The sequence below is a fragment of the Glutamicibacter sp. St.4D3 genome (assembly GCF_059728615.1).
Window position 1 is genome coordinate 1026495 of the sequence record NZ_AP039380.1, and the last position, 57671, is coordinate 1084165.

A 57671-nucleotide genomic window follows, 5' to 3' on the forward strand; every position below is an offset into this window, starting at 1 on the left:
CGTGGTCACCGACGTCACCAAGGACGGCACCCTGCGCGGCCCGAACGTGAAACTGCTGCTGGAAATGTGCGCCAAGACCGACAAGCCGATCGTGGCCTCCGGCGGCATCTCCTCCCTGGATGACCTGCGCGCGCTGCGCGAACTGGTTCCCGAGGGCGTCGAAGGCGCCATCATGGGCAAGGCGCTGTACGCCGGTCGCTTCACCCTGCAGGACGCCCTGGAAGTCGCGGCCGGACGGGCTTAGCTAAGTCGGGTGCAACTGATTAGTTGAATTATGGGTCTCGTGAACACGGAAAGTGTTCGCGGGACCCATACGCCGTTGAAAGACGACTGTCGAGCGACTCCATCCAGCCGTGGTCGGGGTGATCACTGCTGCGCTGACAGGTTCGCGTGCGGGATCAGAGATTCAATTTGACGGACCGTGTCCGGGAGCCCCCCCGCGGGTCTAACGCGTCAATCCAAACATAATCTCCGGGCCTTTCTCACGGCTGTCTGGAGCCTTTGCTCACTCACTAACAACGCCGCCCGTCGTACTGGTTTACTTCTCACGATGACGTGGCATTAGGTGAGCCGACGGCTGAGGTGGAACCTTGAACTGCTGAAGACCCCCGGCTTCTTTTGTTATCAAAATGTCACAATTTTTTAGCTAAACAAATTTGCTTTAAACGCGAACTCATCCAAGACTATTGTTGTATCTTTCACTGTCTGGGGGGGACATCATGAGCACCAATTTTCCGGGGACTCCACCGAGCCCAAAAATGACGAAAACTAATCGAAAACTTTTGCTAGCGCTGGTCCTTTTAGGGTTGCTGCTACTTCTGATATTCCTGCCGGAAGTGGTCCTGCTCCTTGCCTTGTTAGGAGTGGTGCTCGGCGCGATTGCGATCTTTGTCGGCCGCATTCCCTGGGTTGCTCGGTCGAATCGCAAAATGGCTGCCAAGGGCACCGGTATTCTCGCGGGGTTGGTTATCGTCGCCGCGGGCATTATCGGTATTCAGAATCCGGTGCCAGCACCCGAACCCAATGCAGCGCCCGCCGTTCAGCAGAATGATTCTGCAAGCCCGGAACCTGCAGTTGCAACCGAGTCCTCCACTCCGACACCGGCCCCAGTGCTGGATGACTATGTAGGGGACCTTTGCGACGGCGACGACTTAGTGATGGAACAAGGCCACGAGCAACTGTACTGTGACAAGGACGCGAACGGAGCGCTTGTCTGGGTAACCGCTAATGAGCACGAGAAGTTGCTTCTTGCTGAAAAGAAGGCGGCAGACGAGGCTAAGGTCAAGAAGGCAGCAGAGGCTGAGGCCAAGAAGGCGGCCGAGGCGAAGAAAGCCGCCGAAGAGAAGGCTGAACAGGAAAAAGCTGCACTAGAAAAGGCCAAGAAAGAAAAAGCTGCCGCCGCGAAGGCGGCCCAGGAAAAGGCCGCTGCTGAAAAAGCTGCAGCCCAGAAGAAGGCGAAGCAAGAAGCCGAGAAGAAAAAGGTGCGAAAGCCCGCAAGTACACCGAAACCTGCGGCACCGAAACCAGCTCCTAATACTAGCCGTTACTTCAAAAACTGCACTGAAGCACGTAATGCTGGCGCAGCGCCCGTTTATAGGGGCGAACCGGGCTATGGCAAACATCTGGATCGTGACGGTGACGGAGTCGGGTGCGAGTAGAGATAAGACTACTCGGGCTCGGCCTCTGCATCGGACTGCTCGGGGGCTGTGCCGCCCCATCGAGCATTCCGGCGGGAAAAGTGTCGTCAGCCGAGAATCCTTCGAAATTGTCCGAGCCTCCGGCGGAGATTACCATCCGCAAGGAAGCGTTGCCGATTACGATCGTCACAGAGGAACCGGCTCCAACAGCTCAATCTTTGACCGAAGATGAGGTTGTTGAGCAGAGCGAAGAAACTGCCCCGAGCAATCAATCCCAGCAGACGACTTCCAAAACTTCGGATGCAACCGCGATGCTGGGACAGATCGCAATCAAGGGGCGGGCACCCAAAACCGGATATGACCGGAGTTTGTTCGGAAACGGTTGGGGCGATCCGGATCATAACGGTTGCGATGCGAGGAATGACATGCTCGCCCGCGATCTTACGGTGCACACCTACAAAACGGGCACAGCTAACTGCGTGGTTTTGACTGCGACGCTTGAAGATCCGTATACCGGTGCGCTAATCGAGTTCCAACGGGGACAGGGAACGAGTAACGCAGTGCAGATCGACCATGTGGTCGCGCTTTCGGATGCTTGGCAAAAGGGGGCGCAGAAGCTGTCGTCGCAGTCTCGTTATGAATTCGCCAATGATCCGCTAAACCTGCTTGCGGTCGACGGGCCGACCAACGCGTCTAAGGGTGACAGGGATGCCGCCTCGTGGTTGCCACCGAATAGGGGCTTCTGGTGCGAGTACGTGACGCGGCAGGTCGAGGTCAAATATAAATACGACCTCTGGATGACAAAAGCCGAGCACAACGCTAGTGCCCGTGTCCTGCAGAGTCACTGTAACTGAAGGTCCCGGCACATCAGCAGGTGTACATGCCTGCTGTATTCGTTCTGACTAGCTGTATTAACTAAAGGAGTGCCACGGTGGGGTTTACCTTTCGCAAGCGCAAGAAACTAGGCAAGTCGACGACCTTAAACATCTCGAAATCCGGGGCATCAGTTTCTAAGAAGGCTGGCCCGGTCTCGATCTCTTCTCGGGGAACAGTAAACATTCGGTTGGGGAAGGGCCTTTCGTTCCGTAAGAAGTTGTTCTAAGCGCGGGTTGCTTTAGAGCAGCAACCCGGAATAGGAGATGAGAGCAGCAGCTAAAGTACGTGTGTTGAGTGGGCTGGGCCCGGTGGAAGACACCGCGCCCGGCCCACATCACGTTTAACCGAGGTCACAAGCGGTCCGGCGCACTTGCGCGAGCTTATAGCATGGGTACATGAGCTCCACTTCCTCCTCCCTGCCCGAGCCCAAACGCCACCTGCCCGGCCACATCGCCGCGGCCCTGGCGCAGGCCGGCAGCAAGTCCGATTCGGCCGGCCAAAGCTGGGAAGGACGCGACCTGAGCGGGGACGGCAACCCGCTGCACAACTTCGACAAGGACGACGGCCTAGCCAACGCACAGGTCGTCGAGGCCCTGGACCAGCTGCGCGCCGGCACCGGCGATGAGGCCGCGGTGCACCGGGCACTGGCCGACGCCCGGGTGTTTGTCGCCATCGTGGCCCAGCTGGGGGAAGAGGCGATGACCGAGCATGGGTTCGCCTCCGACAAGGAAGCGGACATGGCGCTGGTGAAGATCAAGGCGCCAGATGGCCGGATGGCCCTTCCGGTGTTCACCACCGTGGAACGCCTGCAGGCCTGGCATCCCGAAGCCCGCCCGGTAGCGGTCTACGCCCCGCGCGCGGCTCTGTCCGCGGTCAGCGAGGAAGCGGACCTGCTAGTGCTGGATCCGGGCAGCGACTACACCTTTGTGCTGCGCCGCCCCGGGGTGTGGACCCTGGCCAAGCAGGTGCAGTGGACCCCCAGCTACCTTGACGAACAGCTGGGCGCACTCATCGGCCAGGCGACCGAGGGCCATGACGAACTGCGGCAGGTGCGCGTCGGGCCCGGACACGGCGTCGGATCGCGGGACAAGGGCGGCAAGCCGGTGGCCGGCGGCGGCTCCGGGCCGGAGCTGCTGCTGCAGTTTGTCTTTGCCCCGGGCACAAGTGAACAGCGTGCCCGCGAGGTCACCAATCGGGTCCACGGGACGCTGGCGAACAACCCGCAGTTCGCCGAAGCGGTGGACTCCCTGGAAATCAGCCTGCTGAGCGCACCAAGTTAAGAACCGAGCAAATATGAACCTTTAGGAGGGCAACAGCTTGAGCATGAAACGTTACTGGCAGATCCTTCGCCAACCGGCGATCGGCGGCCTGCTGGTGATCGGAATGATCGCACGACTTCCACACTCGGCGCTGAGCATGCTGCTGTTGCTGCACCTGGTTCTGAACCTGGGCCAGGACTGGGCCTCGGCCGGAATCGTGGTGGCCCTGATGACCGTGGGCATCGCCGTGGGTGCCCCGTGGCGCGGGCACCAGGTAGACCAGTGGGGCCTGCGCCGGGCGCTGATTCCCTCGATCATCATCGAAGTGGCGGTGTGGAGCACGGTGCCGCATGTGCCGCTGGTGTGGATCTATCCGCTGGCGTTCCTGGGCGGGCTGTTCGCCCTGCCGGTCTTCTCCGTGGTGCGCACCGCGCTGGGCGTAATGACCACCGGCGAGCAACGACGCTCCTCCTTCGCCCTGGATGCGATGGCCACCGAGCTGGTGTTCATCGTCGGCCCGGCCTCCGCCGGCATCATCGCCACGCAGCTGGACACCACGCTCGGGCTGACCGCGGTGGGCATCCTCGGTTCGCTGGGCGGGGTGGGGCTGTTCCTGCTGAACCCTCCCACCCGCAGCGAGGATCCCAAGGCGAAGGCCAAGAAGGCCAACGTGCACGAGGAGCGGCTGGGGGCCGAAGCCAGCTTCGTGGCCGCCGCCCCCGCCGGTGTGCACGAGGTGGAAGGCGAGCTGATCGCCGCCGGACGCAAGTCCGCCCGGGCCCGGCTGCGCGAGCGCGGGCGCAAGGTCAAGACCAGCTTCACCTGGATGAGCGCCTCGGTGCTGGCCGTGTTCATCGCCTCGGGCGGTGCCGGCGCACTGCTGACCGGCACCGAGGTGAGCATCGTGGCCGAGCTGGAGCAGCAGGGCAACCCGGGGGACCTGGGCATCGTGTTCCTCTTCTGGTGCGGCGCCTCCCTGATCGGCGGGCTGGTCTACGGCATGATCGAACGCCGGATCTCCCCGCTCGTGCTGCTGCTGGGCATGGCGGTGCTCACCATCCCGATGTACTTTGCCACCGACACCTGGTCCCTTGCGCTGCTCTCCGCGCTGCCCGGCCTGCTGGTTGCCCCGACCTTGTCCGCGGCCTCGGAATGGCTCACCGATCTGGTGGCCGAGCACCGTCGTGGGGAAGCGATGGGCTGGTACGGTTCGGCGATGACCGCCGGTACCGCGCTGGGATCCCCCGTCACCGGCGCCGTGGTGGACCTGGCCGGTCCGGCCGCCGCGTTCGCCGCCGTCGGGGTGATCGCCATGGTGGTGGTGCTCGCCGCACTGATCGCCCAGCAGATCCGCCGCCGCATCCGCCGCAAGGCCCGGCGCAAGCTGGTCCAGGTGCGGTAGTGCACGGCCGAAGAGAAACCGGGGGCGCGGCAGGAAAATCCTGCCGCGCCCCCGGTTGCATCATGTAATTTTAATCGCAGCCTCGGCTGCCGGTGCCCCGCTCAGGGACTAGCTGACCGGGCCGGTGAACTTCTCGCCCGGGCCCTTGCCCGGCGCATCCGGGATGATCGAAGCTTCCCGGAAGGCCAGCTGCAGGCTGCGCAGACCATCGCGCAGGGGAGCGGCGTGCTGCGAGCCGATCTCCGGCGCCCCGGCGGTGACTAGGCCTGCCAGTGCGGTGATCAGCTTGCGGGCCTCGTCCAGGTCCTTCAGCTCGGCGGCGTCCTTGCCTTCGGCCAGGCCGCACTTCACGGCGGCGGCGCTCATCAGGTGCACCGCGGCGGTGGTGATGATTTCAACGGCAGGAACCTCGGCGATATCGCGGACCTGCTGATCGACGGCCTGCTGCATTGAATTGGAATCTTCGGTACTCATACTGCTAAGCTTGTCACAGACCGACTCGATTGGGTTACTTGGTTCTGGCCTGAAACAGGTTATGTGACCAAGGGATCATGATCGAGACATGCAAGTGGAGGCCATCTCCCACCCGCTGTCGCCGTGCAGGCGTCCGGGTACTTCGGCGGGAATCCCTCACGGGGATTCCAAGGCAGCAGGGTTCAGCAGAACCCTTGGTGCTGTAGTCGACTTTGTGGCCTTCGCCTGCATCAGCAGCGGAGGCCTTTTTCGTTGCTGGGCAGCACTACTTACGACTAACAGGAGTTACACATCAGCGATCCACGCATTAACGAGCGCATTCGCGTACCTGAGGTACGCCTCGTTGGCCCAAATGGTGAACAGGTGGGAATTGTCCGCATCGAGGACGCCCTGCGCCTGGCTCACGAATCCGATCTCGACCTGGTCGAGGTGGCCCCCAACGCCAAGCCTCCAGTGTGCAAGTTGATGGACTTCGGCAAGTACAAGTACGAAGCCGCCGTCAAGGCACGCGAGGCCCGCAAGAACCAGACCAACACGGTCCTGAAGGAAGTCCGCTTCCGCCTGAAGATCGACAAGCACGACTACGAAACCAAGGTCGGCCACGCCCTGCGCTTCCTGGGCGCCGGTGACAAGGTCAAGGCCATGATCCAGTTCCGTGGACGTGAGCAGCAGCGCCCGGAGATGGGCATCCGCCTGCTGGAGAAGTTTGCAGAGGACGTTGCGGAAGTTGGAGCCGTTGAGTCCAACCCGCGCATCGATGGCCGCAACATGGTCATGGTGGTCGGTCCGCTGAAGAACAAGGCCGAGGCCCGTCGCGAACAGCAGCAGAAGTCCGGCGGTCGTGGTTCCAAGCGCCGCGTCGCCACCGACGCTCCGCAGGAAACCTCGGGGCAGAACGTGGCCTCCTCCATGGACGACGAGGCTCGCGCCAAGCTGGAGCAGGCACGGGCCCAGGCCGAGGGCGAGGCGTAAGCCGAGCCCTCCGGGTTCCCCCGGAACCCGCCGCCTTCAGGGCGAACGGTCCTTCCTCCGCGGAAGGGCCGCACTAGAAAAGAACAACAGCGGTCGTCTCGCTTTGAGGGGCCCGCTTCGGATGATCCCCGACGGGTCCGGCACGGATCCGATCGGAGCACGTAAGGAGAACGGCAGCTATGCCGAAGTTCAAGACTCATAGTGGCGCCAAGAAGCGCTTCAAGGTGACCGGCAGCGGAAAGCTGGCGCGTCAGCAGGCCAACCGCCGCCACTACCTGGAGCACAAGTCTTCCCGCATCACCCGTCGCCTGGCCTCTGACCAGCTCGTTGCCAAGGCCGATGTGAAGACCATCAAGCGGATGCTGGGCCTCTAGGCCTTCCCCTTCGCAAGCATTACTCGGGGAAGCCTTACCCCAACCAACCACTAGTTTTCACCGCCGGAGAAGGACCTTCGCCAGCGGGAACAAGATTTGAAGGAGTACACACGTGGCACGTGTGAAGCGGGCAGTCAACGCCCATAAGAAGCGTCGCGTCGTAATGGAACGCGCCAAGGGTTACCGCGGTCAGCGTTCGCGCCTTTACCGCAAGGCCAAGGAGCAGCTGCTCCACTCGTTCGTATACAGCTACAACGACCGCCGCAAGCGCAAGGGCGACTTCCGCCGCTTGTGGATCCAGCGCATCAACGCCGCTGCCCGCGCCAACGGCATGACCTACAACCGCCTGATCCAGGGCCTGAAGGCCGCCGAGGTCGAGGTTGACCGCCGCATGCTGGCCGAGCTGGCCGTCTCCGACGCCAACGCCTTCGCCGCGCTGGTCCAGGTAGCAAAGGGTGCCCTGCCGGCTGACGTCAACGCCCCAAAAGCGCCTGAGGCAGTAGCCGCCAAGGCCCCGCAGGCCGCCGCCGCCAAGGCTGCCGCCCCGAAGGCTGAGAAGGCTCCTGCCGCTGCTTCCGCCCACACCTCGGCCTCCAAGGCCGAAGCCGCCGGTGGCATCAAGGCCATCGAGGGTCAGGACGCTCCGGAAGGCTTCGTCATCAAGGGCAACTCCGGCTCGAACAAGTACCACGTGCCGGGTTCGACCTGGTACGAGCAGACCACTGCCGAGTACTGGTTCAACTCGATCGAGTCCGCCAAGGCCGCAGGCTACGAGCCCGCCGGTGGCGAAGCTCGTCAGCAGATGAAGTAAAGCCTTACTCATCCTTCACCACCCGGCACCGGTGCCAGGCGCCGGATGCGGGTGAGGAAACACACCAGCGGGTGCAGACCATAACCATGGTCTGCACCCGCTGGTGTTCTGCCCGGCACCGTATTTGCCGGTATTCTCGAATCATGACCAGCTATGAAGAACCGGTGATGTCCAACCTGCGGGCCGACAAGGTCAAAGCCGTCGCCCGGCTGGCCACCCGCGCCGGACGCAAAGCCAGCGGACACTACCTGGTCGAAGGCCCGCAGGCCGTGCGCGAGGCGCTGAAGGCGCACGCCGCCACCGGTCAGGTGCTGGTCTCGGTGTACGCCACCGAACACTTCCTGGGCTCCTCCTCCGAATTCAGCGAACTGCTGCAGGACGCCCAGATCCCGGCCCGCACCGTCACCGAACAGGTGCTCGCGGCCATGGCCGACACCATCACCCCGCAGGGCATCATCGCCGTCGCCCGGCGCAACGAACCGGACCTGCGGGAACTGTTTGACTCCGCACCGCGGCTGATCGCGGTGCTCTGCCGGGTGCAGGACCCGGGCAACGCCGGCACCATCCTGCGCGCGGCCGACGCGGCCGGGGCGGACGCGGTGCTGTTCACCAAGGGCAGCGTGGACATCTACAACCCCAAGACGGTGCGCTCCACCGTCGGCTCGCTCTTCCACCTGCCGGTGATCGGCAACGTGGACTTCGCGGAACTGACCTCCACCGCCACCCTGCACGGCATCCAGCTGCTGGCCGCCGACGGCTACGCCGAACACGACCTGGACACCCTGCAGGACCAGGCGGTGCTGCGCCGCGCCGGGCAGGGCGGGGAACCGGCGGCCGGGCAGCCGGCCCTGGACGTGCCCACCGCCTGGCTGTTCGGCAACGAAGGCCAGGGGCTGGACGAGACCGAAAAGCAGGCCGCCCACCACAGGATCGCCGTGCCGCTGTACGGGGTGGCCGAATCCCTGAACGTGGGCACCGCCGCCACCGTCTGCCTGTACGCTTCGGCAAGGGCGTTGCGCCCCTGACCCGGTTGCTGACATAGTCCGAGGCAGGGCACCAGCTTTTGCTCACCGCACCGGTGCCCGCACAAGGTGTACACGGCCGAAAGGGACGCCAATGGCGAGTGAAGAAAGCACGAAGTCGATCATCGCGGCGCTCAGCGCCAACCTGGCGATCGCCATCGCCAAGTTCGTGGCCTGGCTGCTCAGCTCATCCTCCTCGATGCTGGCCGAGGCCATCCACTCGGTGGCCGACACCGGCAACCAGCTGGTGCTGCTCATCGGGCGGCGCCGCTCCAAGCGCAAGGCCGACACCGAGCACCCCTTCGGGTACGGGGGAGAGCGCTTTGTGTCCGCGTTCCTGGTCGCCATCATCCTGTTCAGCGCCGGCGGGCTGTTCGCCCTCTACGAGGCGTATGAGAAGTTCCACGACCCGCACGGCATCACCGGGCCGTGGTGGTGGGTGCCGCTGGCCGTGATCGTGTTCGCGATCATCGCCGAGGGGCTCTCGCTGCGCACCGCGATCAAGCAAAGCGCCCGGGCCCGCGGGCGGCGCGGGCTGCTCAGCTTCGTGCGCAGCACCAAGAACCCCGAACTGCCGGTGGTGCTGCTGGAGGACACCGCGGCACTGCTGGGCCTGACCTTCGCCCTGCTCGGGGTGGGGCTGACCATCCTGACCGGGGACGGGCGCTTTGACGCCGCGGGCACCGCCGCCATTGGCGTGCTGCTGGTGGTGATCGCGGTGATCCTGGCCGTGGAGACCCGCTCGCTGCTGCTGGGCGAGTCGGCCAGCAAGGCGCACGTGCAGGCCATCCGCGGTGCCGTGGCCAACGCGGACACCGAACTGGTGCACCTGCGCACCATGCACGTGGGCCCCGAGGAGCTGCTGATCGCACTGAAGATCGTGGTGGCCCCGGACGCCACCGGCGCGCAGATCGCCGATCACATCGATAGGCTGGAAAAGGACATCCGCGCCGCGGTGCCGCTGCGCAGCCTGATCTACATCGAACCGGACATCAAGCGGCGCGCGCTGCCGGCGGACCCGGAAAGCGCCGGGCTGCAGAGCCCGGAGCAGCCCGGGCCCACCCCCGGCCAGCCCGGCACCGCCTGAGTGAAGCACACGAGAAGAGAGCCTGATGAGCCTGAAGCAGATCGTCGCGATCGCCCTGGTCGACTCGCTGCAGCACCCCACCCGGCTGCTGGCCGCCCGGCGCAACCGTCCGGCCGCGCTGGCCGGGCTGTGGGAGTTCCCCGGCGGCAAGGTCGAATCGGGGGAGGACCCGGTGGAAGCGGTGCGCCGGGAGATCCGCGAGGAGCTGGGCATCGAGATCACCCTGGGCGATGAGATCTACGGTCCGCTTGAGCAGGGCTGGGCGCTGAACGAGCGGGCGGCGATGCGCGTGTGGTTCGCCACCATCGCCTCCGGCACCCCGCGCCCGCTGGACGGACACGACCAGCTGCGCTGGCTGGAGCTGGGCGCCGAGCCGTGGCAGGCGGTGCCCTGGATCCCGGCCGATGAACCGATCGTGCAGGCCTGCGTCGCCGACGCGAAGGCCCCGGTCGGGCCCTAGGCGCTTGCGCCCGGCACTGCGCCACGGGCCCGGCGAACTGGGCGCGACCGGGCCCACCCGCGTAAGCTGGGAGGAGCAAAAACGCTCGGCCCGCGCGGCGGGGCGGATCAATAGAGCGAAGAAGACCACCGAACGCTAGTGAACGAGCCCGCTGGATGGGGCTGTGCTGAGGAGAGAGCGCGTGAAGAAACTTGTAGGTGTACTGGCGATGATGTTCACCGCCATGTTGGCCCTGGCCGGCTGCGTGAACACGGACGCCCACGTCACCATCGAGGGCCAGGACAAGGCCAGCGGCACCGTGGAGGTGACCACCGACCGCGCCCTGCTGCAGGGTGCTTCACTGGATGACGTGCTGGCCACCAAGATCGACACCCGCCAACTGGACCAGATGGCCGGGGAGAACTGGACCTACGAGAAGATCGAGACCCAGGACCGGGTGGGCCTGCGCTTCAACACGGTCAGCTCGATGAACTTCGTGCAGCTGCAGGACGCCTTCCAGGGCTTTGAGCTGCCGGTTCAGCTGGGCACCACCGAGGACGGCTTCAAGTTCGCCATGCGCGGCAACGCCCCGGGCTCCACCGACCCCAACGCCGCCAAGGCCACCATGTCGGTGACCTTCCCCGGCTCGGTGACCTCCACCACCGGCCCGGCCACCATCGAGGGTCACACCGTGACCTTTGACATGGTGCAGGGAGCCACCGAATACGAGGCCACCGGCAAGGCCAACTACGCCCTGTTCTACTCCGTGGTCTTTGGCGGCGCCCTGCTGGTGCTGACCCTGATCATCGTGTTGGCCATGGCCCCCAAGGCCAAGGACACCGCGGCCCACTAAAACCGCCCACTCACGCATCAGGCCCGTCATCGAATCAGTCGTTGGCGGGCCTTGCCAATAGAATGGGAAACAAGTCAATTACCAGCGAAGAGAAGGATCACCAGATCCCCATGTCTGACCAGACAATCCAAGAAACGCCGGTGGACGGCGCCGCGCCACCGCACCCCACCGATGAGCAGGGCGTGAACGCCGCCGTCGAGGCCGCCCTGTCGGCCATCGCCGCGGCCGCCGACCTGAATGAGCTCAAGGCCGCCCGCCTGGCGCACACCGGGGAGAAGTCCGCGCTGTCCCTGGCCAACCGGCAGATCGGCAAGCTCGACAAGACCGAGAAGGCCGCCGCCGGCAAGCTGGTGGGCGCCGCCCGCGGCAAGGTGAACAAGGCCCTGGCCGCGCGCACCGAGGTGCTGCAGGCCGAGGAGGCCGAACGCATCCTGGTCGAGGAGACCGTGGACGTCACCGCCGCCCCGGTGCGCCGCCCGCTGGGCGCCCGCCACCCGCTGTCGGTGCTGCAGGACCGTGTCGCGGACATTTTCGTGGGCATGGGCTGGGAAATCGCCGAGGGCCCGGAAGTGGAATCCGAGTGGTTCAACTTCGATGCGCTGAACTTCAAGCCGGACCACCCGGCCCGCGAAATGCAGGACACCTTCTTCATCGAACCGGCCGACGCGCACCTGGTGCTGCGCACCCACACCTCCCCGGTGCAGGTGCGCTCCATGCTCGAACGCGAGGTGCCGCTGTACGTGCTCTGCCCCGGGCGCACCTTCCGCACCGATGAGCTGGACGCCACCCACACCCCGGTCTTCCACCAGTTCGAGGGCCTGGCCGTGGACAAGGGCCTGACCATGGCCGACCTGCGCGGCACCCTGGAGCACTTCGCCCGGCAGATGTTCGGCGCCGAAGCCGAGATCCGCCTGCGCCCTGCCTACTTCCCGTTCACCGAGCCCAGCGCCGAGCTGGACATCTGGCACCCCGGCGCCAAGGGCGGGCCGCGCTGGATCGAGTGGGGCGGCTGCGGCATGGTCAACCCCAACGTGCTGCGCGCCGCGGGCATCGACCCGGAGGTGTACTCCGGGTTCGCGTTCGGCATGGGCGTGGAGCGCACGCTCATGTTCCGCAACGATGTGCCCGACATGCACGACATGATCGAGGGCGACGTCCGTTTCAGCCAGCACTTCGGGATGGAGATCTAACCCAATGCGAGTACCACTGTCATGGCTGCGCGAGTACGCGCAGGTACCTGCCAACGCCTCGGCTGAGGACGTGATGGCCGACCTGGTCAAGGTCGGGCTGGAAGAGGAGGACGTGCACCGTCCCTCCGACGAACTGCACGGCCCGATCGTGGTCGGCCAGGTGCTGAGCCTGGAAAAGGAGCCGCAGAAGAACGGCAAGACCATCAACTGGTGCCAGGTGCGCGTGGTGCCCGAGGGCACCGGGCAGACCCTGACCGGGGACGGGATCGATCCCTCGGGCGTGCAGGGCATCGTGTGCGGCGCACACAACTTCGAAGTCGGGGACAAGGTCGTGGTGACCCTGCCCGGCGCCGTGCTGCCCGGGGACTTCCGCATCTCCCCGCGCAAGACCTACGGCCACGTCTCGACCGGGATGATCGCCTCCTCGCGCGAACTGGGCATCGGGGAGGACCACGACGGGATCATCGTGCTCTCCCGCCTGGGGCTGGACCCGGAACTGGGCACCGATGTGCTGGAGCTGTTCGGCCTGAAGGACCAGGCCGCGGAAATCAACGTCACCCCGGACCGCGGCTACTGCTTCTCCATCCGCGGGGTGGCCCGCGAATACGCGCTGGCCACCGGCACCGAGTTCACCGACCCGGCCGCCACGATCAAGCTGACCCAGGCCGCCGCTGAAGGCCACCCGGTGCGCGTTGCGGACGACGCCCCGATCTACGGGGTGCCCGGCTGCACCCGCTTCGTCACCCGCGAGGTCACCGGCATCGACCCGGCCCGCCCCACCCCGCGCTGGATGGCGGCCCGGCTCTCGCTGGCCGGGGTGCGGTCGATCTCCCTGCCCGTGGACATCTCCAACTACGTGATGCTCGAACTGGGCCAGCCGCTGCACTTCTACGACGCGGACAAGCTCGCCGGGCCGATCGTGGTGCGCCGCGCCACCGCCGGGGAGAAGCTGACCACCCTGGATGAGAAGGAACGCACCCTCAACACCGAGGACCTGCTGATCACCGACGACTCCGGGCCGATCGGCATCGCCGGGGTCATGGGCGGGGCCTCCACCGAGGTAGGCGCGGCCACCACCCGGGTGGTCATCGAGGCCGCGAACTTCGAACCGGTCTCCATCGCCCGCTCCCGCCGCCGGCACAAGCTGCCCTCCGAGGCGTCCAAGCGCTTCGAGCGCGGGGTGGATGTGAATGTGGCCGACGTGGCCGCCCAGCGTGCCGTGGACCTGCTGGTCGAGCTGGCCGGGGGCACCGAAACCGCGAACATCACCGACTACGGCAACCCCGCCGAACCGGTGAGCATCCTGCTTCCGGCCGGGTACGCCAGCTCCCTGGTGGGCATCGACTACACCGAGGAGCAGATCATCTCCGCGCTGGAGGGGATCGGCGGCACCGTGACCGCCACCGGCGAGGGCTTTGAGGTCATCGCCCCGACCTGGCGCCCGGACCTGGCGATCAAGCAGGACCTGGTGGAGGAAGTGGCCCGCGTCATCGGCTACGACCAGATCCCGGCCACCCTGCCGGTCGCCCCGCCCGGGCGCGGGCTGACCCGCACCCAGGCCCAGCGCCGCCGCCTGCTGCAGGGCCTGGCCGACGCCGGACTGACCGAGGTGCTGGCCTACCCGTTCGTCTCGGCCGCGCAGAACAACACGTTCGGCACCCCCGAGGCGGGCACCGAGGTGCCCAGCGTGAAGCTGGCCAACCCGATCTCCTCCGAATACGGGCTGCTGCGCACCTCGCTGCTGCCCGGGCTGCTGGAGATCGCCCGGCGCAACCACGGCCGCGGCTTCCGCGACCTGGCGCTGTACGAGGGCGGGCTGGTGTTCCTGCCCGGAGCGCAGACCGGTTCCAAGGTGCTGCCGCCGCTGGGCGCCAAGCCGAGCGATGAGGTGCTGGCCGAACTGCGCGCCGGCATCCCGAACCAGCCCTGGCACCTGGCCGCCGTGCTCACCGGTCACGAGGCCGCCGCCGGGGTGGGCTTCACCCCGCGCGCCTGGGACTGGGCCGACGCACTGGATGTTGCGCGCACCGCCGCCGGGATCCTGGGCTCCGAACTGGAAATCGCCCAGGGCAAGCACCAGGCGTTCCATCCGGGCCGCACCGCAGCGCTGAGCGTGAACGGCGAACTGATCGGCTACGCCGGCGAACTGCACCCGCAGCTGCTCAAGGACCTGGACCTGCCCGCGCGCACGGTGGCCATGGAACTGGACGGCGAGGCCCTGATGGCCGCCGCCCCGGCCGTGGTTGTCGCCGAGCAGATGACCACCCAGCCGCTGGCCACCCAGGACGTGGCACTGGTGGTGGATGAGCAGGTCGTCGCCGGCGACGTGCTGAGCGCCCTGCGCGAGGGCGCCGGTGAACTGCTGGAGGACATCGCACTGTTCGACGTGTACTCCGGCCAGGGCATCGAGGACGGCAAGAAGTCACTGGCCTTCGGGCTGCGCTTCCGCGCCACGGACCGCACCCTGACCGCGGACGAGGCCTCCGAGGCCCGTGCCGCGGCCGTGGCGGTCGCCGCCGATCGCTTCGGCGCCGTGCAGCGCTAGCAATCCGCGATAGCGCCCTGTACCGTTCCTCACATTGGGGGCGGTGCAGGGCGCTTTTTGCGTGACGCTCCAAAAGTGCCGTGCCAGAGAAGACTTAACCAAACAGCAACAAGTACGGTGCTACAGCAGGTATGGAGCGAGCTCAGAAGTATCGCCTAGCAAGGTTTGCGTCGTCCCAGACTCGTTTTCAATGGATGAGCCGTCCTGCAAAAGGTGAATTTGTGGAGTCCCCATTTGGAAGGTGTTTAGCGGGACAGGAGAATTTGCGTCACGATTAAGCATGCGAAATGGTTAGCGCTGAGCAAATTTAGGGGCTGAGACGTTCTGTGCTTCAAAACGTCTATGAAGGCGTTTTTCAGATTAAACGCCACTTCATTCCCGTCTTGCGGGGGTACTTACCCCAAGCGTATAGATTTTTGCGATGTAGTTGATTTGCGAGTTTCGGCGGTGTACCGCTAATAGTTGTTCGATCTCGACGCCAGTTGGATGATGATCCCCTAATGACTTGGCGCTGCGCAGTCTCCGAATGCCTCACATTGCTTCAGAGATACCGAAACTGCTCGAAGACAAAACCTCACAGAAACCAAGAACCCGCAGACGTTTTTCAATTGTGGTGCTCACAGGGCTCACATAGATTGTTCACAGTCCCACAAGGACTCGATCACGTGATTTTTGGCCATACGGCTACCAGACCTTTCTGCAGATCCAAATACAACCTGCCTCCTTGTGCAGGTGCTGACTCAAGGGCGAGAAAGTAATGAAAGCTCGAAAGCGCGTGTTAGGCGGTATAGCGTTTGCCGCCATGGTGGGCCTTGTGGCTTCACCGGCTGCCGGAGGACATGTTCCAGGGGCACAACTCTCGGTTTCACCGAGCATGGAGAACAAAATCTCCGGGATTCCCACACCGGCTGATTACTTCGGATTTGAAATTGGAGATGAGGGCAAGCTCGCTGATTTCGAAACGATTAAGAAGTACTTCCAGCTCATTGCGGAGAAGTCCGCGGAGGCTGATTACGAAGTCGTTGATCAGACCACAGACGGAGATGACTATCCCCTTCTCCGAATGAGTTCCGAAGAGAACTTGAACCGCTTGGACGACATCCTAGCGATCAACAACCGCCTTGCGGATCCCAAAGCCCTGGCAGCCGAAGCGAAAAAGCAAGGAGTTTCAACTGATGACTACGCCAGAGAGTTGGCCAAGACTACAGTTCCTGTCTATTACGTAGAGGCCTCCATCCATTCCACCGAAGTAGGAACGACTCAGGGGCTAATCAACGTGGTCCATAAACTGGCCACCGAAGACTCGGACGAGACGAAGAAGATTTTGTCCAACATGGTCGTCGTGGTCGTTCCATCCGCCAACCCTGACGGTCAAAAAATGGTCGTCGAGTACTTCAACAAAACGGCGGGGACTAAGTACAACCGGACGTACCCGGACCTTTATCACCGGTATGTTGGTCACGACAATAACCGAGACTGGTTCATGTACACACAGAAGGAATCGCGCACACGGCTAGGAATCGAGCAGAAGTATCGCCCGGTGGTCCAGCACTACATGCATCAAGCGGGAACACTGAGTCCTCGTGCTTGGGTTCCACCATGGGATGAACCACTCTCGACTGCGATAGACCCGAAAACTGTGACCGGCAGTAATTCCGTAGGAATGGAAGCACAAAAGGACCTGATAGCCGAGGGCTTGTCAGGAGTCCAACATGATGATGCGTATGGCATCATGTGGAACGCGGACGTCGCGGGTTATGGTTCTTTTCAGGGCACATCTGTATGGCTCAGTGAAATCGCTTCGAATAGGGATCTTGCTTATACCTTCGAGGACGAGAAGCTCGATGACCAACCTGCGACAATGCGGAACCCTAATCCCTACAGGGCGACATCTTGGACCTTCAAGCAGAACGTTGACTACCAGGTGAAAGCCGCGCTGAGCGGAATGAACACGGTAGCGGAGGACGCGCAAGACTTCCTCTACAACAACCTCTACCAATTCACGCGAGATACTCTCGATTGGGAAGCCAGTGCATACGCGTATGTCGTACCGGCCGAGCAACGCGACCCGTACGCAGTTTACGAGATGCTGAACATTCTCAATCTGGGCAAGGTCGAAATTGAGCGTGCAACGAGGAGCTTCCACGCCGACGGGCAGAAATACGACAGGGGAGCCTACATTATCCGGACTCAGCAACCACTGGGCCGCTGGGTCGATCAGCTGTTGAGAATTGACGAATATCCGGATAGCGCGCGCAAGTGTACGAATGGTTGCCCGTTGATCATGCCGTACAGTGAAACAACTGACAATCTCGCCCTGTTCTTCGGGGTTGATGTGAAAGCCATCGATTCAAAATTCAAAGCAAAAACGGAATCGGTGCGCGAAGTCGTACAGGAATCGGTGCGGCTGCCCAGGGACCCCGGCCGTAAGGGGGCTTACGTCCTATCGCCGAGTTCCTACGGGCTAGGCAAGATAATTGATGCTCTTCAGGACGAAGGCGTTGTCACATACCGAGCCAGCTCCAAAGTGAAGGTTTCAGGGGAAACCTTGCCCGAGGGCGCCTTGCTAATACCATCAGGCAAGAAAGCGCGACAGACTCTTGAACAGGCAGTGAAGGATACGGCCCTTCCAGTGCATGCGATTTCTAAGATGCCGAAAACCTCAGCCATCAAGCTGAAGCAGAACACCCGCGTGGGCTTGGTCAGAGGTGCCAACAACATGCCCGGTGGTTGGATGATGTGGATGATGGATCAATTTGGAATGAATTACGAGGTGGTTGAGGCGGAGGACTACAACAATCTCAGTAAGAAGTTTGACACCATCGTCCTTGCTCCCGGTATTACAACGGAGCGGCTAACAAAGGGACTCGATACCAGTAAGTATCCGGAGGAGTTCGCGTGGGCGGCGGGCGTTCCAGATGGAGCGAAGAAGTTGAAAAACTTCGTGAAAAAGGGTGGCAACCTTGTCGCTTTGGGCTCCGGATCGGAGACCGCAATTAGCGCTTTGGATCTACCGGCCAAGAATATCCGACCGGAGGATAGGGAGACGTTTAATGCCCCAGGTGCACTGCTTGCCCAGACCTATGATGTTTCGAAGCCGGCAGCGTGGGGGATGCCAAAGAATTGGCCAACTTGGTACAACAATGACGCTGTTTTCACTGTAAAGGAGAAGAAGGCCCGAGTTTCCACCTACCCGACCAAGGGCGATTTGCTAGTCAGTGGCTACGCCAAGGGTACTGACGCAATTGCTGGTGGAACTAATATTGCGCAGTTCACCTACGGTAAGGGCAATGTGACAATTGCCGGCGGACATATCACCTTCCGCACTTGGCCACGAGCAAGTTGGACAGTCGTTACAAATGCGATTTACAACGGTGCCGGTGAACGAGTAACTCGTGCAGACTTGTCAGAGGAAACGAAGGGCAGTGGCAACAATGGATCAAAGTAGTGATCTAGGTAAATAATTAGACCGATCAATAGGGGCTCACGGCGTTTGCTTTGAGCCCCTATTGCTTGCCAGCCGCCCGGACGTCCTGCTGCTGTCGGCTGCGGTGATGACTCTCGAATTGTTCCTGTTGTGCCTGCCTACCCGGATTGTCGCCGCTACCGCAAAGCGTCTAGTTAATGTCTAGAGGAAAGGCCAGCCACTGTCTGACTCGAGCGCTAGGCAAAACGGGTGGTGCGGCCTATTGGCAGTCGATCTGCCGCGTTACTACCCTGAATGCCGGGTGGCGCTCCTGCCGATTACCACGGGGCAGGCGATCAGCGTGCCCTAAGCTGGCATGCCGTTCTCGCGGGTCGAGAGCAGTGACAAATATGCGTCTATGGATAGGATGAAGATAGACCAACCTCCGCACGAACTAGTCAGCAGCCTGGGAAGGGAACCCCAATGTCTCAAGTCAGCCTCCCGATTCGAACCGCCGCCGCCTCAGCGGTGGCGGCCCTGGGATTGCTGGGGATCCTTCCTGCAGCCCACGCCGCCCCGGCCGTAACCGTTCCCGCCGGACAAAATCTGGAATCTGTGACGGTGAACGACACCGCCGGGGTGATCAACGAGGACCGGGTACGGGAGGCGCTGGAAGAGGTCGACTTCTACGAGCCGACCAAGGTTGTTGTCTACACCCGCGAGGGAAACTACGCGGACAACATCAACACCAAGACACTGCTCTATGCCCGTACCGCGCACCCCGAGTGGATCTCACAGAAGCCAGAGGACCACGGCGATTACTGGGCGGACGGATATTTCATCATCACCCTTTCCCTTGAGGGCCCGGACTCCGGGCAGGTCGGAACCTATTTCGGCGAAGACCGGAAGGTCAGCGACGAGCTGATGGAAAAGATCCACGAAGCGGGTTATGAGGACTTCAAACAAGCCCGCTGGAGCGACGGGATCATTGCGGTGGCGACCGAAGGAGCCGCGTTCATGAACCGGCCCTGGTATAAAAACCCCGTGGTGTGGGTGGTAACCGCTGCGGGTGGGGGCGTGGGTGGCATCGTTTGGGGCAGTGTCGCCAAGGTGCGTTCGAACCGGCGCAAGAAATTTGCTGACCAGTTGAAGACGGGGACGACGCACCTGACGAACGTGACCATGGACCTGGACACCACTGAGTTGGCGGCCCGGACCTTGCCCACGGGCTCCCACCATGCCGCGGACCTGGAACGCCGGTTCGCCGACTTCGTCGCCAGCTACCGCTCCTCCTTCACCGAACAGCAGGAATTGGAAGCTGCCACCAAGAAGGAACGCTCCTCTGCCCAGGGGGTGGTACGTACCGAGAACTTCCTGTCCGCCGCCCAAGAGCTGGATTCCACCGATGATGCGATCATCGCCGCCTCGGCCCTCTACACGCGGTCCGCCACCTGGGAAACGGCCTGGCGGGCCCAGACCGCGCCGCTGCTGGAGGACCTGGAGCAGATTCCGCAGCTGGTCAAGGACGCCGAAGCAGGAACCGAGGCGGCAGGGGCCGCACTGGAATCCTTCCGCCACACCGCCGTGGACGAGGCACAGTTCATCGGCACTGAGCTGAAGGCGGAGGTGATCGACGCCGATACCGCCCTGGACCGGTTGGCGCAGCTGCGCGAGCAGCTGACTGAGAAACTGGAGGACTTTGCCACGGCCCAGATCGATGCCTACGCCCAGAACGATGACGAGAAGGAGGACATGCGCCGCAAGATGCGCGAGTCACGCTCCTCCTACTCCCAGCAGCGGCGCGGCGGCGGTTCAATCCTGGACGTGACCAGCCCGGCCGGCATGTTCTGGCGCGTACAGGCCTACAACACGGGCTACAGCTCCGGGGTGAGTTCGGTGACCTCATCCCGTGAGGCCGCCAGTTCCCCCTCTTCCGGGATCTCCCACGGGTATTCCGGAGGCGGCGGCAGCTTCTCCGGGGCCGGCGGCTCCTCCCGGTTCTAACTTCACCGCCGGGCCCGGGTAGGTGCCGATGCTAGGGCCGGATCAGCACCTTCAGATTCCTGCGCTCAGCCATGTCCCGGTACCCTTGCGGCACCCCATCCAGATCGGTGGCCACGTCAAAGACCTTTCCCGGCTCAATCCGGCCGTCCAGGATAAGCGGCAATAACCGCTCGATGTACGCCCGGACCGGGGCGGGCCCGCCAGCTAGGCGGATATTGTGACGGAACAGGCTGCCAAAGCCGATCGGAGCCTGTTCATACTGGGGGACGCCCACCCGGCTGATGACCCCGCCGGGGCGAACCACGCCGTACGCCTGCTCGTAGGCGGGGTAGTGGCCCACCGCTTCAAGTACCACCTCGGTGCCGTGACCCCCGCTGAGCTGGCGAACCCTCGCGATGCCTTCCGCCCCGCGTTCGGCGACCACCTCGGTCGCCCCGAACTCCCGGCCCAGGGCGGTGCGCTTCTCGTGGCGGCCCATGAGGATGATTTGCTCGGCTCCCAGCAGCCGGGCCGAAAGCACCCCCAGCAGTCCCACCGCGCCGTCACCGATCACTGTCACCCGGCTGCCCGCCGCCACCCCGCCCATGACCGCCGCATGATAGCCGGTGCCGAGCACATCGGCCAGGGTCAGCAGGGAGGGCATGAGCTCCGAGTCCGCGGCGACCGGCAACTTGACCAGGGTGCCCTCGGCCAGGGGCACGCGCACCGCTTCGGACTGACCGCCCTCGTTGGGAACCCCGCCATCCCAGAAGCCAGCTTGGCTGTGGCTGCAGGAGGTGTGGAGGTTCTGCCTGCAGAACTGGCAGCTGTTGTCCGAGATCGCGAACGGGCAGACCACCAAGTCGCCGGGCCGCAGCGTCGTCACCGCGGTGCCGACCTGCTCGATAATCCCGATGAACTCGTGCCCCATTCGGACCGGGACCGGTTGTGGTTCCATCGAGTGGTAGGGGTGCAGATCGCTGCCGCAGATGCAGGAGGCAGTGACCCGCACCAGGGCGTCGGTAGGCTGTTCGAGGCGGGAGTCGGGAACGTTTTCAATCCGAACGTCGCCGGCCTGGTACATCAGTGTTGCGCGCATGTTGGGTCTCTTTTCGTGTTGACTATTTCGGTACTGGGTAAGAGCGGGAACATGAAAGCCGGGTTGAGCTCAGCTCCTGGCCGCGGAGGAGGGTGCGCCGCTGCGGCGCCGCTGCGTTATCGCGAGCGCGATCACGGGAACCAGGGCGAGCGCCGCGATGAGCGCACCGACCATCAGTGGGCCGTTGGTCCCGGCGCTGGTCTCCAGGGCCCGTCCGCCGGCCCAGGAAGCCAGGGCCGTTCCGGCGTTGAACGCGGCGACGCTCAGCGCCGAGCCCAGGGTTGGGGCCCGGTCGACGTAGCGCACCGCCAATGAAATTAACACCGGGTTGGCCCCGAGGCCGAACAAGCCCAGCAGGGTGCTCAGCAGGGTGGCGACCACCGGGGCGTCGCTGCACAGCATGAGCGCCACCAGCAGCAGCACGGTCATCGCCGGGGCAATGATCGTGGTGGTGTGCGGGCGTGCATCACCCAGCCGGCCGCCGAACAGCGAGCCGAGCAGTGAGCCGACGCCGAACGCGGCCAGCACCAGCGGCACCAGGGACGCGGGCATCGCGAAGTTCTCGGTGAGCAGCGGTGAAATATAGGAGTAGGCGGCCAGCACGCCACCGGTGGCGCCGGCGCATCCGGCCAAGGCCAGCCACAGCCGCCCCGAACGCAGGGCTCCCAGTTCGCTGCGGATCGGCCCCGGACGGCGCGGCGGCCGCTGGTGCGGGACCTGCCGGGCAATCAGCGCCACCGCGGCTGCGGCTAGAACGGCCAGGCCAACAAAGGCGCCCCGCCAGCTGAACAACTGCCCAGCGAGCGCACCCAACGGCACCCCCAGTACGGTGGCCAGCATACCGCCGGCGTTGACAACCCCCACCGCCCGAGAGGACGTTCCGGGGGCGGCCAGGCTCGTGGCCACCACCGCCGCGACCGCCCAGAACGCGCCGGTGGCCAGCGCCGTGATGAAGCGGGCGGCCCCCAGCACCGCGAAGCTCGGGGCGAACGCCGCGACCAGGTGGCCGGCGGCGAACACTACCAGTGCACCGATCAGCGTCCAGCGCCGGGCGATGCGCCGGGTTGCCACCGCCATCATGGGTGCGCCCACAATCATGCCCACGGCAAAGATGGTGATCAGCTGCCCGGCCTGGGCGAGGGACACCTCCAGGTCCGTCGCCATCGCCGGCAACAGGCCCGCAACCAGGAACTCGGTGGTGCCCATGAGAAACACTCCCAGGGCCAGGGCATAGATTGCCGGGGACAGGCGGTGGCCGCTGGGGGCGGCCGGGTCGTATTCCAGCGCGGTGCGTTCAGACATCGGGCTCCTTGGGACTGCTCGGGGATACTCTCACCCTCCATTTCACCGCCGCGGCCAGAAATGGGGGAGATCGGGTTTATGGGGGTAGAAACACCACCCCCTTGACGTGCCCGGCCCGGCGTACCGTTATAGGCATGGACAATCGCGCAGACATCAGGGACTTCCTGGCCAGCCGCCGGGCCCGACTCACCCCGGACGTGGTCGGGCTGCCCACCAGCGCTCGCCGTCGGGTGCCGGGCTTGCGCCGTGAGGAGGTTGCGGTGCTCGCCGGAGTAAGCACCGAGTGGTACACGCGCCTGGAAAAGGGACACATCGCCGGGGTGTCGGAAGACGTGTTGGATGCAGTGGCCGATGCGCTGCGGCTGAATGAGGAGGAACGCGGTTACCTGTTCGACCTGGCCCGCGCCGCCAAACCGGCGCACCGCAAGGCCACCCGGCGACGGGAGGTGCCCTTGGCCCCGCCGGTGCAGTGGATGCTGGACTCCGTGACCCTCTCGGCCGCGTTCGTGCGCAATGGGCGCCTGGACGTCATCGGCTCCAACGCGCTGGCCCGGGCACTGCACGCGCCGATGTTCGACAGCTCCACCACCACCGCCCACGGCGCCGCGAACTTCGCCCGCTACCACTTCCTGGATCCCGGATCCCGCGACTTCTTCCTGGAATGGGAGTCTGGTGCGGCCGCGACCGTGGCGCTGCTGCGCGCAGAGTCCGGACGCGAACCCCACGACAGGGTGCTGCGCGAATTGATTGGGGAACTGTCAACGCTCAGCGACGACTTCCGCCGGCTCTGGGCCTCCCACGAGATCCGCCAACGGCATGAAGGCACCAAGGCCCTGCAGCACCCACAGGTCGGTGAGATCGAGCTCACCTATCAGTCGGTGAACCTTCCCACCGCACGCCGCGCCTGGCACGACCTGTCGTTCTATACCGCCGAGCCGGGTACCAAGAACGAGGAAAAGCTGAAGCTGCTGGCAAGCCTGAACGCTGCACCGGCACTGGGCGGCAGCGGTGTGGGCAACGATCGCGGCGCAACGAACACCCCGGGCTGACGCTGTATCACCCGGACAGCGCGGCCGGTGCGCCTGGGCTGGAGCCGGCGCACGGTGCCTGTTTAAACGCCAGGAGCCGGAAACGTCAGCAGACGCTTCCGGCTCCCAAGCTGATGGGGCTACTTGCCGGCGGTCACCGGCGGCAGGGCCGACCAGGGGAAGGTGATCCACTTGTCGGTGCGGCGCCACTCGAAATCCGGTTCCTTGATGGTGCGCGGCTTGGTGTAGAGGCACACGGTCTTGACCTCGGAACCCCACTCGCCGACCAGGTCAACGACCTTGGCCAGGGTGCGCCCCGAGTCCGAGACGTCGTCCACCACCAGCACCTTCTTGTCGCGCAGGTGTCCCTCGTCCAGCAGCGGCGGCAGCACGACCGGCTCGGGCAGCACCGTGCCAATCCCGGTGTAGAACTCGACGTTCAGCGCGCCGCACGCCTTCACGCCCAGCGCGTAGGAAATCGAACCGGCCAGCAGCAGGCCGCCGCGGGCGATCGCCAGCACCACGTCCGGCACGAAACCGGTATTCACGATGGTCTGGGCTAGCTCACGTGAGGCCTGGCCAAACTGGTCCCAGGTCAACACTTCGCGTTCTGGCTCGGGCAGGACATCTGCTCCGGAATCATCAAGGGCTGTCATTCTTCCAATGCTAGCGGCCCGAGGAGGCTTTAGGCGGTGGATCCCGAAGTACTTTTCTGCACCTTCGCCCGTGACGTTCCCGACGCCCGTGACGTTCCCTACGGCCGCTTCGCCTCCGCCGTACCGAAGCGGAACACCGGCAGGCTGCTGAACAGGGGACAGGGCGCTACAGGACGTAGGAGGCGATCAGCTTGGACAGGGCCCGCACGTCGACCTTGCCCTTGAACTCCAGGCGGACCTTGCCCAGTCCGCTAAACCACAAATCCAGCTCGGCATCCAGGTCAAGGGTCCCGGCCGTCTCGACGGAGAACGCCTGAACCTTCGAATAGGGCAGTGAGGTGTAGTCCCGCTTCTTGCCGGTAATGCCCTGGACGTTAAGCGCGATCAGGCGCTTGTTCGTGAAGGCCACCGAATCGCGCACGCCCTTGAAGGTCGCGAGCAGTTCCTCACCCGGCACCAGCAGCGGCGTGAGTTCCGGGGCCAGATCGGCCATGTTGCTGGGGCTGAGCTTGAACACCGAGGAGTTGTTGAAATCGATCATGGCTTGACTCTAGCCGGAGCGCGGGACATTCAGCTCCCGGGCTGCAGGCAGCAAACGCTTCGCGGCCTCAGCGCTCCGGGAGGCTTCTTCGCCGCCGCTGTCCGTCGAAGGCCAGCGCCGTGAACGCGCCCAACGCGGCCGCGCCGCCGTGGATATCCCCGCTCACGAGCAACCCCATCACACACAGCAGCCCCAGCGAGCCCGAGGCGCGGGCCACCGGAATGCCGCTGCACGCGCCGCGCACCAGCAGGGAACCGGCCAGCCCGAACACGAGCACCGAAGAGCCCGCGCCCACCGGCTGCACCAGCCACCCCCACACCTGGGCGCCGATACCCGACACGAGGGCTATGAGAATCCAGCGGCGCCATCCCCATACCGCTTCGGCCAGCAGCCCGATCCAGAGCAGCGCCGCCAGGTTCCAGATCGCGCCGCTCAGCCAACCGTCCTGGACCAGCAGCGCGGTCACCAACCGGTAGGGCTGGTGCAGCCATGCGGAAAACCCGTTGCGTTGCCATTCCCCGAGCAGGAACGGTGCCACCGCGAGCTGCAGCGTGCAGGAGACGCCGATGAGCACGACGGCGCTGAGCGTGGCCACCGGGCGAGAGCGGGGCCGCTGCCTGCTCGTCCGGCTAAACTGCCAGCAGGCCGACGCGGCGCAAAGCACCACCAGGTAGGGGATCGTCGTGGTGACCCAGGACATGGATTCCTCCTTTCACCCCTGATCGGCGTGGGGATAACCGGGGTCCGGCTGCGCCGTGCTGCGGCCCGCAGGGCCGGCGCAACGGGCCGGGTGATCAGTCGGCCAGCTGCGAGGACGCCCGCCAACGGTATACCAGCAGGCCCTCCTGCGCCGGGCCGGCCACAAAACCGCGGCGGGTCAGCGCCCGAACCGATGCAACATTGGTGGTGTGCACCCGGGCGGTGAGCACTGGCGCCCCGAACACCCGCGGGATCAGTTCCTGGGCGGCGTGCACCATTGCCCCGCCGATTCCCTGCCCCCAAAACGCCGGAGCCACCCAATAGCCGATTTCCACCTCGTGCCCGCCCCGGGTGGCGACCAGCAGCCCCGCATCCTGCGGCGGCGAGGCGTGGTTCTGCTTCTGGGCAATGAACCAGCGGCTGGCCCCGGCCTCCTCGACGGCGGTGCCGGCCAAGGCCCGCCGCGCCCGCTCGGCAACGCGGGCTTCCTCCCAGGGCTGCCCGTCACCCACGAACCGGGTGACCTGCCGGTCGCGGGCCAGGGCGGAAAAGAAGGGCAGATCCGCAGCGGCAAAAGGGCGCAGGTTCAGCGGCGGGTTTTCGGGCATCGGCATGTCGCACTTCCTGTTGTCCGGTGTTGGTTGGTTGGTTCGGGGTGAAAACCCGATGGCCGCCGCCTTCCGGGCAGGAAAGCGGCGGCCATCGGCGGCGGGGTATCTGCCTGCCTACGGAATCAGCAGCACCTTGCCGGTGGTTTTGCGTCCCTCCAGGGCCCGGTGTGCCTCGGCCGCCTCGGCCAGTGGATATTCCTGCCCCACCCGCACATCGATCTTGCCCTCGGCGACCCAGCCGAACACGTCCCCGAAACGCCAGCCGCGTTCCTGCGGGGTGGTCAGGAAGTCCCCGAGCTTCGGGCGGGTGACGCTGAGCGACCCGCCGGCGTTCAGCCGCTGCAGGTCCAGCGGCGGCACCTGGCCGCTGGCCCCGCCGAACAGCACCAGGGTGCCGCGCCGGCGCAGCGCCGCCAGGGACATCTCGAAGGTGTCCTTGCCGATCCCGTCGTACACCGCGTGCACGCCCTGGCCCTCGGTAACCTCCTTGACGGTCTGCGGCACCTGGTCGTAGTCGACCACGTAGTCCGCCCCGGCGGCCTTGGCCAGGTCCTTCTTCTCCTGGGTGGAGGCGGTGGTGATCACGGTGGCGCCCTTGAGCTTGAGCATCTGGGTCAGCAGCAGCCCCACCCCGCCGGCCCCGGCGTAGGAAAGGATCACATCCCCCTCACGCACCATGTAGCTCGAATGCATCAGGTAGTGGGCGGTGCAGCCCTGCAGCGGCAGGGCGGCGGCCAGGCGCAGGTCCACCTTCTCGGGCACCTTGCCCAGCACCTGGGCATCGACCACCGCGTACTGCGCGTACCCGCCGGTGGCCTCGGAGGTCGCGACCCGGTCCCCGACCTTTAGGTTGCGCACCTCGGAGCCAACCTGTTCGATGGTCCCGGAAATCTCCGAGCCCAGCGCGAACGGGTACTGGACCTGGTAGACGCCCGAGCGCTGATAGGTTTCGATGAAGTTCACCCCGACCGCGGCGACCTTCACCAGCACTTGGCCCGGCCCGGGGGAGGGGATCGGTTCCTCCACCAGCTCCAGCACCTCGGGGCCCCCGGCCTTGGCGGCCACGATCTTCTGCTGCTTGCTCATGCGTGCATCATCCCCTTGGTCATTCGGTGCAATCCTGATTGTTCAACTTCGGCCCACCGCGCTCGCCGGGTCCGCGCCGGAGCGGGGCAGCGGGTGCGGGGCCGCTACTGCCAGTCTAGGACCGCCGCGGCCCGGGGGCGCGAAGAGATGACGACAAAGTTCAGCCCGCGCAATCTATGAATAAATATTAGGTTTCATGCATATCCAGCGGTAGAGTTGCCACATGACGTTTTCAGTAGCTGTCTCGGGCGCCAGCGGCTATGCCGGTGGCGAAGTACTTCGCCTGCTGGCCAACCACCCGCAGGTCACTATCGGAGCGGTCACCGCCCACTCCCAGGCCGGAAGCCGGCTGGGCTCCATCGCCCCGCACCTGCATGCGCTGGCGGAGAAGGTGCTGGTCCAGACCACCGTTGAGAACCTAGCCGGGCACGACGTGGTGTTCCTGGCCCTGCCGCACGGGGCCAGCGCCGAGATCGCCGCCCAGCTGCCCCAGGACACGCTGGTGATCGACGCCGGCGCCGACCACCGGCTGGCCTCCGCCGAGGCCTGGGCCAAGTTCTACGGGGAAGGCTATGCCGGACACTGGCCCTACGGGCTGCCCGAGCTGCCCGGACACCGCGAGGCGCTGCGCTCCGCCAAGCGCATCGCCGTGCCCGGCTGCTATCCCACCGGCGCCCAGCTGGCCCTGGCCCCGGGCTACTCGGCCGGGCTGCTCGAACCGCAGGACGTGGTGATCGTCTCGGCCTCCGGGGTCTCGGGGGCCGGCAAATCCGTCAAGCCGCACCTGCTGGGCAGCGAAACCATGGGCTCGATGAGCCCCTACGGCGTGGGCGGCGGGCACCGCCACACCCCGGAGATCGAACAGGGCCTGTCCCGGGTGGCCGGCGAGCCGGTCAGCGTCTCCTTCACCCCCACCCTGGCCCCGATGCCGCGCGGCATCCTGACCACCGCCACCGCCCGGGTCAAGCCCGGCACCAGCCAGGACCAGCTGCGCGCCGCCTGGCAGCGCGCCTACGCCGCCGAACCCTTCGTCACCCTGCTGCCCGAGGGCCAGTGGCCGGCCACCGGCAACGTGACCGGCAGCAACCAGGTGCACCTGCAGCTGGCGTTCGACGAGCACGCCGGGCGGGTGATCGTCTGCGCGGCGATCGACAACCTGACCAAGGGCACCGCCGGCGGCGCCGTGCAGTCGATGAACATCGCCCTGGGGCTGGCGGAAACCACCGGGCTGACCGGGCAGGGGATCGCCCCGTGAACCCGCAGCACGATCCAGCGAACCACCCACAGAGGAACGGTGCCACAATGAGCCAGACCCAGAACCCGGATAACCAGGACCCCGGACCCACCGGGATCACCGCCCCCCGGGGCTTTGCCGCCGCCGGGGTGCCGGCCGGGCTGAAGTCCACCGGCGCCAACGACGTGGTGGTGGTGCGCAACCTCGGCCCGAGCCGCGCCGCGGCCGCGGTGTTCACCTCCAACCGGGTGGCCGCCGCCCCGGTGCTCTACTCGCGCCAGGTGATCGGCGACGGGCGGGCCGACGCGGTCGTGCTGAACTCCGGCGGGGCCAACGCCTGCACCGGCGCCGAGGGCTTTGCCAACACCCACCGCACGGCCGAATACGCGGCCGGGCTGCTGGGGATCTCCGCGGCCGACGTGCTGGTGGCCTCCACCGGGCTGATCGGCATGCAGCTGCCGATGGACAAGCTGCTGCCCGGCGTGCAGCGCGCCGTCGACGCCCTGGACACCACCGCCGAGGCCGGGCTGGCCGCCGCCACCGGCATCATGACCACCGACACCGTGCCCAAGCAGGCGGTGCGCCGCGGCGCCGGGTACACGATCGGCGGGATCGCCAAGGGCGCGGGCATGCTCGCCCCGGGCCTGGCCACCATGCTGGTGGTGCTCACCACCGACGCCCAGCTGCCGGCCGCGCAGCTGGACGCGGCGCTGCGCGCGGCCACCGCCGCCAGCTTCGACCGGGCGGACTCCGATGGGTGCATGTCCACCAACGACACCGTCGCCCTGCTGGCCTCCGGCGCCTCGGGCGAAACCCCGGACACCGGCGAATTCACCGCGCTGCTCACCGAACTGTGCCAGGAGCTGGCCCGGGCGCTGATCGACGACGCGGAGGGCGCCGAGCACACCATCGAGGTGCGCACCGTCAACGCCGCCAGCGAGGCCGACGCGCTGGAGGTCTCCCGCGCCGTGTCCCGCTCAAACCTGGTCAAGACCGCGATCTTCGGCCGCGACCCGAACTGGGGCCGGGTGCTCTCCGAGGTCGGCACCACCGCCGCCGCCTTCAAACCCGATCAGCTGAACGTGTCGATCAACGGGGTCATGGTGTGCCGGGCCGGGTCGGTGGGCGAGGACCGCGACCTGGTGGACCTTGAGCAGCGCCAGGTGCTGATCGAGATCGACCTGAACGCCGGCACCGAGCAGGCCGCGATCCTGACCAACGACCTCACCCACGCCTACGTGCACGAGAACTCCGCCTACTCCAGCTAGGAACCGCCCACCCATGTCAAGCACCCAGCAACCCAGCCCCAGCAAAACCGGCGAGCAGCCGGGCACCGGCCGGCCGGCGTCCCCGCCCATGCCGGAGCCGACCGGCATGGACCTGGCCCAGCGCAAGGCCGAGGCGCTGATCGAGGCGCTGCCCTGGATCCAGCGCTTCGCCGGGACCACCATGGTCATCAAGTACGGCGGCAACGCCATGGTCAACGATGGCCTGCGCCGCGCGTTCGCCGAGGACATCGTGTTCCTGCGCCACGCCGGGATCAACCCGGTGGTGGTGCACGGCGGCGGCCCGCAGATCAACGCGATGCTGGACAAGCTGGGCATCGAATCCGAATTCCGCGGCGGACTGCGGGTGACCACCCCCCAGGCCATGGACGTGGTGCGCATGGTGCTCACCGGCCAGGTGCAGCGCGACCTGATCGGGCTGATCAACTCCCACGGGCCCTACGCGGTGGGCCTGTCCGGGGAGGACGGGGCCACCCTGCAGGCGGTGCGCGCCGGCACCACCGTGGACGGCATCGAGGTGGACCTGGGCCTGGTCGGTGAGGTCACCGCGGTGCGCACCGACCAGATCGACAACCTGCTGGCCGCGCAGATGATCCCGGTGCTCTCCACCGTCGCCCCGGAAGTGGGGGCCGACGGGGAGCCGACCGGGGCGGTGCTGAACGTGAACGCGGACACCGCCGCCGCGGCGCTGGCCGCCGCCCTGGGGGCCAGCAAGCTGGTGATCCTCACCGACGTTGAGGGCCTGTACGCGGCCTGGCCGGACAAGTCCTCGCTGATCTCCTCGCTGACCAACGATGAGCTGCGCCGGATGCTGCCGTCCCTGGTCTCCGGGATGATCCCGAAGATGCGCGCCTGCCTGGCCGCGGTGGACGCCGGGGTCTCCCGCGCCCACATCGTCGACGGGCGCCAACCCCATTCGATGTTGCTTGAAGTGTTCACCACCGCCGGGGTCGGAACCCAGGTGGTGCCCGGAAAGGACGAGAAATGACCTCCCACCCCCATCAACCCGACGCGCTGGCCGCCCTGGGCGCACTGACCTCCACCGCGCTGACCGAACGCTACTCCTCGGCCCTGCTGGGGGTGTTCGGCACCCCGCAGCGGGTGCTGGTGCGCGGCGCCGGCTGCCACGTCTGGGACGCCGACGGCCGCCAGTACCTGGACCTGCTGGGCGGGATCGCGGTCAACACGCTGGGCCACGCCCACCCGCTGCTGAACTCGGTGATCTCCTCCCAGCTGGCCACCCTGGGGCACATCTCCAACTTCTTCACCTCCCCGGCCCAGGTCGCGCTGGCCGAAAAGCTGCTGGAAATCTCCGGCGCCCCGGGCGGTTCGAAGGTGTTCTTCGCCAACTCCGGCACCGAGGCGAACGAGGCGGCCCTGAAACTGGCCCGGCGCAACGCCGGCACCGCCCAGGCGCCGCGCACCAAGGTGATCGCCCTGGAAAACGCGTTCCACGGCCGCAGCCTCGGCGCGCTGTCGCTGACCTGGAAGCAGGCGTACCGCGAACCGTTCGAACCGCTGCCGGGCAACGTGCAGTGGGTGCCGGCCGGGGACATCGAGGCGCTGCGCGCGGCGGTGGACGAAACCGTGCAGGCCGTGTTCATCGAGCCGATCCAGGGCGAGGCCGGGGTGCGCGAACTGGACCACGAGTACCTGCGCGCCGCCCGGGCCATCACCCACCAGGCCGGGGCGCTGCTGGTGTTCGACGAGGTGCAGTCCGGCATGGGCCGCACCGGCCAGTACTTCGCCTCCGCCCCGGTGCTGCCCGATGCGATGACCCTGGCCAAGGGGCTGGGCGGCGGGCTGCCGATCGGGGCGATGATCGCGTTCGGGCACAAGGCCGCGGACCTGCTGCGCCCGGGGGACCACGGCACCACGTTCGGCGGCAACCCGGTGGCCACCGCCGCCGCCCTGGCCACCATCCACGTGATCGACAAGGACGAGCTGCTGGGCCACGTGGCCGAAACCGGGGAATGGCTGCGCGCACAGCTGCAGGGCATCGGCGGGATCAGCGCCGTGCGCGGGCGCGGGCTGCTGCTGGCGTTCGACCTGGACAAGCCCATCGCCGCCGCGCTGGTGCCCGCCGCCCTGGACGCCGGGTTCATCATCAACACCACCGGGCCGGCCACCATCCGCCTGGCCCCGCCGCTGGTCATCACCCGCGACCAGCTGTCCACCTTCATCGCCAAGCTGCCGGCCCTGATCGGCCAGGCACTGCTGACCCACAAGGAGAACTAGCCCATGGCAACAACCCGCCACTTCCTGACCGACCTGGACCTCTCACCGGCCGAACAGCGCGAGGTGCTGGATTTGGCGCAGGCGATGAAGGCCGACCCCTACGGCTACACCCCGTACGCCGGCCCGCAAACCGTGGCGGTGTTCTTCGACAAGACCTCCACCCGCACCCGGGTCTCCTTCCACGCCGGCATCGCCGAACTGGGCGGCTCCCCGCTGATCATCAACTCCGCCGAATCCCAGCTGGGGCACAAGGAGTCCATCGCCGACTCGGCCAAGGTCCTGGAGCGCATGGTCTCCACCATCGTCTGGCGCACCTACGCCCAGGCCGGGCTTGAGCAGATGGCGCAGAACTGCGCGGTGCCGGTCATCAACGCCCTGTCCGACGACTACCACCCCTGCCAGCTGCTGGCAGACCTGCTCACCGTGCGCGAGCACAAGGGCGAGCTGGCCGGGTTGAGCCTGGCCTACCTGGGCGACGCGGCGAACAACATGGCCAACTCCTACCTGCTGGCCGGGGTCAACGCCGGCATGCACGTGCGCATCGCCGGGCCCGAGGGCTACCTGCCGGCCGAGCCGATCGTCGCCGCCGCCCGCCAGCGCGCGGAGGCCACCGGCGGCTCGGTCACCATCACCACCGACGCCGCGGCCGCCCTGGCCGGCGCCGACGTGGTCGCCACCGACACCTGGATCTCCATGGGCCAGGAGGATGAGAAGGAGGCGCGCCTGGGCCTGTTCCGCGACTATGCGCTGAGCACCGAGGCGATGGCCCACGCCAAGGACGACGCGATCGTGCTGCACTGCCTGCCGGCCTACCGCGGCTACGAGATCGCCGCGGAGGTCATCGACGGGCCGCAGTCCGTGGTGTTCGACGAGGCCGAGAACCGGGTCCACGCCCAAAAGGCCATCATGGCCTGGCTGCTGCACGCCTCCGGGCTGGCCGCCAGCGTGCGGGAAGCGAAGTAGCATGGCTGCCCAACCCAGCACCAAGACCGCCCGCCAGGCGCGCATCCGCACCTTCCTGGGCAACCACTCGGTCAAGTCCCAGGCCGAACTGCTCGCCCTGCTCAAGGACGACGGGCTGGAAGTCACCCAGGCCACCCTCTCCCGGGACCTGGTGGAAATCGGCGCCGTGCGCATCCGGGACACCTCCGGGCAGCTGATCTACGCGGTGCGCCAGGAAGGCGGGGACCGCTCCCCGCAATCCGCGCTCACCCAGGAGGTGCTCGACGCCCGGCTGTCCAAGATCTGCCAGGAGCAGCTGGTCACCGCGGAAGCCAGCGGCAACATCGTCGTGCTGCGCACCCCGCCGGGGGCTGCGAACCTGCTGGCACTGGCCATCGACCACTCGCAGATCCCCGCGATCCTGGGCTGCATCGCCGGTGATGACACCATCATGGTGATCACCCGTTCGCCCGATGGCGGCGCCGAGGTCGCCAGCCGCTTCCTGCAGCTGGCCGACACCAACTAGCACCGTTCTGCCCGCACTCGATCCGGGTTTGGCCCGCAGGGCGGGTCCCGGGGTGGGGTGTGGTGGGCCAGCCACCGGTGGTGGCTGGCCCACTGGTGTTTCCGGCCGGTGTTTCCCGGTGGGTGTTTCCCGCCGGTGGTCCCCGAAAGAATTTTGGGGTTCGTGGGTTATCCCCATCCCGCCGGGCCTGGGTGGGGTGCCCAAGTTTGGTGGGTGATGGTAGGTGGCATGAATCAGGTTTCCCTGGCCACGGCCCTTGAGGTGGTACGCCACCGGGTGCGGCACAACGGTGCGGCACTAGAGGGCACGGTGCTGCGTGAAATCCAGGAACTGTGTACCGGCCTGTTCACCGACCTGGCCGGGCTGGTGGGGGCCACCCACCGGGCACCTGTCGCGTTGGGTGGGGCCAGCTGGGTGGAAGAGCACTACCGGGCGGTGATCCGCGCTCAACTGGCCGCGATCGCCGCGTTGGAAGCCACCGGGGCCCACCGGTTGGAAGTGGGCGAGTATGACCGGTTGCGGCAGGACCCGGCCGGCACCCAGGGCCCGGTGTTGTACGCGACCGGGCGGCCGGTGTACAAGGACACCACCGCGTTGCTGGAGTCCTGGGTCGGGATCAACTATTTCGAGGCCCGCACCCGGGTGGAGGACACCCACCGGGTCCAGGCCCGACGCAACAGTGCCGGGCAAGGCGCTGGCCCACGGTTTGAGCGGCTGGCTGGTTTGTTCAAGGATCCGGGTCGGGACCCGCGCCCGGTGCGGGATGCGGCCCGCCGGTTGGAGGCGTTGGAACCATCCACGGTGGGGCAGGAACTATCCGGGGTGCTGCCAGGAGTCGCAGCCAGGGCCGGGGATGGGCGGTTGTTGGAGGAGCACGCCACCGAGATCCTGGTGGAGCATGACCCGGTGACCGCGGCGAAGCGGTTGACGGGGTTGTGTACCGGGTATCGGAAGGCGAACGAGTCGGTGGCTAAACCGGAGGTCGGGATTTTCCGTCGGGCGACCGTGTTGGGGGTGGATCAGTATTTGATCCGGGTGGAGGGGGTGGATGCGGAGTTGCTGCGTTCAGCGATCGCGCAGGCCGATAATCCACGTACCCAGGCCGGGGCCGCGGCCCGGAGCCTGTCCCGGTCCGGCAGGCCCGGCCCCCAGGACAACACCCAGGCCAGCCCCCAGGACAACACCCAGGCCAGCCCCCAGGACAGCACCCTCTCTGGGGAAACAACCGGTCCTGGCCGTGGTGGGGACCAGGGCTGTGCTGGTGAAGAGAGTGGGCAGGTTCCGGCATGGCTGGTCACGGATCAGCCGCCACCACCCTGGGCGATCGACCCCGACACGGAACCAGGGGTTGCCGACACGGAATCAGGGAATGCTGCTGAAGCCGTCCCGGCTGTCGATTCAGACGTCGGGTCAGGGGCTGCCGGTTCCGGGACTGTGTCACCGCACGACAGTGGGTTGGCCCCCGGCACAGCTGCCGATCAGCCACCTATGACAGGGCCGGAGCGAGCAGGGGCCGCAGCCGATCGGCCGGGTGCCGGTGCTGGTCGTGGGACGGCGTGTCCTGCCAGCACCCCGGCCCCGCAGGGATTCACCCAGCCCCTGGCCGAGCAGGACGAAGCCGACCCAGACCCGACCGGGACAGGCGCGGCTCAGCAAGACAGCGCTGAGGGTCCTGGCCCGGATCGTGTTGAGGGGGTGGAGGCTGCGGTGCCGCGGCGCAGGCTGCAGGCCCTACTGGATTTGATGCGGGCCCGGGTCACCGGGGCCGGGGCGTTGAAGACCATCACCCCGCAGGTCGTGGTGTACATGCAGTTGCAGGACCTGATGGACCTGGCCGAAGGTCATGGCATCACCAGCCGCGGGGTCACCGCCCACGGGGTGGAGCTCGACGCCGGCCAGCTGCGTCAGGCGTTGAGCCGGGCACGGATCATCCCGGTCGTGCTGGGCGGGGATAGCCAGGTCTTGGATGTGGGCCGGGCCCGCCGGGACTTCAACGTGCCGATGTGTACCGGGTTGCAGGCCAGGGACCGGGGGTGCATCATGCCCGGGTGCACCTACCCTCCAGAAATGTGCGAGGCCCACCATTGGAAGAACGGGGGCTGGGCCGGAGGATGTGGCACCAGTGTGGGTGAAGGTGGCCTCTTATGTCCCAGGGAGCATGATGACTATCATGCCGGGAAATTCAAGATCGTTGATGTGAACGGGTTGCCGCATGTGGTGTTGCCCAAGCATCTGGATCCTTCCCAGACCCCGCGGCGTAACCGGTACTGGTTCGCCAGCTGGGAAGACCCTTCCAAACCAGGGCAGCAAGCAGCCCGGCAAAAGCCACCGGAACAAAAACCGGCCCCGGGCCAGACGAACCCGCCAAAGCCAGACGGCCCGCCACCGGATGCCACCAAACGCAACAGCAGTCGTCGTCGGCGGTCGAGGACCGGGCCGGGTCCTGGGCAGGACCCGCCAGCGGCCACCCCACCTAAAGCAGCCGACAGCTAACTTTTGCTGCAGTGCTTCGCAAGGTTGATTCCCGGAGCAAACACGACGGCGGTGTGCTGCAGTCGATGCAGTACACCGCCGTCGCCTTGCCCAACGACAAGCTGCAGGCTAGGCAGCCAGCTCTTCGATGCTTTCCATTCCAAAGGCATCTTCAAAGGCCTTCTGCACTTGATCGGTGTGGGAGACCAGAATGATCCGGTGAATGGAAGTGACGTGCTTGTTGGTCTCAACCCAGTCGCCGATGGCCTTGGCAGCAATTTCGGCCACTTGCTGTGCGGGCCAGCCGAAGGCCCCAGCACCAATGGCGGGGAATGCGACGGAATGAGCATCATGGCGAGTAGCCACGTATAGCGAGTTGGTGAAGCAATCAGAGAGGATCTTCGGGTTCGCCTTGCCCAGATTCAGGTTGGGTGCCGCGGTGTGAATGACCCACCGCGCATCCAGTTTTCCGGCCTTGGTCGCGACCGCAATACCTGAGGGAATGCCATCGGGGTACTGGTTCTTGCGCACTGCACGGCACGCCGCCAGGAGCTCAGGGCCGGCGGCCTCGTGGATGGCGCCATCAACACCACCGCCGCCGAGCAGTGACGGGTTGGCAGCATTCACCAAAGCCTCAGCCCCGACTCGCGTGATATCCCCGCGTACGAGTTGGATTTCCATGGGTCGTACCTCCAAGAATCTCCGTGTTCCTCTATGTGTAAGATCACCTTACGCGGCGGCTATGGGCAGTGGAAGGGTTTTGCGGGTAACTACAGGCAAAAGTATGCCCCCACCACAGTCAATCTGTGCTGGGGGCGAACTTTCTGGGAAGCTCAGCGAGGCGCTAGGACGGCCTATAGGTACTCTTCGATGATGGCGCGGAACTGGGGAAGATCGAACATCTCGGTCACGGCCAACGCATTTTGCGGCCCGAGCTTCGGGTCGGCGCCCGCCTCCAGCAGCATGCGGGTGGACTCCTCGTCCTGCTTGAACACCGCGCAGGTAAGCGCGCTTTGTCCGCGTGCGTTGAGCTGGTCCAGCTCTGCTCCGCGCTCAATCAACGCCTTCACGACTTCGGGCTGTGAATTGTAGGCAGCCAGGATCAGCAGGGAGTCGCCCTTGCCGTCGGTCAGGTTTACCGGAATCCCCTGATCAATCACCGAGCTGAGCATCTGAACCTTGCCCTGCCGGGCCATGTCCAGCACCTGGTTCAGGAATTCTATTTGCTCATTGGAAAGTTCCGGCTGTCGTGGGGTATCAGTCATGGTTTTAGTCTAACGAGCCTTGGGACTTGGGACGAGGATGTGTCGCTCGCTCGTCGACACTGCCTCTGCGGGATAGAGCAGTCCAGATTGAATATTTATGAGCTTCTATGCATAAACTTTGTTAGAGTGTTCAACAGTGAATATAAAGCTTGCGGTCCACCACGTGGTGTCTGCTGAAAGGAACTAGGCATGAGCTCTTCAACCAACGAAGGTTCGCTATGGGGCGGCCGCTTCTCCGGCGGCCCAGCAGAAGCCATGGCGGCGCTGAGCAAGTCCACGCACTTCGACTGGCGTCTGGCCAGCTACGATATCGCCGGTTCACGCGCCCACGCCAAGGTCCTGCATCGTTCGAACCTGCTCACCGACGACGAACTTTCCGGGATGCTGGCCGCGCTGGACCAGCTGGAGGAGGACGTCAAGACCGAGCGCTACGTGGCCGCCGAGTCGGATGAAGACGTCCACGGTTCGCTGGAGCGCGGCCTGCTCGAGCGGGCGGGCGCCGGGCTGGGCGGGAAGCTGCGCGCCGGCCGTTCCCGCAACGACCAGATCGCCACCCTGGGTCGGATGTTCCTGCGCGATCATGCGCGCATCATCGCCAAGGGCCTGATCGAGACGATGGACGCGCTCGTCGCCCAAGCCAAGGCCCACCCCTACGCGCCCATGCCGGGGCGCACCCACCTGCAGCACGCCCAGCCGATCCTGCTCTCGCATCTGCTGCTTGCCTACGCCTGGCCGATGCTGCGCGACGTGCAGCGGTTTGTGGACTGGGACAAGCGCGCCGCGGTCTCACCGTATGGATCCGGTGCCCTGGCCGGCCAGACCCTGGGGTTGGATCCGAACTTCGTCGCCGCCGAACTCGGCTTTGATTCGGCCGTGCACAACTCGATCGACGGAACCGCGGCACGTGACGTCTTCGCCGAGTTCGCCTGGATTACGGCCATGATCGGCGTGGATCTTTCGCGCATCAGCGAGGAAGTGATCCTGTGGGCCACCAAGGAGTTCTCGTTCGTGACCCTGCACGATGCGTTCTCCACCGGCTCCTCGATCATGCCGCAGAAGAAGAACCCGGACATCGCCGAGCTGGCCCGCGGCAAGGCCGGGCGCCTGATCGGGGACCTGACCGGGCTGCTGGCCACCCTGAAGGCCCTGCCGCTGGCGTACAACCGTGACCTGCAGGAGGACAAGGAGCCGGTGTTCGACGCCGCCGACACCCTGGAGCTGCTGCTGCCGGCGGTGGCCGGGATGATCGCCACCTTGAGCTTCAACACCGAGCGGATGGCCGAGCTGGCCCCGCAGGGGTTCGCGCTGGCCACCGACATCGCCGAATGGCTGGTGCGCCAGGGCGTGCCGTTCCGCGACGCCCACGAACTGTCCGGGGCGGCGGTGAAGCTGGCCGAGTCGCGCGGCGTGGAGCTGTGGGACCTGAGCGATGAGGACTACGCCTCGATCTCCGAGCACCTGACTCCGGCGGTGCGTGAGGTGCTGTCCACTGCGGGTTCGCTGAACGCGCGCAACGGACAGGGCGGGACCGCTCCGAGCGCCGTGCAGGCCCAGCTGGAGGAGTTCGAACGCCAGTTGCAGGACGTGCGCACCTGGGCCGGGAGCTGATCGCGCACCTGCCGCCTCCCGCCGCGCTTTGACCGCAGCCCGCCGCCCCCTCCACGGGTGCCGGCGGGCTGTGGTGTTTGTGGGCATCGCAGGTGGTGCTGGTGGTTTTCCCGGTGCAGCCGATACAGTGTGGAGCATGACACAGCATTTGTCGCCCGAGGAACTGATCACTGAGGTCACCCGGGCATTGGATGAGCTCCAGGCCCAGTTGCGCGCACTTCCCGACGAGGATTTCGCCAAGCCCAGTTCGCTGCCGGACTGGACGGTGTCCCAGCTGGTCGCGCACCTGCATTCCTTCGCCCGCGCCGCGATCCGCCAGTTCGCCAACGCCGGCAGCGCCAACCCGCCGGAGATGTACGACGGGGGCATGGCCGGGCGCGTGGAGGCGATCAACATGGCCGCGCTGATGCGCCCGGACTCGCTGCGCCCGCTGGCCCTGGATTCGCTCGACGAGCTGCGCGCCGTGCTGCCCGGCACCGTGCAGAAGTGGGAGGAAAACGTCGGGTACCGCCCCGGGGCGACCGTGGCCGACATGATGCACGCCACCTGGCGGGAAATGCTGATCCACGCAACCGACCTGGACGAATTCAAGCGTCCGGCCGCCAGTTGGCCGCGCAGCTTCAGTGAGCACCTGATCCGTGCGCTGCAGCCGCGCGTGGCCGAGACCGACCGGATCGTGTTGCAGCCCCACGGCAAGGAGCCGATCGTGCTGGGGGAGGGGGCGCACTCCTACGTGCTGACCGGAACCGACTTCGACCTGGCCGCCTGGCTGGCCGGACGACCGCCGCAGGGCGTGGTGCAGGCCTCCTCCGACGCCGAGCTCTCGGACTTCCCGACGCTGCTGCCCTGGCCCTCGGGGCAGCTGCTGCCTCGCTGAGACCGGCTGATTCACGGCCCCGCTGAACCACCTCCCGCCCCGTGTTTTCCGCCCTGCAGGGGCCGGAAACGCGGGGCGTTGTGCTGCACCGGTACCCGCCCCGGCTGGGCGGGGTGCCGCGGGAGCTGCCGGGACGGCCTAAAATTGACGGGTGACGAATAACGAAAGCATCAGTGACCTGTTGGACCGCCTCTGCGCGATAGTGCCCGATTACCCGCAACCGGGGGTGTCCTTCAAGGACCTGACCCCGGTGTTCGCCGACCCGCATGGGCTGCGCCGGATCGTCGACGAGTTGACCTCCCGCTTCGCCGGGCAGTTCGACATCGTTGCCGGGCTGGAGGCCCGCGGGTTCGTGCTGGCCGCGGCCGCCGCCTACGCCACCGGCACCGGCATGCTCACCATCCGCAAGGCCGGCAAGCTGCCCCGGCCCACCTACCGCGACGACTACACCCTGGAGTACGGGTCGGGGTCCCTGGAGATCCACCGCGACGAAGTCCGCCCCGGCACCCGCGTGCTGATCCTGGACGACGTGCTGGCCACCGGCGGCACCGTGGGCTCCGCGGCCCGGCTGATCGAACGCACCGGTGCGACGGTGGCCGGGATCGGCGTGGTGCTGGAACTGGATGAGCTGAAGGGCCGCCAGCAGCTGAGCGGATACAACGTGCACAGCCTGCAGCTGGTCTGATCCGCGCGCCCGAATCCGCCGCCGGTGAACGTGTCGCCGGTTGCGTCACATCATTGCCCGTTGCCGGGGTGCGGCGGCGTAGAATGGTCTGTCTTGATTTTGCAGTGTGAGGGGAGCACCAGTGGCCGGGACGATCGACAAGGATCTGATCGACGAATCGCAGTACGTGGCACGGCTGTATGCGCGGCTCGATGAGCTGCGGGCGGAGAAGATCGAACAGCTGGAGCGCACCCGGGCCACCGGGGCGGTGGGCAGCTTCCAGAACCAGTCCGAACGCGACTCCTTCGCCACCCTCTACGAGGACCGGATCGCCCAGCTGGAGGCCGTGGAGGACCGGCTGGTCTTTGGCCGGCTGGACATGGACGGGCGGATCGCCGCGGACCCCGAATCGGCCGGCAGCCCGCGCTACATCGGACGCATCGGCATCACCGACGAGGACCTGAACCGGCTGATGGTGGACTGGCGGGCCGCGGAGGCCGCCCCGTTCTACCAGGCCACCGCGCTGCAGCCGCTGGGGGTGCGCCGCCGCCGCCACCTGATCCTCAAGGGCCGCACCGTGGCCGGGGTGGAGGATGACGTGCTGGACCCGTCCTGGCTGGACGAGGGGCATTCGCACCGCGGCGAGGGGGCGCTGATGGCGGCGCTGCGCGAGAAGCGCACCGGGCGGATGGGTGACATCGTGGGCACCATCCAGGCCGAGCAGGACGCGATCATCCGCTCCGAGCTGGCCGGGGCGATCGTGGTGCAGGGCGGGCCGGGCACCGGCAAGACCGCTGTGGCGCTGCACCGCGCCGCCTACCTGCTCTACGAGTACCGGGAGCGGCTGAAGAACGCCGGGGTGCTGATCGTGGGCCCCTCCACCTCCTTCATGCGCTACATCGAACGCGTGCTGCCCTCCCTGGGGGAGACCGGCGTGGTGATGGCCAGCGTCGGGGAACTGTACGCCGGGGTGCCCACGGTGCCGGAGCTGAACCGCACCACCGCCCGGGTCAAGGGCGAGCTGTCGATGGCCAGGGTGATCGCCCAGGCGGTGCGCAACCGCCAGCGGCTGCTGCCCGAGGACCGCACCGTGGTGGTCGAGGGCACCCGGCTGACCCTGACCCGCAAGATGGTGCGCAACGCCCGGGACCGGGCCCGGCATTCGCGCCGGCCGCACAACCAGGCCCGCGAGACCTTTGTGAAGGTCCTCGTCGAGGAGCTGGCCGAACAGATGAAGCGGGTGCTGGAGGAGTCGGCCGGGCAGATCAGCGCGGCGGACCGCAGCTACCTGCCGCAGGAGGTGCGCGACTCGCACGACGTGCGCGTGGCGCTGAACCTGTGCTGGATGCCGATGACCCCGCAGCGCCTGCTCTCCGAGTTGTTCGCCAAGCCCTACCTGCTGGAGGCCGCCGCCCCGCACCTGGACGCCGCCGAGCGCGCCGCGCTCTACCGTCCGGCCGGTTCGCCGTTCACCGAGGCCGACGTGCCGCTGCTGGATGAGGCCGCGGAACTGCTCGGGGAGTTCACCGACCCGCGCGACACCCCCGACGCCGCCCAGTTCGACCGGGACGTGGAGAACGCGAAGGCCGCCTTGGCGAACATGGACGTGATGCTCAAGAACGCGGGGATCGACGGGATTGTCACCGCCGAACAGGTTGCCGGGCTGAACCAGGAGACCGGGGCGCGGATGACCGCCGCCGAACGCGCGGTCGCGGACCGCACCTGGGCGTACGGGCACATCGTGGTCGACGAGGCCCAGGAGCTCTCCCCGATGCAGTGGCGCCTGCTGATGCGCCGCTGCCCGATGAAGTCCTTCACGATCGTGGGGGACATCGCCCAGACCTCGGCGGCCTCCGGGGCGCTGAGCTGGGGGGAGGCGCTGGAGCCGTTCTTGGGGCAGCGCTTCCGGCTGGAGGAGCTGACGGTGAACTACCGCACCCCGGCGCAGATCGCGGACGCGGCCACCGCCGTCGCCCAGGCTGCCGGGCTGCGCATCACCACCCCGCAGGCGGTGCGCGAGGGGGACTGGCCACCGCTGTTCACCCACACCGATGCCGAAAACCTGCTGCCGCAGCTGCTGCGCATCCTGCCAGGGGAGCTGGAGTACTCCCAGGGCGGGCTGCAGGCGGTCATCGTCCCGCAGGAGAAGGTCGCCCAGTACCGTGCGGCGCTGGCCGAGGTGTACGGCCAGCGGGTCGGCTCCGGTTCCGGGGGCATGGTGCAGAACATCGTGGTGATTTCCGCCCGTGAATCCAAGGGCCTGGAGTTCGACGGGGTGCTGATCGTGGAACCGGCCGCGCTGATCAGCGAGGTCGACGGCGGGGTGGGGGACCTGTATGTGGCCATGACCCGCACCACCCAGCGCCTGCACGTGCTCTACAGCCAGGAGTTGCCCGCCGGGCTGGACACCGCCGCCGCCGCGGCCGTGAACTGACCCGCGCTTCGGCATGGGGATGCGCAGCGGGAGCACGTTGCGCATCCCACGTCCGGGTTCCGGCGCAATCTGGGCGGATCAACTGAGCACCACGCCCGGATTTTGCTAACGTTGGGGTTGTGTCTGAAATGAAGCAGAATCCCGCCCTCGCGGGACAACGTATTGATCCGTCGTTCGATAACATCTGGCAGGAACTGAAGTGGCGCGGGCTGGTCCACGTCTCCACCGATGACGCCGCGCTGGAAGAAGCGCTTGCCAACGAGACGGTCACATACTATTGCGGCTTCGACCCGACCGCGGCGTCCCTGCACCTGGGCCACCTGGTGCAGCTGCTGAACATGCGCCGCCTGCAGTTGGCCGGCCACAAGCCGCTGGCGCTGGTGGGCGGTTCCACCGGGTTGATCGGCGATCCCCGCCAGAGCGCCGAACGCGTACTGAACACCCGGGAGACCGTGGCCGAATGGGTTGCCAGCCTGCAGTCCCAGGTCTCGCGCTACCTCTCCTTTGAGGGGGAGAACGCGGTGCGACTGGTCAACAACCTGGACTGGACGCAGAACGTCAGCGCCCTGGACTTCCTGCGCGACATCGGCAAGTACTTCCGGGTGGGCACCATGATCAAGAAGGAAATCGTCGCCGCCCGCCTGAACTCCGATGAGGGCATCAGCTACACCGAGTTCAGCTACCAGGTCCTGCAGGGCTTCGACTTCCTGGAGCTGCACCGCCAGTACGGCTGCACCCTGCAGACCGGCGGCTCGGACCAGTGGGGCAACCTGACCAGTGGCACCGAGCTGATCCGCAAGGTCGAGGGCAAGCACGTCCACGCCTTCGGCACCCCGCTGATCACCAACTCCGACGGCACGAAGTTCGGCAAGTCCGAGGGCAATGCCATCTGGTTGGATCCGGAAATGTGCAGCCCGTACACCTTCTACCAGTTCTGGCTGAACACCGCGGACGCCGATGTGATCGACCGGCTGAAGGTCTTCACCTTCCTCACGCGTGCCGAGATTGAGGAAATGGCGACCGAGGTGGCCGAGCGCCCGCACCAGCGCAAGGCACAGCGCACCCTGGCCTGGCTGGTCACCAGCCTGGTCCACGGCGAGGACGCGACCGAGAAGGTCATCGCCGCCTCGGCCGCGGTCTTCGGCAACGGCGAATTGGGCGAGATCGATCTGCCGACGCTGCAGGCGGTCATCGCCGAGCTGCCCTCGGCCAAGATCAAGGCCGATGAGCTGGGCATCCTCAACGTGCTGCAGACCAGCGGGCTGAGCAAGAGCCAGTCCGAGGCCCGCCGCACCGTTGGGGAAGGCGGCGCCTACGTGAACAACCACAAGGTCCAGGGGATCGACTCGGAACTTAGCGTTGATGACTTCCTGCACCAGCGCTACGCGATCATCCGCCGAGGCAAGAAGAACATGGCAGTCCTGGAGCTGGAGGGCTAACCACCCGCCCCGCAGGAGCATTTCAGGGAAACCGTCGAGAAAGTCTGTGAAGCACAGCACTTTCTCGGCGGTTTTCTGCGTCTACGCCCCCAGAGCGCCTGATTTTCCCCGGCATTCCGGAGTTTTTGTTGCACAAGCCCTCGATTTGCGTGTGTGGTGGAACCTGCGTATAGTTTTTATCTGTTGCCAGCGGGAAACACACACCGGAAACGGGATGTTTACCTGGCAGCGAGAATCCCTTCCTTTGCAGGTCACCGGATGTTCGGGTCATTTTGACTCGGGCCGGGGATGTGGTAAGGTTGGAAAGTTGCTCCGGAGCGAAGCGGCCAGCCAGATGATGGTGGTTCGTGGTGTCGGAAGCGCTTGTTGTTTGAGAACTCAATAGTGTGCCAAGTTTGTTGATACCAAATTATTTTTGTTTGGTGAATACGAAACATTTATTTGCTTGATCGCCCGCACCCCCGTGTGTGGTGGTTGAGTGTTTTTTATTCGCCGGGATTGCATCATTGGCTGCCGTGTGGTGGTTGGTGGTGTGCTTTTCTTGTTTTTTATGGAGAGTTTGATCCTGGCTCAGGATGAACGCTGGCGGCGTGCTTAACACATGCAAGTCGAACGATGATGCTGGTGCTTGCACTGGTGGATTAGTGGCGAACGGGTGAGTAACACGTGAGTAACCTGCCCCTGACTTCGGGATAAGCCCGGGAAACTGGGTCTAATACCGGATATGACTTCCTGCTGCATGGCAGGGGGTGGAAAGATTTATCGGTTGGGGATGGACTCGCGGCCTATCAGCTTGTTGGTGAGGTAATGGCTCACCAAGGCGACGACGGGTAGCCGGCCTGAGAGGGTGACCGGCCACACTGGGACTGAGACACGGCCCAGACTCCTACGGGAGGCAGCAGTGGGGAATATTGCACAATGGGCGAAAGCCTGATGCAGCGACGCCGCGTGAGGGATGACGGCCTTCGGGTTGTAAACCTCTTTCAGTAGGGAAGAAGCCCCTTTTGGGGGTGACGGTACTTGCAGAAGAAGCGCCGGCTAACTACGTGCCAGCAGCCGCGGTAATACGTAGGGCGCAAGCGTTATCCGGAATTATTGGGCGTAAAGAGCTCGTAGGCGGTTTGTCGCGTCTGCCGTGAAAGTCCGAGGCTCAACCTCGGATCTGCGGTGGGTACGGGCAGACTAGAGTGATGTAGGGGAGACTGGAATTCCTGGTGTAGCGGTGAAATGCGCAGATATCAGGAGGAACACCGATGGCGAAGGCAGGTCTCTGGGCATTTACTGACGCTGAGGAGCGAAAGCATGGGGAGCGAACAGGATTAGATACCCTGGTAGTCCATGCCGTAAACGTTGGGCACTAGGTGTGGGGGACATTCCACGTTTTCCGCGCCGTAGCTAACGCATTAAGTGCCCCGCCTGGGGAGTACGGCCGCAAGGCTAAAACTCAAAGGAATTGACGGGGGCCCGCACAAGCGGCGGAGCATGCGGATTAATTCGATGCAACGCGAAGAACCTTACCAAGGCTTGACATGTTCCAGACCGGGCCAGAGATGGTCTTTCCCCTTTTGGGGCTGGTTCACAGGTGGTGCATGGTTGTCGTCAGCTCGTGTCGTGAGATGTTGGGTTAAGTCCCGCAACGAGCGCAACCCTCGTTCCATGTTGCCAGCGGGTTATGCCGGGGACTCATGGGAGACTGCCGGGGTCAACTCGGAGGAAGGTGGGGATGACGTCAAATCATCATGCCCCTTATGTCTTGGGCTTCACGCATGCTACAATGGCCGGTACAATGGGTTGCGATACTGTGAGGTGGAGCTAATCCCTAAAAGCCGGTCTCAGTTCGGATTGGGGTCTGCAACTCGACCCCATGAAGTCGGAGTCGCTAGTAATCGCAGATCAGCAACGCTGCGGTGAATACGTTCCCGGGCCTTGTACACACCGCCCGTCAAGTCACGAAAGTTGGTAACACCCGAAGCCGATGGCCTAACCACCTTGTGTGGGGGGAGTCGTCGAAGGTGGGACTGGCGATTGGGACTAAGTCGTAACAAGGTAGCCGTACCGGAAGGTGCGGCTGGATCACCTCCTTTCTAAGGAGCTAACCATTATTGGTTGCCCGTTGCCGCCACGAGTGTTGGTGGGCGGGTTGCTCATGGGTGGAATATCAATGAACTATCGGTCGTGGTCCGTGCACTTTTTGGGTGTGGGGGTTGTGGTCGGGTTTGGTGCTGTGGGTGGTGCTGCTGGTGAGTACGCCGTGGGTTTCCGTTGTGGGGGCTTGTGGTTGGAAGGCTGGTGGTGGTGCTTGTGGTGCCAGGTTGTGGCGCACTGTTGGGTTTTGAGGCAACAAGCATGCTGTGCCTGCCGTTGTGGTGGGTGTGGTGTTCTTGGTGTTTCGGTTGAAAGACCATGTTTGTTTTCCTGTGTCCTTGGCACGCGTGCCCCTTGTGTGGGTGTGTGGTGTGGGGGTGTGGGGTTGTTGTTTGGGAACTGTATAGTGAACGCGAGCATCTTGAAATGACAGGTGCCTGCCGCATTTTGTGTGTGTGGGTGTTTGTTGTTTTGTGATTTTGTTGATTGTTTTGTTGCTCATGTATTTGAGGTTTTCTGTGCTGTCGTTTGTCTGTGATGGATGGATGATTGTGTTGAAAGTTTTTAAGGGCGCACGGTGGATGCCTTGGCATCAGGAGCCGATGAAGGACGTGGGAATCTGCGATAAGCCTGGTGGAGTCGATAACCGGACGTTGAGGCCAGGATTTCCGAATGGGGAAACCCGGCACCATGTTATGTGGTGTGACCCGTGGCTGAATGTATAGGCCATGTGGGGGGAACGCGGGGAAGTGAAACATCTCAGTACCCGCAGGAAAAGAAAACAATAGTGATTCCGTTAGTAGTGGCGAGCGAACGCGGATGGGGCTAAACCGGTAGGTGTGTGATAGCGGATAGGCGTTGCATCTTCGGGGTTGTGGGGTCCATATGTGCCAGTTCTATTCGGCTGGCGGGATGAGGTGCAGGCGTATAGGTGAATCGGTTGGAATGCCGGACCAGAGAGGGTGATAGTCCCGTAGTCGTCATGCGTGCTGCCGTCCTAGTGTGGGTGCCCGAGTAGCACGGGGCTCGAGGAATCCCGTGTGAATCTGCCAGGACCACCTGGTAAGCCTGAATACTACCTGATGACCGATAGTGAATCAGTACCGTGAGGGAATGGTGAAAAGTACCCCGGGAGGGGAGTGAAATAGTACCTGAAACCGTGTGCTTACAAACCGTTAGAGCAGGGCTTTGTGTTCTGTGATGGCGTGCCTTTTGAAGAATGAGCCTGCGAGTTAGTGCTGTGTCGCGAGGTTAACCCGTGTGGGGTAGTCGTAGCGAAAGCGAGTCTGAATAGGGCGTTTGAGTGGCACGGTCTAGACCCGAAGCGAAGTGATCTACCCATGGCCAGGTTGAAGCGCGTGTAAGAGCGTGTGGAGGACCGAACCCACTTCAGTTGAAAATGGAGGGGATGAGCTGTGGGTAGGGGTGAAAGGCCAATCAAACTTCGTGATAGCTGGTTCTCCCCGAAATGCATTTAGGTGCAGCGTTGCGTGTTTCTTACTGGAGGTAGAGCTACTGGATAGGCGATGGGCCCTACAAGGTTACTGACCTTAGCCAAACTCCGAATGCCGGTAAGTTAGAGCGCAGCAGTGAGACTGTGGGGGATAAGCTTCATAGTCGAGAGGGAAACAGCCCAGAACGCCAACTAAGGCCCCTAAGCGTGTGCTAAGTGGAAAAGGATGTGGAGTTGCTGTGACAACCAGGAGGTTGGCTTAGAAGCAGCCACCCTTGAAAGAGTGCGTAATAGCTCACTGGTCAAGTGATTCCGCGCCGATAATGTAGCGGGGCTCAAGCACACCGCCGAAGTTGCGTCATTCAAACATGTCATTGGCTTTTGTGGTCCAGTGGTTTGGATGGGTAGGGGAGCGTCGTGTGGCCGGTGAAGTCGCGGTGGAAACCAGCGGTGGAGGCTACGCGAGTGAGAATGCAGGCATGAGTAGCGAATGACGGGTGAGAAACCCGTCCGCCGAATGATCAAGGGTTCCAGGGTCAAGTTAATCTGCCCTGGGTTAGTCGGGACCTAAGGCGAGGCCGACAGGCGTAGTCGATGGACAACGGGTTGATATTCCCGTACCGGCGAAGGACCGCCCATACTGAGCATCTGATGCTAACCACCTGCCGCCATGACGTGCTGCCCCCTTTGGGGGGTGGTTGTTGTGGTTGGTGGCTGGGAACCGAGGGTGTGAGGTCAGCGTGTTAACAGGTGTGACGCAGGAAGGTAGCCGAGCCAGGCAATGGAATTGACCTGGTCCAAGGGTGTAGGGTGTTTCGTTGGCAAATCCGCGGAACGTGTGCCTGAGACCTGATAGGCGCCCACTTTGGTGGGTGATTCGGTGATCCTATGCTGCCTAGAAAAGCATCGGCGTGAGGTCCCAGTCCGCCCGTACCCTAAACCGACACAGGTGATCTGGTAGAGAATACCGAGGCGATCGAGAGAATCATGGTTAAGGAACTCGGCAAAATGCCCCCGTAACTTCGGAAGAAGGGGGGCCTGCCTCGTGAGGGAAACTTGCTTTCCTGAGCGGGTGTGGGCCGCAGAGACCAGGGGGAAGCGACTGTTTACTAAAAACACAGGTCCGTGCGAAGTCGCAAGACGATGTATACGGACTGACTCCTGCCCGGTGCTGGAAGGTTAAGAGGACCTGTTAGACCCTTTTGGGGTCGAAGCGGAGAATTTAAGCCCCAGTAAACGGCGGTGGTAACTATAACCATCCTAAGGTAGCGAAATTCCTTGTCGGGTAAGTTCCGACCTGCACGAATGGAGTAACGACTTCCCCGCTGTCTCAACCATGAACTCGGCGAAATTGCAGTACGAGTAAAGATGCTCGTTACGCGCAGCAGGACGGAAAGACCCCGAGACCTTTACTATAGTTTGGTATTGGTGTTCGGTGCAGCTTGTGTAGGATAGGTGGGAGACTGTGAAGCCTGGACGCTAGTTCGGGTGGAGTCATCGTTGAAATACCACTCTGGCTGTACCGGTCACCTAACTTCGGACCATGATCTGGTTCAGGGACAGTGCCTGATGGGTAGTTTAACTGGGGCGGTTGCCTCCTAAAGAGTAACGGAGGCGCCCAAAGGTTCCCTCAGCCTGGTTGGCAATCAGGTGTTGAGTGTAAGTGCACAAGGGAGCTTGACTGTGAGAGTGACAGCTCGAGCAGGGACGAAAGTCGGGACTAGTGATCCGGCGGCACCGTGTGGAAGGGCCGTCGCTCAACGGATAAAAGGTACCTCGGGGATAACAGGCTGATCTTGCCCAAGAGTCCATATCGACGGCATGGTTTGGCACCTCGATGTCGGCTCGTCGCATCCTGGGGCTGGAGTAGGTCCCAAGGGTTGGGCTGTTCGCCCATTAAAGCGGTACGCGAGCTGGGTTTAGAACGTCGTGAGACAGTTCGGTCCCTATCCGCTGCGCGCGTTGGAAATTTGAGAAGGGCTGTCCTTAGTACGAGAGGACCGGGACGGACGAACCTCTGGTGTGTCAGTTGTACTGCCAAGTGCATCGCTGATTAGCTACGTTTGGAAGGGATAACCGCTGAAAGCATCTAAGCGGGAAGCCTGCTTCGAGATGAGATTTCCATGCACTTTTTGTGTGAGAGGCCCCCAGCTAGACCACTGGGTTGATAGGCAGGATGTGGAAGCAAGGACTAAAGACTTGTGTAGCTGACCTGTACTAATAGGCCGATGACTTATCAACACACAACAAAACCACCCCCTCGCTGGGGTGTTCGGCAAAGAGTGTTGCTCGCGTTCACTATACGGTTACGAAACAACAACCACACCATCCCAGGCCCCCCCTTGTTGGTGGGGTGTGGGGGTTGGCAGGTGTTGTTCATGGATGGTTTTGCAGCCGGCACCAGGTGTGTGGTTGTTTCACTGCTGTTACGGCGGTCATAGCGTGGGGGAAACGCCCGGTCCCATACCGAACCCGGAAGCTAAGGCCCACTGCGCCGATGGTACTGCACTCGTGAGGGTGTGGGAGAGTAGGACACCGCCGGACTTAATTTGATGAAGGGTTTGAGGCTCCAACCAGTGATGGTTGGAGCCTCACCTGTTTAAGCCGTGGGGCTTTAGCCGTCCTCCACACCTACGACTGCACGATACGCATCCTGAGTGTCTGGCCACATTTCCCCCGCTTTCAAGCCACGGGCTTTTCACGTCGCCTAGACTTGAATGAGCGCGACGCCTGCAGCGTCGCAAAGATACTAAATAGTGAAGTGACTCGACGTGCGAGCACGAAGGTTGCGGTGTTGGAATAGGGCCGCTGAGAGGAAAACTTTTCATGTCTAACGAATCCCATCGCAACTCGGGCAACGACCGAGGAAATTTCCGAAACAATCATTCGGGACGAAACCAAGAGCATCGCGGCGGCTTCCGCCGTGATGGCGACCAGCGCAAGGACAACCGTCGAGGCGAAGACCGCCGTGACGGTTTCCGGCGAGACGATAGTGATCGCGGTGGCTACCGCGGACAGCGAGACTCTAATCGCGGAGACTTCCGCCGTAACGATGACAACCGCGGTGGTTACCGCGGCGATCGTGACCGCAACCGCGGGGATTTCCGCCGCAATGATGACAACCGTGGTGGCTTCCGCGGGGATCGTGACCGTTCTGATTTTCGTCGCGATAGCGACAAGCGCGACAATTTCCGCCGCAATGATGACAACCGTGGTGGCTTCCGCGGGGATCGTGACCGTTCTGATTTCCGCCGCAACGACGACAACCGCGGCGGTTACCGCGGGGACCGTGACCGCAGCCGCGGGGACTTCCGCCGTACCGACGAGAACCGTGGCGGTTTCGGCGGGGACCGCGATCGCAATCGTGGAGGGTTCCGGCGTAATGATGATAACCGCGGTGGTTATCGCGGGGACCGTGACCGTACTGACTTCCGCCGCAATGACGACAACCGTGGTGGCTTCCGTGGGGACCGTGAGCGTTCTGATTTCCGTCGTGATGGCGACAAGCGCGACAATTTTCGCCGCAATGATGACAACCGTGGTGGCTTCCGCGGGGATCGTGACCGTTCTGATTTCCGTCGCGATGGCGACAAGCGCGATAATTTCCGCCGCAATGACGACAAGCGCGGTGGCTTCCGCGGGGACCGTGAGCGTTCTGATTTCCGTCGCGATGACGACAAGCGCGGTGGCTTCCGCGGGGACCGTGAGCGTTCTGATTTCCGTCGCGATGACGACAAGCGCGGTGGCTTCCGCGGGGACCGTGAGCGTTCTGATTTCCGTCGCGATGACGACAAGCGCGGTGGCTTCCGCGGGGACCGTGAGCGTTCTGATTTCCGTCGCGATGACGACAAGCGCGGTGGCTTCCGCGGGGACCGTGAGCGTTCTGATTTCCGTCGCGATGACGACAAGCGCGGTGGCTTCCGCGGGGACCGTGAGCGTTCTGATTTCCGTCGCGATGGCGATAAGCGCGATAATTTCCGCCGCAATGACGACAACCGTGGCGGCTTCCGCGGGGACCGTGAGCGTTCTGATTTCCGCCGCAACGACGAGAACCGTGGCCAGTTCCGCAAGGGTGACGAGCGCGGGCGGGAGACCTCCCGTGGCCGCTCCGAGGGTGGGGCGCCCAAGGGCAAATTCCAGGATGACGAGCGCGGCGTTCGCAAGCACAACCCCGGCGATCTGCGCATCTCCAACCGTCCGGACCGCACTGCCTCTCCGGACATCGACGAGGACGTGACGGGCAAGGAGCTGGATCGCGTGGCTCGCGCCCAGCTGCGCTACCTGGAGGAACGCAGCCAGAGCTGGGTTGCCAAGCACCTGGTCATGGCCGGACGTCTGCTTGAGGTCGATCCTGAGCTGGCCTATGAGCACACCCTGGCGGCTTCCCGCCGTGGCGGTCGCGTGGCCGTGGTGCGCGAGGCGGTGGGGATCGCCGCCTACCATGCTGGCAAGTATGCCGATGCCCTGCGCGAACTGCGCACCCACCGCCGGATCAGCGGCTCGGACTACAACCTGCCGCTGATTGCCGACTCGCTACGCGGTCTGGGCCGGGGGGAGAAGGCCATTGAAATGGCGCACGACGAGGAGTTCGCCGAGCTGGACACCGCGGTCAAGGTGGAGTTGCACATTGTGGCCGCCGGCGCCTACGCCGACCTGGGGAAGATGGACGCCGCGCTGGCCGAGCTGGAGGCGCTGCCGCAGCTGGACTTCAACCGTGCCTTCAAGTTCACCCCGCGCCTTTTCAGCGCCTACGCCGACCTGCTGCAGGAAGCCGGCCGGGCCGAAGAGGCCAAGCGCTGGCGCGCGCAGATCGCCGTGGCGGAGCGGGCGCTGGGCGTTGAGGAGGACAGCGACGATTCGTTCATCTACGACCTGGCCCCGGAAATGGATGAGGAAGAGGCCCATCCGCGGGCCAAGGACCTGATCGAGCCGGGCGCTGACGCAGAAGCCGAGGAAGCCGACTCCGATTCGGACGTCGTTGCCCAGATGGACGCTTCCAACGAGGATGACGAAACCGTGCAGGAGCACGCCGCGACCGGCATCGACGAGGAGGATGACCTGTCCGAGGTGTCCTTCGATGACGCGCAGGCCGAGGACGATGACGCGCAGGAACGCACCATCCACGCCGATGGGGACGAGAGTCCAGCGCAGGACAAGTAGCGCTTCAGCGCACTAGGAGGGAACTGGCCAGATGCTGATTTCGGGTTTTGACTCGGTCCTGTCCGACCTGGATGGGGTGGTGTACGCCGGGGCTGAGGCCGTGACCGGCGCCGTGGAGTCGCTGAACGCGTTGGCGGAGGTGGAGGTCCCGCTGGCCTTCATCACCAACAACGCGGGGCGCTCCCCAATGGCCGTGGCGGCACACCTGCGCCAGCTGGGCGTGAAGACGTCGGCGGAGCACGTATTCGGTTCGGCCGATGCCGGCGCGGAGTTGCTGGCCCAGAAACTGAACCCGGGCAGCAAGGTGCTGGTGGTCGGTTCCCCCTACCTGCGTGAGTGCGTGGCCGTGCGCGGCATGGAAGTGGTGGAGTCCCATCAGGACGAGCCGGCCGGAGTGATCCAGGGGTTCTACCCCGAGGTTTCGTGGACCGACCTGGCCGAGGCCAGCTATGCGATCGCCCGCGGGGCGACGTGGGTGGCCACCAACACGGATCTGACGATCCCGCGGTCCGAGGGCCTGGCCCCGGGCAACGGCTCGCTGGTCAACGCCGTGCAGGCGGCGGTGGACGCCGAGCCGGAGATCGCCGGCAAACCGCAGTCCTACCTGTTCACCCGTGCCGCGGAACGGCTGGATTCAACCAAGCCGCTGGTGGTCGGGGACCGGCTGGACACCGATATCCTGGGCGCCAACCGCGCCGGGTTCAGCAGCGCCCTGGTGCTCACCGGGGTCGATAGCCCGCGCAGCGCCCTGGCCGCCCCGGCCGATCAGCGCCCCACCTACCTGATCCGGTCGCTGGATGACTTTTACCGGCCCTACCCGACCACCCAGGTGCTGGGCTTCGGGGTACAGGTCGGGGAGGCGGTGGCCAGCGTGCGCGAGGACAAGATCGAGGTGACCGGCACCGAATCGGACCTGGATGGCTGGCGTGCGGCGTGCCACGCCTGGTGGCTGGCCCATCCGCGGCAGACTGGGTGTGTAGAACCGCAGATCCAATTCACCGCACGCGGGCTGGATGAACTGCACCGCGCCGCGCGGAGGTAAGAGATGAACCATCCGATGCCGACCCCCGGGCCCCTGGCCCGACCCGCCGCCGCCCAGGTGACTGAGCAGGTCGTGGAGGAACGCCTGGCCTCGCTGGCCTCCCTGGACATCGCCGAGCATGCGCGGGTCTATGAGCAGCTGCTGCATGATCTGCAGCAGGACCTGAACCGCACCGGGGGCGGGACGCAGTGAGCCGCCTGGACCAGGAGCTGGTCGCCCGTTCCCTGGCTCGATCCCGCACCGACGCCGCCCGGCTGATCGCCGAGGGGCGGGTGCTGCTGGACGGGCAGCCGGCCACGAAGGCCTCCAAGAAGGTCGATCCTTCCGCGACGCTGCAGCTGCTGCCCGGCCAGGGGGAGGAGTACGTCAGCCGGGCCGGGCACAAGCTGGCCGGGGCGCTGGAACACTACCCGGACATCGACCCGCGGGGCCTGCGCTGCCTGGACGCCGGGGCCTCCACCGGCGGGTTCACCGATGTGCTGCTGCGCCGCGGGGCCCGGCACGTGGTGGCCGTCGACGTCGGCCACGGTCAGCTGGTGGACCAGATCCGCTTTGACCAGCGGGTCAGCGTGCACGAGGGGCTGAACGTGCGTTACCTGGAGCCGGCGCAGATCGGGGGAGTTGTCGACCTGGTGGTGGCTGACTTGTCTTTTATTTCGCTGCGCCTGGTGATCCCGGCGCTGGCGCAGGCAACACGCCCGGGCGGGACCCTGTTGTTGATGGCCAAACCCCAGTTCGAGGTGGGCCGGGAGCACCTGGGCAAGTCCGGGGTGGTCACCTCCGCACGCCTGCGGCGCACCGCGGTGGAAAACGTGGTGGCCAGCGCGCGGGAAGCCGGACTTGAGCTGCAGGGGCTGGCGCGCAGCCCGCTGCCCGGGCAGGATGGGAACGTGGAGTTCTTCCTGCGCCTGGGCCGGCCCGACACCGGGCAGCCACAATCCCCGCCCGATGCGCGGATGTGGGAGCTGGTTGACTATTCTTGAACACAACGCGTCGAAGCGACGGGCTGGATCGGTGCGCACCTAGCCGCCGGTGCATCCTGCGCGCTTCCACCCCGAGAATTCGAGCCTGAGGGGGCATCCGATATTGCGCCGCATCCTAGTTTTCACCCACACGGGCCGTAAGGACGCGATCGCCGCGGCCATCGAAACCTCCCACCAGCTGGCCAATTCCGGCATCGTGCCGGTAATGCGCCGCCAGGACCAGCACGCGGTCATCGGCGCCAACGGGGACAACCAGGGCGAGGATGCGCTGCACGTGGAGATCCTGGGCGAGGACTGCCAGATGCAGGACATCGATCTGGGGGTGGTGCTTGGCGGCGACGGCTCGGTGCTGCACGCCGCGGAGCAGGTGCGGGAGGCCGACCTGCCGCTGGTGGGCGTGAACCTGGGCCACGTCGGCTTCCTGGCCGAAAGTGAACGCACCGAGCTGGCCAATTCGGTGGCCCAGCTTGCCGCCGGGCGCTACACCGTGGAGCAGCGCATGGCCATCGAGGTCAAGGTGTGGCTGGACAACGTGTGCCTGGCCGAGACCTGGGCGCTGAACGAGGCGGCGGTGGAGAAGGCCAACCGTGAGCGGATGGTCGAGGTCGTCATCGAGGTCGACGGCCGGCCGATCTCCACCTTCGGTTGTGACGGGGTGGTGATGGCCACCCCCACCGGCTCCACCGCCTACGCCTTTTCCGCCGGCGGTCCGGTGGTTTGGCCGGAGGTCGCGGCATTGATCATGGTGCCGATCAGCGCCCACGCCCTGTTCGCCAAGCCGCTGGTGATCTCCCCGGACTCGGTGATGGCGGTGGAGATGCTCACCCGCACCGACGCCGAGGCCGTGCTGTGGTGCGATGGCCGGCGCACCATTGACCTGCCGCCCGGGGCCCGGGTGGAAGTGACCCGCAGCGCCCAGCCGGTGAAGCTGGCCCGGCTGAACACCACCCCGTTCTCCGAACGCCTGGTCAACAAGTTCGAGCTGCCGATCCAGGGCTGGCGCGGACCGGCCCGCCCGTCGGAACGCCGCACCGCCACCACCGCGCTGCCGGTGGTCAAGCCCGAACTGCGCACCGTCGAGCCGCACAACAAGGACGAGCCGGGCATCCCGATGGTGGCCCGCGACGATCCGCGCCCCTGACATCCGGCCGTGCCCGCACGATGGCGGCGGGCGCCCCCCCAGATCGCCGTAATCCCCGTCCGGTATCCAGTGGGCTTGGGTCCACGCCGCGGCGGGGGATAGTGGGAGCCAGTTGCAGGAGCGGCCACCTCCCACCGGTGAACGCCGACAGCGGGCCGGGGGCCGGGGGCTGCGCGGCCACCAAGCTGACCCCAGCCCCGCGGGTCATCACCCCGCGGGCCACCAACGGGGTCTGCGCGCCGGGTTCGAACACGATGTTCGAACAAGAGGATTCGAATATGTGTACGATGGTGACGGTAATCTAACGCAAGAACATGAACGCATCAGCTCAATCGATCGGGAGTGCGCGATGATTCAGGAAATTTCGATCTCCAACCTCGGTGTCATCACCCAGGCCACCCTGCCGCTGGGTCCGGGCCTGACCGTGGTCACCGGCGAGACCGGTGCGGGCAAGACCATGGTGATTACCGCGCTCTCCCTGTTGCTGGGCCGCCGTGCCGACGCCGGGGCCGTGCGCACCGGGGCAAAGCACGCACTGGCCGAGGCCGTGGTGCACCTGGAGCCCGATCACCATGTGCTCGATGCTGCCGCCCAGGCCGGCGCATTCATTGAACCGGCCGGGGAGGGCGGGCAGCGCAGCGAGCTGCTGTTGAGCCGTTCCCTCTCCGCCCAGGGCCGTTCGCGCGCCACCGTGGGCGGGCGCAGCGCGCCGGTGGGCCTGCTGGCCGAGCTGGGCTCGGAGCTGGTGGCGGTGCACGGCCAGTCCGACCAGATCCGGTTGAAGGAGGCCGGCGCGCAGCGCGACGCCCTGGACCGCTTCGCCGGTGATGACTTTTCCCGCACCCTGGCCCGCTACCAGCGCAGCTACCGCCAGTGGCGCGAGGTCAGCCGTGAGCTGGCCAGCCTGAAGCAGGATTCGCGGGACCGGGTGCGGGAGGCGGAAAACCTGCGCCTGGCGCTGGAGGAGATCGACGGGATCGACCCGCAGTCGGGGGAGGATGAGCAGCTGCGCGAGGCCGCCACGAAGCTGGGCAACGTCGAATCGCTGCGCAACGCCGCCGTCCAGGCCCACGGCATCCTCGACAGCGAGGATTTTGAGACCCCGGGCATCAACTCGCTGGTGGAAAGCGCGCGCGGGGTGCTGGCCGCCGCCGGGGGAGACGACCCGGCCCTGCAGGGGTTTGCGGACCGCGCCGCGGAACTGGGCATCTTGGCCTCGGAGCTCTCCAGCGACATCTCGGCCTACCTGGCGGACCTGGACGAGGAGGGCCCCGAACGCCTGGCTCAGGTGGAGGCGCGGCGCGCGGAGCTGGGCAAGCTGCTGCGCAAATACGCCCCGAGCCTCGATGAGGTGCTGCAGTGGGCCGACGCCTCCCGGACCCGGCTGGAGGAGCTGGGCGGGGATGACACCCGCATCACGGAACTGCAGGAGCGCAGCACCAAGCTGGGCAATGAGGTTTCCTCGCTGGC

General features: G+C 65.2%; 47 protein-coding genes and 3 rRNA genes (2 of these 50 cut by a window edge). 39 read left to right on the top strand and 11 right to left on the bottom strand.

Annotation, left to right across the window (positions count from 1 at the left end; genetic code table 11):
- From priA to AC6I21_RS04760, 6 genes are all read left to right on the top strand, one after another.
- Positions 1-244, top strand: the final stretch of a protein-coding gene (gene priA, locus AC6I21_RS04735; RefSeq protein WP_138174323.1) for a bifunctional 1-(5-phosphoribosyl)-5-((5-phosphoribosylamino)methylideneamino)imidazole-4-carboxamide isomerase/phosphoribosylanthranilate isomerase PriA. It extends 497 nt beyond the left edge of the window; 244 of the gene's 741 nt are visible here — the last part of the coding sequence; the start codon falls outside the window, past its left edge; the stop codon is at positions 242-244.
- A gap of 475 nt (positions 245-719) precedes the next feature.
- Positions 720-1658, top strand: coding sequence for an excalibur calcium-binding domain-containing protein (locus tag AC6I21_RS04740; RefSeq protein ID WP_246049777.1), 939 nt, complete (start codon positions 720-722; stop codon positions 1656-1658).
- 107 nt (positions 1659-1765) lie between these two features.
- A complete protein-coding gene (locus tag AC6I21_RS04745; RefSeq protein ID WP_246049778.1) occupies positions 1766-2491 on the top strand; it encodes an HNH endonuclease family protein in 726 nt (241 codons plus the stop codon).
- 77 nt (positions 2492-2568) lie between these two features.
- Positions 2569-2739, top strand: coding sequence for a DUF4236 domain-containing protein (locus AC6I21_RS04750; protein ID WP_138174325.1), 171 nt, complete (start codon positions 2569-2571; stop codon positions 2737-2739).
- Between the two features lie 169 nt (positions 2740-2908).
- A complete protein-coding gene (locus AC6I21_RS04755) occupies positions 2909-3793 on the top strand; it encodes an SseB family protein (RefSeq protein ID WP_138174327.1) in 885 nt (294 codons plus the stop codon).
- 37 nt (positions 3794-3830) lie between these two features.
- Positions 3831-5174 (top strand): MFS transporter, encoded by a 1344-nt coding sequence (locus tag AC6I21_RS04760; RefSeq protein ID WP_425459792.1) that lies wholly within the window; start codon positions 3831-3833, stop codon positions 5172-5174.
- Positions 5175-5282: 108 nt separating this feature from the next.
- On the opposite strand, the gene AC6I21_RS04765 is transcribed toward AC6I21_RS04760, so the two are convergent.
- Entirely contained in the window at positions 5283-5648 is a 366-nt protein-coding gene (locus AC6I21_RS04765; protein WP_138174329.1) for a DUF1844 domain-containing protein, read from the bottom strand.
- Positions 5649-5939: 291 nt separating this feature from the next.
- On the opposite strand from AC6I21_RS04765, the gene infC reads away from it, so the two are divergent.
- From infC to AC6I21_RS04820, 11 genes are all read left to right on the top strand, one after another.
- Positions 5940-6620, top strand: coding sequence for a translation initiation factor IF-3 (infC, locus tag AC6I21_RS04770; protein WP_138174331.1), 681 nt, complete (start codon positions 5940-5942; stop codon positions 6618-6620).
- Between the two features lie 179 nt (positions 6621-6799).
- Positions 6800-6994 carry a 50S ribosomal protein L35 gene (gene rpmI / locus AC6I21_RS04775; RefSeq protein WP_138174333.1) on the top strand — a complete coding sequence of 65 codons (195 nt, stop codon included), beginning with the start codon at positions 6800-6802 and terminating at the stop codon, positions 6992-6994.
- A gap of 112 nt (positions 6995-7106) precedes the next feature.
- Positions 7107-7805 carry a 50S ribosomal protein L20, sunset domain variant gene (rplT, locus tag AC6I21_RS04780; protein WP_138174335.1) on the top strand — a complete coding sequence of 233 codons (699 nt, stop codon included), beginning with the start codon at positions 7107-7109 and terminating at the stop codon, positions 7803-7805.
- Between the two features lie 143 nt (positions 7806-7948).
- The gene (locus tag AC6I21_RS04785) at positions 7949-8830 is read left to right on the top strand and encodes a TrmH family RNA methyltransferase (protein WP_138174337.1); all 882 of its coding nucleotides are present in this window, start codon (positions 7949-7951) and stop codon (positions 8828-8830) included.
- Between the two features lie 91 nt (positions 8831-8921).
- Positions 8922-9914 (top strand): cation diffusion facilitator family transporter, encoded by a 993-nt coding sequence (locus tag AC6I21_RS04790; protein WP_138174339.1) that lies wholly within the window; start codon positions 8922-8924, stop codon positions 9912-9914.
- Positions 9915-9939: 25 nt separating this feature from the next.
- Positions 9940-10374 (top strand): (deoxy)nucleoside triphosphate pyrophosphohydrolase, encoded by a 435-nt coding sequence (locus AC6I21_RS04795; protein ID WP_138174341.1) that lies wholly within the window; start codon positions 9940-9942, stop codon positions 10372-10374.
- A 181-nt stretch (positions 10375-10555) separates the two neighbouring features.
- Entirely contained in the window at positions 10556-11206 is a 651-nt protein-coding gene (locus tag AC6I21_RS04800) for an LppM family (lipo)protein (protein WP_138174343.1), read from the top strand.
- Between the two features lie 110 nt (positions 11207-11316).
- A complete protein-coding gene (pheS, locus tag AC6I21_RS04805) occupies positions 11317-12396 on the top strand; it encodes a phenylalanine--tRNA ligase subunit alpha (protein ID WP_171021123.1) in 1080 nt (359 codons plus the stop codon).
- Between the two features lie 4 nt (positions 12397-12400).
- A complete protein-coding gene (pheT, locus tag AC6I21_RS04810; protein WP_138174345.1) occupies positions 12401-14941 on the top strand; it encodes a phenylalanine--tRNA ligase subunit beta in 2541 nt (846 codons plus the stop codon).
- Between the two features lie 757 nt (positions 14942-15698).
- Positions 15699-18389, top strand: coding sequence for a M14 family zinc carboxypeptidase (locus AC6I21_RS04815; protein ID WP_138174347.1), 2691 nt, complete (start codon positions 15699-15701; stop codon positions 18387-18389).
- A gap of 441 nt (positions 18390-18830) precedes the next feature.
- A complete protein-coding gene (locus AC6I21_RS04820) occupies positions 18831-20351 on the top strand; it encodes a DUF5129 domain-containing protein (RefSeq protein ID WP_138174349.1) in 1521 nt (506 codons plus the stop codon).
- A gap of 31 nt (positions 20352-20382) precedes the next feature.
- Here AC6I21_RS04820 and AC6I21_RS04825 read toward each other — a convergent pair whose 3' ends face one another.
- Both AC6I21_RS04825 and AC6I21_RS04830 read right to left on the bottom strand, forming a co-directional pair.
- Positions 20383-21429, bottom strand: coding sequence for an alcohol dehydrogenase catalytic domain-containing protein (locus AC6I21_RS04825; protein ID WP_138174351.1), 1047 nt, complete (start codon positions 21427-21429; stop codon positions 20383-20385).
- Positions 21430-21498: 69 nt separating this feature from the next.
- Positions 21499-22731, bottom strand: a complete 1233-nt coding sequence (locus tag AC6I21_RS04830) for an MFS transporter (RefSeq protein ID WP_138174353.1) — start codon at positions 22729-22731, stop codon at positions 21499-21501.
- A 134-nt stretch (positions 22732-22865) separates the two neighbouring features.
- Here AC6I21_RS04830 and AC6I21_RS04835 point away from each other — a divergent pair, with 134 nt between their 5' ends.
- On the top strand, positions 22866-23780 hold the full coding sequence (locus AC6I21_RS04835; protein WP_138174355.1) for a helix-turn-helix transcriptional regulator: 915 nt from the start codon (positions 22866-22868) through the stop codon (positions 23778-23780).
- Between the two features lie 119 nt (positions 23781-23899).
- Here the strand turns inward: AC6I21_RS04835 and AC6I21_RS04840 are convergent, their stop codons facing one another.
- The 5 genes from AC6I21_RS04840 to AC6I21_RS04860 all read right to left on the bottom strand — a co-directional run bounded on the left by AC6I21_RS04840 (position 23900) and on the right by AC6I21_RS04860 (position 27352).
- On the bottom strand, positions 23900-24415 hold the full coding sequence (locus AC6I21_RS04840; RefSeq protein ID WP_138174357.1) for a phosphoribosyltransferase: 516 nt from the start codon (positions 24413-24415) through the stop codon (positions 23900-23902).
- Positions 24416-24581: 166 nt separating this feature from the next.
- Positions 24582-24956: a PH domain-containing protein gene (locus AC6I21_RS04845; protein WP_054821355.1), complete on the bottom strand. Its 375-nt coding sequence runs from the start codon at positions 24954-24956 to the stop codon at positions 24582-24584.
- Between the two features lie 67 nt (positions 24957-25023).
- On the bottom strand, positions 25024-25656 hold the full coding sequence (locus AC6I21_RS04850; RefSeq protein WP_138174359.1) for a rhomboid family intramembrane serine protease: 633 nt from the start codon (positions 25654-25656) through the stop codon (positions 25024-25026).
- A 94-nt stretch (positions 25657-25750) separates the two neighbouring features.
- Positions 25751-26269, bottom strand: a complete 519-nt coding sequence (locus AC6I21_RS04855) for a GNAT family N-acetyltransferase (RefSeq protein ID WP_138174361.1) — start codon at positions 26267-26269, stop codon at positions 25751-25753.
- A 111-nt stretch (positions 26270-26380) separates the two neighbouring features.
- A complete protein-coding gene (locus AC6I21_RS04860) occupies positions 26381-27352 on the bottom strand; it encodes a quinone oxidoreductase family protein (protein WP_138174363.1) in 972 nt (323 codons plus the stop codon).
- Between the two features lie 223 nt (positions 27353-27575).
- Between AC6I21_RS04860 and argC the strand changes: the two genes are divergently transcribed.
- The 7 genes from argC to AC6I21_RS04895 all read left to right on the top strand — a co-directional run bounded on the left by argC (position 27576) and on the right by AC6I21_RS04895 (position 36071).
- On the top strand, positions 27576-28607 hold the full coding sequence (gene argC, locus AC6I21_RS04865; RefSeq protein WP_138174365.1) for an N-acetyl-gamma-glutamyl-phosphate reductase: 1032 nt from the start codon (positions 27576-27578) through the stop codon (positions 28605-28607).
- Between the two features lie 47 nt (positions 28608-28654).
- Positions 28655-29854, top strand: coding sequence for a bifunctional glutamate N-acetyltransferase/amino-acid acetyltransferase ArgJ (gene argJ, locus AC6I21_RS04870; RefSeq protein WP_138174367.1), 1200 nt, complete (start codon positions 28655-28657; stop codon positions 29852-29854).
- An 88-nt stretch (positions 29855-29942) separates the two neighbouring features.
- The gene (argB, locus tag AC6I21_RS04875) at positions 29943-30860 is read left to right on the top strand and encodes an acetylglutamate kinase (protein WP_138174399.1); all 918 of its coding nucleotides are present in this window, start codon (positions 29943-29945) and stop codon (positions 30858-30860) included.
- Positions 30857-32110 carry an acetylornithine transaminase gene (locus tag AC6I21_RS04880; protein WP_138174369.1) on the top strand — a complete coding sequence of 418 codons (1254 nt, stop codon included), beginning with the start codon at positions 30857-30859 and terminating at the stop codon, positions 32108-32110. Before argB ends, AC6I21_RS04880 begins: the two co-directional genes overlap by 4 nt.
- 3 nt (positions 32111-32113) lie before the next feature.
- Entirely contained in the window at positions 32114-33073 is a 960-nt protein-coding gene (argF, locus tag AC6I21_RS04885; protein ID WP_138174371.1) for an ornithine carbamoyltransferase, read from the top strand.
- A gap of 1 nt (position 33074) precedes the next feature.
- Positions 33075-33578 carry an arginine repressor gene (locus AC6I21_RS04890; protein ID WP_054821945.1) on the top strand — a complete coding sequence of 168 codons (504 nt, stop codon included), beginning with the start codon at positions 33075-33077 and terminating at the stop codon, positions 33576-33578.
- 228 nt (positions 33579-33806) lie between these two features.
- Positions 33807-36071, top strand: a complete 2265-nt coding sequence (locus tag AC6I21_RS04895; RefSeq protein WP_497763143.1) for an HNH endonuclease signature motif containing protein — start codon at positions 33807-33809, stop codon at positions 36069-36071.
- A gap of 108 nt (positions 36072-36179) precedes the next feature.
- Here the strand turns inward: AC6I21_RS04895 and AC6I21_RS04900 are convergent, their stop codons facing one another.
- Positions 36180-36731 carry an O-acetyl-ADP-ribose deacetylase gene (locus AC6I21_RS04900; protein ID WP_138925923.1) on the bottom strand — a complete coding sequence of 184 codons (552 nt, stop codon included), beginning with the start codon at positions 36729-36731 and terminating at the stop codon, positions 36180-36182.
- A 173-nt stretch (positions 36732-36904) separates the two neighbouring features.
- Positions 36905-37315 carry an ankyrin repeat domain-containing protein gene (locus tag AC6I21_RS04905; RefSeq protein ID WP_138925924.1) on the bottom strand — a complete coding sequence of 137 codons (411 nt, stop codon included), beginning with the start codon at positions 37313-37315 and terminating at the stop codon, positions 36905-36907.
- 189 nt (positions 37316-37504) lie between these two features.
- Here AC6I21_RS04905 and argH point away from each other — a divergent pair, with 189 nt between their 5' ends.
- From argH to rrf, 8 genes are all read left to right on the top strand, one after another.
- Complete coding sequence (gene argH, locus AC6I21_RS04910) at positions 37505-38923, top strand: argininosuccinate lyase (protein WP_138925925.1); 1419 nt, start codon at positions 37505-37507, stop codon at positions 38921-38923.
- A gap of 136 nt (positions 38924-39059) precedes the next feature.
- The gene (locus AC6I21_RS04915; protein WP_138925926.1) at positions 39060-39800 is read left to right on the top strand and encodes a maleylpyruvate isomerase family mycothiol-dependent enzyme; all 741 of its coding nucleotides are present in this window, start codon (positions 39060-39062) and stop codon (positions 39798-39800) included.
- A gap of 151 nt (positions 39801-39951) precedes the next feature.
- Positions 39952-40485 carry an adenine phosphoribosyltransferase gene (locus AC6I21_RS04920; RefSeq protein WP_246049779.1) on the top strand — a complete coding sequence of 178 codons (534 nt, stop codon included), beginning with the start codon at positions 39952-39954 and terminating at the stop codon, positions 40483-40485.
- Positions 40486-40606: 121 nt separating this feature from the next.
- Positions 40607-42898, top strand: coding sequence for a HelD family protein (locus tag AC6I21_RS04925; RefSeq protein ID WP_138927176.1), 2292 nt, complete (start codon positions 40607-40609; stop codon positions 42896-42898).
- Between the two features lie 128 nt (positions 42899-43026).
- Positions 43027-44337, top strand: coding sequence for a tyrosine--tRNA ligase (gene tyrS / locus AC6I21_RS04930; protein WP_138925927.1), 1311 nt, complete (start codon positions 43027-43029; stop codon positions 44335-44337).
- 547 nt (positions 44338-44884) lie between these two features.
- A 16S ribosomal RNA gene (locus AC6I21_RS04935) occupies positions 44885-46421 on the top strand.
- Between the two features lie 555 nt (positions 46422-46976).
- A 23S ribosomal RNA gene (locus AC6I21_RS04940) occupies positions 46977-50117 on the top strand.
- Between the two features lie 185 nt (positions 50118-50302).
- Positions 50303-50419 (top strand): 5S ribosomal RNA (gene rrf, locus AC6I21_RS04945).
- Together the 16S, 23S and 5S rRNA genes form the textbook arrangement of a ribosomal RNA operon.
- Before the next feature lie 138 nt (positions 50420-50557).
- On the opposite strand, the gene AC6I21_RS04950 is transcribed toward rrf, so the two are convergent.
- Positions 50558-52042, bottom strand: coding sequence for a hypothetical protein (locus AC6I21_RS04950; RefSeq protein ID WP_497763144.1), 1485 nt, complete (start codon positions 52040-52042; stop codon positions 50558-50560).
- A gap of 90 nt (positions 52043-52132) precedes the next feature.
- Between AC6I21_RS04950 and AC6I21_RS04955 the strand changes: the two genes are divergently transcribed.
- The 6 genes from AC6I21_RS04955 to recN all read left to right on the top strand — a co-directional run.
- Entirely contained in the window at positions 52133-53035 is a 903-nt protein-coding gene (locus AC6I21_RS04955) for a hypothetical protein (RefSeq protein WP_497763145.1), read from the top strand.
- A gap of 31 nt (positions 53036-53066) precedes the next feature.
- A complete protein-coding gene (locus AC6I21_RS04960; protein WP_138178437.1) occupies positions 53067-54077 on the top strand; it encodes an HAD-IIA family hydrolase in 1011 nt (336 codons plus the stop codon).
- A gap of 3 nt (positions 54078-54080) precedes the next feature.
- Positions 54081-54269, top strand: a complete 189-nt coding sequence (locus tag AC6I21_RS04965; RefSeq protein WP_138178438.1) for a hypothetical protein — start codon at positions 54081-54083, stop codon at positions 54267-54269.
- Positions 54266-55060, top strand: a complete 795-nt coding sequence (locus tag AC6I21_RS04970; protein ID WP_138925928.1) for a TlyA family RNA methyltransferase — start codon at positions 54266-54268, stop codon at positions 55058-55060. The genes AC6I21_RS04965 and AC6I21_RS04970 overlap by 4 nt, the downstream gene beginning before the upstream one ends.
- 100 nt (positions 55061-55160) lie before the next feature.
- Positions 55161-56201, top strand: coding sequence for an NAD kinase (locus tag AC6I21_RS04975; RefSeq protein WP_138178460.1), 1041 nt, complete (start codon positions 55161-55163; stop codon positions 56199-56201).
- Positions 56202-56550: 349 nt separating this feature from the next.
- Positions 56551-57671, top strand: partial view of a DNA repair protein RecN gene (gene recN, locus AC6I21_RS04980; RefSeq protein WP_138925929.1) — the 5' portion only. It continues 640 nt past the right edge of the window; the window shows 1121 of its 1761 coding nt (coding positions 1-1121); the start codon lies at positions 56551-56553; its stop codon lies beyond the right edge, outside the window.

What these genes read in the sequence shown, in the direction of transcription:
- AC6I21_RS04740 (WP_246049777.1), top strand. Translation starts at nt 720, where the DNA reads ATGAGCACCAATTTTCCGGGGACTCCACCGAGCCCAAAAATGACGAAA.
- AC6I21_RS04755 (WP_138174327.1), top strand. Translation starts at nt 2,909, where the DNA reads ATGAGCTCCACTTCCTCCTCCCTGCCCGAGCCCAAACGCCACCTGCCC.
- AC6I21_RS04765 (WP_138174329.1), bottom strand. Translation starts at nt 5,648, where the DNA reads ATGAGTACCGAAGATTCCAATTCAATGCAGCAGGCCGTCGATCAGCAG.
- rpmI (WP_138174333.1), top strand. Translation starts at nt 6,800, where the DNA reads ATGCCGAAGTTCAAGACTCATAGTGGCGCCAAGAAGCGCTTCAAGGTG.
- AC6I21_RS04785 (WP_138174337.1), top strand. Translation starts at nt 7,949, where the DNA reads ATGACCAGCTATGAAGAACCGGTGATGTCCAACCTGCGGGCCGACAAG.
- AC6I21_RS04790 (WP_138174339.1), top strand. Translation starts at nt 8,922, where the DNA reads ATGGCGAGTGAAGAAAGCACGAAGTCGATCATCGCGGCGCTCAGCGCC.
- AC6I21_RS04795 (WP_138174341.1), top strand. Translation starts at nt 9,940, where the DNA reads ATGAGCCTGAAGCAGATCGTCGCGATCGCCCTGGTCGACTCGCTGCAG.
- pheS (WP_171021123.1), top strand. Translation starts at nt 11,317, where the DNA reads ATGTCTGACCAGACAATCCAAGAAACGCCGGTGGACGGCGCCGCGCCA.
- pheT (WP_138174345.1), top strand. Translation starts at nt 12,401, where the DNA reads ATGCGAGTACCACTGTCATGGCTGCGCGAGTACGCGCAGGTACCTGCC.
- AC6I21_RS04815 (WP_138174347.1), top strand. Translation starts at nt 15,699, where the DNA reads ATGAAAGCTCGAAAGCGCGTGTTAGGCGGTATAGCGTTTGCCGCCATG.
- AC6I21_RS04820 (WP_138174349.1), top strand. Translation starts at nt 18,831, where the DNA reads ATGTCTCAAGTCAGCCTCCCGATTCGAACCGCCGCCGCCTCAGCGGTG.
- AC6I21_RS04825 (WP_138174351.1), bottom strand. Translation starts at nt 21,429, where the DNA reads ATGCGCGCAACACTGATGTACCAGGCCGGCGACGTTCGGATTGAAAAC.
- AC6I21_RS04830 (WP_138174353.1), bottom strand. Translation starts at nt 22,731, where the DNA reads ATGTCTGAACGCACCGCGCTGGAATACGACCCGGCCGCCCCCAGCGGC.
- AC6I21_RS04835 (WP_138174355.1), top strand. Translation starts at nt 22,866, where the DNA reads ATGGACAATCGCGCAGACATCAGGGACTTCCTGGCCAGCCGCCGGGCC.
- AC6I21_RS04840 (WP_138174357.1), bottom strand. Translation starts at nt 24,415, where the DNA reads ATGACAGCCCTTGATGATTCCGGAGCAGATGTCCTGCCCGAGCCAGAA.
- AC6I21_RS04845 (WP_054821355.1), bottom strand. Translation starts at nt 24,956, where the DNA reads ATGATCGATTTCAACAACTCCTCGGTGTTCAAGCTCAGCCCCAGCAAC.
- AC6I21_RS04850 (WP_138174359.1), bottom strand. Translation starts at nt 25,656, where the DNA reads ATGTCCTGGGTCACCACGACGATCCCCTACCTGGTGGTGCTTTGCGCC.
- AC6I21_RS04855 (WP_138174361.1), bottom strand. Translation starts at nt 26,269, where the DNA reads ATGCCGATGCCCGAAAACCCGCCGCTGAACCTGCGCCCTTTTGCCGCT.
- AC6I21_RS04860 (WP_138174363.1), bottom strand. Translation starts at nt 27,352, where the DNA reads ATGAGCAAGCAGCAGAAGATCGTGGCCGCCAAGGCCGGGGGCCCCGAG.
- argC (WP_138174365.1), top strand. Translation starts at nt 27,576, where the DNA reads ATGACGTTTTCAGTAGCTGTCTCGGGCGCCAGCGGCTATGCCGGTGGC.
- argJ (WP_138174367.1), top strand. Translation starts at nt 28,655, where the DNA reads ATGAGCCAGACCCAGAACCCGGATAACCAGGACCCCGGACCCACCGGG.
- argB (WP_138174399.1), top strand. Translation starts at nt 29,943, where the DNA reads ATGCCGGAGCCGACCGGCATGGACCTGGCCCAGCGCAAGGCCGAGGCG.
- AC6I21_RS04880 (WP_138174369.1), top strand. Translation starts at nt 30,857, where the DNA reads ATGACCTCCCACCCCCATCAACCCGACGCGCTGGCCGCCCTGGGCGCA.
- argF (WP_138174371.1), top strand. Translation starts at nt 32,114, where the DNA reads ATGGCAACAACCCGCCACTTCCTGACCGACCTGGACCTCTCACCGGCC.
- AC6I21_RS04890 (WP_054821945.1), top strand. Translation starts at nt 33,075, where the DNA reads ATGGCTGCCCAACCCAGCACCAAGACCGCCCGCCAGGCGCGCATCCGC.
- AC6I21_RS04895 (WP_497763143.1), top strand. Translation starts at nt 33,807, where the DNA reads ATGAATCAGGTTTCCCTGGCCACGGCCCTTGAGGTGGTACGCCACCGG.
- AC6I21_RS04900 (WP_138925923.1), bottom strand. Translation starts at nt 36,731, where the DNA reads ATGGAAATCCAACTCGTACGCGGGGATATCACGCGAGTCGGGGCTGAG.
- AC6I21_RS04905 (WP_138925924.1), bottom strand. Translation starts at nt 37,315, where the DNA reads ATGACTGATACCCCACGACAGCCGGAACTTTCCAATGAGCAAATAGAA.
- argH (WP_138925925.1), top strand. Translation starts at nt 37,505, where the DNA reads ATGAGCTCTTCAACCAACGAAGGTTCGCTATGGGGCGGCCGCTTCTCC.
- AC6I21_RS04915 (WP_138925926.1), top strand. Translation starts at nt 39,060, where the DNA reads ATGACACAGCATTTGTCGCCCGAGGAACTGATCACTGAGGTCACCCGG.
- tyrS (WP_138925927.1), top strand. Translation starts at nt 43,027, where the DNA reads ATGAAGCAGAATCCCGCCCTCGCGGGACAACGTATTGATCCGTCGTTC.
- AC6I21_RS04960 (WP_138178437.1), top strand. Translation starts at nt 53,067, where the DNA reads ATGCTGATTTCGGGTTTTGACTCGGTCCTGTCCGACCTGGATGGGGTG.
- AC6I21_RS04965 (WP_138178438.1), top strand. Translation starts at nt 54,081, where the DNA reads ATGAACCATCCGATGCCGACCCCCGGGCCCCTGGCCCGACCCGCCGCC.